Annotated in this window: 44 protein-coding genes, 2 tRNA genes and 4 pseudogenes; 21 read left to right on the plus strand and 29 right to left on the minus strand. The window is 70.0% G+C overall.

The genetic code is table 11. The annotated features are described in order from the left end of the window. Positions 1 to 97: 97 nt before the first annotated feature. A pseudogene (locus ACZ4IF_RS18890) lies at positions 98 to 302 on the minus strand (RNA polymerase subunit sigma-24); the annotation flags it as partial. Positions 303 to 493: 191 nt separating this feature from the next. On the opposite strand from ACZ4IF_RS18890, the gene ACZ4IF_RS18895 reads away from it, so the two are divergent. Next, positions 494 to 1,297, plus strand: coding sequence for a hypothetical protein (locus ACZ4IF_RS18895; protein ID WP_467564205.1), 804 nt, complete (start codon positions 494 to 496; stop codon positions 1,295 to 1,297). A 400-nt stretch (positions 1,298 to 1,697) separates the two neighbouring features. Here ACZ4IF_RS18895 and ACZ4IF_RS18900 read toward each other — a convergent pair whose 3' ends face one another. From ACZ4IF_RS18900 to ACZ4IF_RS18910, 3 genes are all read right to left on the minus strand, one after another. Beyond that, entirely contained in the window at positions 1,698 to 2,048 is a 351-nt protein-coding gene (locus ACZ4IF_RS18900) for a hypothetical protein (protein ID WP_467564207.1), read from the minus strand. A gap of 65 nt (positions 2,049 to 2,113) precedes the next feature. Further along, entirely contained in the window at positions 2,114 to 2,515 is a 402-nt protein-coding gene (locus ACZ4IF_RS18905; RefSeq protein ID WP_467564209.1) for a hypothetical protein, read from the minus strand. A gap of 307 nt (positions 2,516 to 2,822) precedes the next feature. Next, a complete protein-coding gene (locus tag ACZ4IF_RS18910) occupies positions 2,823 to 2,972 on the minus strand; it encodes a hypothetical protein (protein ID WP_467564211.1) in 150 nt (49 codons plus the stop codon). Positions 2,973 to 3,141: 169 nt separating this feature from the next. On the opposite strand from ACZ4IF_RS18910, the gene ACZ4IF_RS18915 reads away from it, so the two are divergent. Next, positions 3,142 to 3,236, plus strand: a tRNA-OTHER gene (locus ACZ4IF_RS18915). A gap of 115 nt (positions 3,237 to 3,351) precedes the next feature. Here the strand turns inward: ACZ4IF_RS18915 and ACZ4IF_RS18920 are convergent. Then, positions 3,352 to 3,624, minus strand: coding sequence for a hypothetical protein (locus tag ACZ4IF_RS18920; protein WP_467564213.1), 273 nt, complete (start codon positions 3,622 to 3,624; stop codon positions 3,352 to 3,354). A gap of 390 nt (positions 3,625 to 4,014) precedes the next feature. Between ACZ4IF_RS18920 and ACZ4IF_RS18925 the strand changes: the two are divergent. Both ACZ4IF_RS18925 and ACZ4IF_RS18930 read left to right on the plus strand, forming a co-directional pair. Further along, positions 4,015 to 4,631, plus strand: a pseudogene (locus ACZ4IF_RS18925) (tyrosine-type recombinase/integrase); the annotation flags it as partial. Between the two features lie 359 nt (positions 4,632 to 4,990). Then, positions 4,991 to 5,473, plus strand: a complete 483-nt coding sequence (locus ACZ4IF_RS18930) for a DUF5994 family protein (protein WP_397658919.1) — start codon at positions 4,991 to 4,993, stop codon at positions 5,471 to 5,473. 148 nt (positions 5,474 to 5,621) lie between these two features. On the opposite strand, the gene ACZ4IF_RS18935 is transcribed toward ACZ4IF_RS18930, so the two are convergent. The 7 genes from ACZ4IF_RS18935 to ACZ4IF_RS18965 all read right to left on the minus strand — a co-directional run bounded on the left by ACZ4IF_RS18935 (position 5,622) and on the right by ACZ4IF_RS18965 (position 10,845). Further along, complete coding sequence (locus ACZ4IF_RS18935) at positions 5,622 to 6,668, minus strand: fatty acid desaturase family protein (RefSeq protein ID WP_467564215.1); 1,047 nt, start codon at positions 6,666 to 6,668, stop codon at positions 5,622 to 5,624. Between the two features lie 551 nt (positions 6,669 to 7,219). Next, positions 7,220 to 7,576: an STAS domain-containing protein gene (locus ACZ4IF_RS18940; protein ID WP_467564217.1), complete on the minus strand. Its 357-nt coding sequence runs from the start codon at positions 7,574 to 7,576 to the stop codon at positions 7,220 to 7,222. Between the two features lie 28 nt (positions 7,577 to 7,604). After that, the gene (locus ACZ4IF_RS18945) at positions 7,605 to 7,850 is read right to left on the minus strand and encodes a hypothetical protein (RefSeq protein WP_467564219.1); all 246 of its coding nucleotides are present in this window, start codon (positions 7,848 to 7,850) and stop codon (positions 7,605 to 7,607) included. 10 nt (positions 7,851 to 7,860) lie between these two features. Then, positions 7,861 to 8,565, minus strand: coding sequence for a DUF5994 family protein (locus tag ACZ4IF_RS18950; protein ID WP_467564221.1), 705 nt, complete (start codon positions 8,563 to 8,565; stop codon positions 7,861 to 7,863). Between the two features lie 80 nt (positions 8,566 to 8,645). Further along, a complete protein-coding gene (locus ACZ4IF_RS18955; RefSeq protein ID WP_467564223.1) occupies positions 8,646 to 9,839 on the minus strand; it encodes a PP2C family protein-serine/threonine phosphatase in 1,194 nt (397 codons plus the stop codon). Between the two features lie 143 nt (positions 9,840 to 9,982). Next, positions 9,983 to 10,492, minus strand: a complete 510-nt coding sequence (locus tag ACZ4IF_RS18960; RefSeq protein ID WP_467564225.1) for a DUF5994 family protein — start codon at positions 10,490 to 10,492, stop codon at positions 9,983 to 9,985. 203 nt (positions 10,493 to 10,695) lie between these two features. Next, positions 10,696 to 10,845, minus strand: coding sequence for a hypothetical protein (locus ACZ4IF_RS18965; RefSeq protein WP_467564227.1), 150 nt, complete (start codon positions 10,843 to 10,845; stop codon positions 10,696 to 10,698). 151 nt (positions 10,846 to 10,996) lie between these two features. Here ACZ4IF_RS18965 and ACZ4IF_RS18970 point away from each other — a divergent pair, with 151 nt between their 5' ends. Beyond that, positions 10,997 to 12,787, plus strand: a complete 1,791-nt coding sequence (locus ACZ4IF_RS18970; RefSeq protein ID WP_467564229.1) for a sensor histidine kinase — start codon at positions 10,997 to 10,999, stop codon at positions 12,785 to 12,787. Positions 12,788 to 13,051: 264 nt separating this feature from the next. After that, positions 13,052 to 13,924, plus strand: a complete 873-nt coding sequence (locus tag ACZ4IF_RS18975) for a slipin family protein (protein WP_397658929.1) — start codon at positions 13,052 to 13,054, stop codon at positions 13,922 to 13,924. A 115-nt stretch (positions 13,925 to 14,039) separates the two neighbouring features. Here ACZ4IF_RS18975 and mgtA read toward each other — a convergent pair whose 3' ends face one another. Beyond that, a complete protein-coding gene (gene mgtA / locus ACZ4IF_RS18980) occupies positions 14,040 to 16,700 on the minus strand; it encodes a magnesium-translocating P-type ATPase (RefSeq protein WP_467564231.1) in 2,661 nt (886 codons plus the stop codon). A gap of 812 nt (positions 16,701 to 17,512) precedes the next feature. On the opposite strand from mgtA, the pseudogene ACZ4IF_RS18985 reads away from it, so the two are divergent. Continuing rightward, positions 17,513 to 17,590, plus strand: a pseudogene (locus ACZ4IF_RS18985) (VapC toxin family PIN domain ribonuclease); the annotation flags it as partial. A gap of 13 nt (positions 17,591 to 17,603) precedes the next feature. After that, positions 17,604 to 17,889 (plus strand): annotated as a pseudogene (locus tag ACZ4IF_RS18990) (IS481 family transposase); the annotation flags it as partial. 191 nt (positions 17,890 to 18,080) lie between these two features. Here the strand turns inward: ACZ4IF_RS18990 and ACZ4IF_RS18995 are convergent. Together ACZ4IF_RS18995 and ACZ4IF_RS19000 are read right to left on the minus strand one after the other, a co-directional pair. Continuing rightward, on the minus strand, positions 18,081 to 18,662 hold the full coding sequence (locus ACZ4IF_RS18995; protein WP_397658931.1) for an HD family hydrolase: 582 nt from the start codon (positions 18,660 to 18,662) through the stop codon (positions 18,081 to 18,083). A 13-nt stretch (positions 18,663 to 18,675) separates the two neighbouring features. Next, entirely contained in the window at positions 18,676 to 19,803 is a 1,128-nt protein-coding gene (locus ACZ4IF_RS19000) for a helix-turn-helix domain-containing protein (RefSeq protein WP_467564233.1), read from the minus strand. Between the two features lie 217 nt (positions 19,804 to 20,020). Between ACZ4IF_RS19000 and ACZ4IF_RS19005 the strand changes: the two genes are divergently transcribed. The 6 genes from ACZ4IF_RS19005 to ACZ4IF_RS19030 all read left to right on the plus strand — a co-directional run bounded on the left by ACZ4IF_RS19005 (position 20,021) and on the right by ACZ4IF_RS19030 (position 23,723). Next, the gene (locus ACZ4IF_RS19005) at positions 20,021 to 20,434 is read left to right on the plus strand and encodes an ATP-binding protein (protein ID WP_467564235.1); all 414 of its coding nucleotides are present in this window, start codon (positions 20,021 to 20,023) and stop codon (positions 20,432 to 20,434) included. Continuing rightward, positions 20,428 to 20,784 carry a hypothetical protein gene (locus tag ACZ4IF_RS19010; protein ID WP_467564237.1) on the plus strand — a complete coding sequence of 119 codons (357 nt, stop codon included), beginning with the start codon at positions 20,428 to 20,430 and terminating at the stop codon, positions 20,782 to 20,784. Before ACZ4IF_RS19005 ends, ACZ4IF_RS19010 begins: the two co-directional genes overlap by 7 nt. 127 nt (positions 20,785 to 20,911) lie before the next feature. Continuing rightward, positions 20,912 to 21,214 (plus strand): putative ATP-grasp-modified RiPP, encoded by a 303-nt coding sequence (gene tgmA, locus ACZ4IF_RS19015; protein ID WP_467564239.1) that lies wholly within the window; start codon positions 20,912 to 20,914, stop codon positions 21,212 to 21,214. Next, positions 21,211 to 22,185: an ATP-grasp ribosomal peptide maturase gene (gene tgmB / locus ACZ4IF_RS19020; protein ID WP_467564241.1), complete on the plus strand. Its 975-nt coding sequence runs from the start codon at positions 21,211 to 21,213 to the stop codon at positions 22,183 to 22,185. Before tgmA ends, tgmB begins: the two co-directional genes overlap by 4 nt. Beyond that, positions 22,175 to 23,365: an ATP-grasp peptide maturase system methyltransferase gene (gene tgmC, locus ACZ4IF_RS19025; protein ID WP_397658937.1), complete on the plus strand. Its 1,191-nt coding sequence runs from the start codon at positions 22,175 to 22,177 to the stop codon at positions 23,363 to 23,365. The genes tgmB and tgmC overlap by 11 nt, the downstream gene beginning before the upstream one ends. 31 nt (positions 23,366 to 23,396) lie before the next feature. Then, complete coding sequence (locus ACZ4IF_RS19030; protein WP_467564243.1) at positions 23,397 to 23,723, plus strand: DUF6087 family protein; 327 nt, start codon at positions 23,397 to 23,399, stop codon at positions 23,721 to 23,723. Here the strand turns inward: ACZ4IF_RS19030 and ACZ4IF_RS19035 are convergent, their stop codons facing one another. The 5 genes from ACZ4IF_RS19035 to ACZ4IF_RS19055 all read right to left on the minus strand — a co-directional run bounded on the left by ACZ4IF_RS19035 (position 23,724) and on the right by ACZ4IF_RS19055 (position 28,860). Then, entirely contained in the window at positions 23,724 to 25,397 is a 1,674-nt protein-coding gene (locus ACZ4IF_RS19035) for a relaxase/mobilization nuclease domain-containing protein (RefSeq protein ID WP_467564245.1), read from the minus strand. Further along, the gene (locus ACZ4IF_RS19040; protein ID WP_397658940.1) at positions 25,394 to 26,041 is read right to left on the minus strand and encodes a MobC family plasmid mobilization relaxosome protein; all 648 of its coding nucleotides are present in this window, start codon (positions 26,039 to 26,041) and stop codon (positions 25,394 to 25,396) included. Before ACZ4IF_RS19040 ends, ACZ4IF_RS19035 begins: the two co-directional genes overlap by 4 nt. Before the next feature lie 123 nt (positions 26,042 to 26,164). Further along, positions 26,165 to 27,019 carry a DUF2637 domain-containing protein gene (locus tag ACZ4IF_RS19045; protein ID WP_397658941.1) on the minus strand — a complete coding sequence of 285 codons (855 nt, stop codon included), beginning with the start codon at positions 27,017 to 27,019 and terminating at the stop codon, positions 26,165 to 26,167. Between the two features lie 220 nt (positions 27,020 to 27,239). Beyond that, positions 27,240 to 28,487: a DUF3631 domain-containing protein gene (locus ACZ4IF_RS19050; RefSeq protein ID WP_467564247.1), complete on the minus strand. Its 1,248-nt coding sequence runs from the start codon at positions 28,485 to 28,487 to the stop codon at positions 27,240 to 27,242. Positions 28,488 to 28,620: 133 nt separating this feature from the next. Then, on the minus strand, positions 28,621 to 28,860 hold the full coding sequence (locus ACZ4IF_RS19055; RefSeq protein WP_320585495.1) for a helix-turn-helix transcriptional regulator: 240 nt from the start codon (positions 28,858 to 28,860) through the stop codon (positions 28,621 to 28,623). Positions 28,861 to 29,326: 466 nt separating this feature from the next. On the opposite strand from ACZ4IF_RS19055, the gene ACZ4IF_RS19060 reads away from it, so the two are divergent. Both ACZ4IF_RS19060 and ACZ4IF_RS19065 read left to right on the plus strand, forming a co-directional pair. Then, positions 29,327 to 29,608, plus strand: a complete 282-nt coding sequence (locus ACZ4IF_RS19060) for a helix-turn-helix domain-containing protein (protein ID WP_397658944.1) — start codon at positions 29,327 to 29,329, stop codon at positions 29,606 to 29,608. Then, positions 29,609 to 30,847 (plus strand): tyrosine-type recombinase/integrase, encoded by a 1,239-nt coding sequence (locus tag ACZ4IF_RS19065; RefSeq protein ID WP_467564250.1) that lies wholly within the window; start codon positions 29,609 to 29,611, stop codon positions 30,845 to 30,847. An 88-nt stretch (positions 30,848 to 30,935) separates the two neighbouring features. Here ACZ4IF_RS19065 and ACZ4IF_RS19070 read toward each other — a convergent pair whose 3' ends face one another. From ACZ4IF_RS19070 to ACZ4IF_RS19095, 6 genes are all read right to left on the minus strand, one after another. Continuing rightward, complete coding sequence (locus ACZ4IF_RS19070; RefSeq protein ID WP_467564252.1) at positions 30,936 to 31,283, minus strand: hypothetical protein; 348 nt, start codon at positions 31,281 to 31,283, stop codon at positions 30,936 to 30,938. A 113-nt stretch (positions 31,284 to 31,396) separates the two neighbouring features. After that, a tRNA-Arg gene (locus ACZ4IF_RS19075) sits at positions 31,397 to 31,469 on the minus strand. A gap of 281 nt (positions 31,470 to 31,750) precedes the next feature. Further along, positions 31,751 to 32,368 (minus strand): ScbR family autoregulator-binding transcription factor, encoded by a 618-nt coding sequence (locus ACZ4IF_RS19080; RefSeq protein WP_467564254.1) that lies wholly within the window; start codon positions 32,366 to 32,368, stop codon positions 31,751 to 31,753. Positions 32,369 to 32,757: 389 nt separating this feature from the next. Beyond that, positions 32,758 to 33,429, minus strand: a complete 672-nt coding sequence (locus ACZ4IF_RS19085) for a ScbR family autoregulator-binding transcription factor (RefSeq protein WP_467564256.1) — start codon at positions 33,427 to 33,429, stop codon at positions 32,758 to 32,760. 133 nt (positions 33,430 to 33,562) lie between these two features. Continuing rightward, complete coding sequence (locus ACZ4IF_RS19090) at positions 33,563 to 35,323, minus strand: IclR family transcriptional regulator domain-containing protein (RefSeq protein WP_467564258.1); 1,761 nt, start codon at positions 35,321 to 35,323, stop codon at positions 33,563 to 33,565. Between the two features lie 85 nt (positions 35,324 to 35,408). Continuing rightward, complete coding sequence (locus ACZ4IF_RS19095; RefSeq protein ID WP_467564260.1) at positions 35,409 to 36,686, minus strand: M6 family metalloprotease domain-containing protein; 1,278 nt, start codon at positions 36,684 to 36,686, stop codon at positions 35,409 to 35,411. Positions 36,687 to 37,143: 457 nt separating this feature from the next. Between ACZ4IF_RS19095 and ACZ4IF_RS19100 the strand changes: the two genes are divergently transcribed. Together ACZ4IF_RS19100 and ACZ4IF_RS19105 are read left to right on the plus strand one after the other, a co-directional pair. Continuing rightward, entirely contained in the window at positions 37,144 to 37,788 is a 645-nt protein-coding gene (locus tag ACZ4IF_RS19100) for a TetR/AcrR family transcriptional regulator (RefSeq protein WP_467564262.1), read from the plus strand. A gap of 221 nt (positions 37,789 to 38,009) precedes the next feature. Then, entirely contained in the window at positions 38,010 to 39,542 is a 1,533-nt protein-coding gene (locus ACZ4IF_RS19105) for an MFS transporter (protein ID WP_467564264.1), read from the plus strand. Between the two features lie 174 nt (positions 39,543 to 39,716). Here the strand turns inward: ACZ4IF_RS19105 and ACZ4IF_RS19110 are convergent, their stop codons facing one another. Beyond that, complete coding sequence (locus ACZ4IF_RS19110; protein WP_345646123.1) at positions 39,717 to 40,220, minus strand: MarR family winged helix-turn-helix transcriptional regulator; 504 nt, start codon at positions 40,218 to 40,220, stop codon at positions 39,717 to 39,719. A 120-nt stretch (positions 40,221 to 40,340) separates the two neighbouring features. On the opposite strand from ACZ4IF_RS19110, the gene ACZ4IF_RS19115 reads away from it, so the two are divergent. Further along, the gene (locus tag ACZ4IF_RS19115; protein WP_467564266.1) at positions 40,341 to 41,159 is read left to right on the plus strand and encodes a dioxygenase family protein; all 819 of its coding nucleotides are present in this window, start codon (positions 40,341 to 40,343) and stop codon (positions 41,157 to 41,159) included. A gap of 5 nt (positions 41,160 to 41,164) precedes the next feature. Here the strand turns inward: ACZ4IF_RS19115 and ACZ4IF_RS19120 are convergent, their stop codons facing one another. Then, entirely contained in the window at positions 41,165 to 41,689 is a 525-nt protein-coding gene (locus ACZ4IF_RS19120) for a GNAT family N-acetyltransferase (protein WP_467564268.1), read from the minus strand. Between the two features lie 170 nt (positions 41,690 to 41,859). Here ACZ4IF_RS19120 and ACZ4IF_RS19125 point away from each other — a divergent pair, with 170 nt between their 5' ends. Continuing rightward, the gene (locus tag ACZ4IF_RS19125) at positions 41,860 to 42,858 is read left to right on the plus strand and encodes a sigma-70 family RNA polymerase sigma factor (protein ID WP_359504675.1); all 999 of its coding nucleotides are present in this window, start codon (positions 41,860 to 41,862) and stop codon (positions 42,856 to 42,858) included. A 463-nt stretch (positions 42,859 to 43,321) separates the two neighbouring features. On the opposite strand, the gene ACZ4IF_RS19130 is transcribed toward ACZ4IF_RS19125, so the two are convergent. Next, positions 43,322 to 44,323, minus strand: coding sequence for a helix-turn-helix transcriptional regulator (locus tag ACZ4IF_RS19130; RefSeq protein ID WP_467564271.1), 1,002 nt, complete (start codon positions 44,321 to 44,323; stop codon positions 43,322 to 43,324). A gap of 62 nt (positions 44,324 to 44,385) precedes the next feature. Here ACZ4IF_RS19130 and ACZ4IF_RS19135 point away from each other — a divergent pair, with 62 nt between their 5' ends. Continuing rightward, a complete protein-coding gene (locus ACZ4IF_RS19135) occupies positions 44,386 to 45,936 on the plus strand; it encodes an MFS transporter (protein ID WP_467564273.1) in 1,551 nt (516 codons plus the stop codon). The last annotated feature ends 586 nt before the right edge of the window (positions 45,937 to 46,522 follow it).

The raw sequence follows: 46,522 nt of genomic DNA on the forward strand, positions 1-46,522 counted from the left end.
GAACACAGGCCCCGCACAGGGGCTGAGCAACTGTAGATCCCACCGAGACGCATGGGAACAGAGTTTCGGGGGAAGGAGATTGCGTTTCGCAGGGGGCCGCGCGGCCCAGCAGCAACTGCCGCTTCCGCTCGTTGCGCGCGAGGCCCGCGGCCCGGACGAACTCCTCGCGCGCCTCCGCCGTACGCCCGAGCCGGGCGAGCAGGTCGCCGCGGACGTCGGGCAGCGGGTGGCAGCCGGCGAGGGAGGGCTCGGCGGCGCGCGTCGATGATCGCGAGCCCCCGCCGCGGCCCCTCGGCCATCGACGTCGGCCCACCTTTCACGGCCCAGAGACGGCCGGGCAGCCCATGCCCGGCTTTCAGGCGCGGGCAGTCGGCCTGACCTTGCGGATCTCGACCTCGCCCGCGTCGGGAAACGGGTACCCGCCGGGCGGGAACCGGTGTAATGTCACGCTCTTCGCCCGGCCCACGGTGCGGAGTCCCGGTGGGTAGCCGTCATGCTCGATCAGTCTGTCCCCGACCCGTACACGATGTGGCGGCTCGCCCTCGCCGAGGTGGACCGGATCTTCGCCTCCCCTCCGGAGCTCGACCGGCCGGTGGAGGGGTGCACTCGTTGCTTCACGGAAGCGGAACTGCGCATCCTCGGCGGTGATCCACGGGATGTGCCGGATGACCTCCTCGCAGGCTTCATGGGCAAGGTCGTCGATCACTGGGACGCGGACCAGTACGCGGTCCTGTGGCGCCGCCTCATACCGCGTGCCGTGCGTCACTGGGGTCCGGAAGGCCCTGGCACCGACCCGTCCCGTGAGCTGCGCGGTCTCGGCCGGTACGGGGCCGAACTGGTCGGCTGGCCGGTCGCCGAGCGCACCGCGGTCGAGCAGGCGTTCCGGGCACTGCTCACCCTCGCCCTCACCGGCGGCCGGTCCCCGAAGGACATCCGCGACCTCCTGGAAGGCATCGCCCACGCCACGGGCGGCCTGGAGCCATGGCTGGACCACATCGCCGGCCTCTCCGGCCCCGCCGCGGATGCCGGCCTCGTCCGACTGGCAGTCGGCTGGGGGACGGATTTCCTGTGGGAGGAGTTCAAGTTCTGGTGGTGGTACGACGGCGACCCGCAGACCGTCGCCGACTGGCTGCTCACGCAACGACCCCGCATCGCGTCCTTCACGGCACGCCACCCACACTGCAAGAACGCCGCCGACGCCCTCATCGCGATCTCCCACCTCCAAGAAGGTGACTGGAGCCCGTGGCTCTACCCCTACGACCAGCGCTCCCTCCTCCACCTGACCACCAGGAGGTGAAGTCGGCTCGCCTCGCTGCCGTGTTCCGGGCGTGAGCTTCACGTCGTAGCCGCCGTTCGTGGTCAGCGATCTGACGGGCCGCAGGGACGTCGGTGCGACGTCTGATCAACCGCTCGTTTTCACGATCCACCAGGAAAGGACCGTTACTCTCAGCCGAGGGCGCGGTTCGCTCTGACCGTCCCAGACACCCCCCAGTAGAGGATCCACCCGAACGGCAGGGCCCCCGACCAGTCGTCACGGTTCTGCCTGCGAGCCGCCACTGCTACCCGCGGCTGGGGACGTTCTGCCTGGGGATCGCGTCCGAACGGCTCCTGGTGACGGCGTCATCAGCTTGGGAAGCTGCGCTCATTTGGGACGGGGTTGGGTGCTGACCTGGACGAACGGCTGGATGATGGCGTCTTCAGACCGAGTCGTTGTCACCGTGGCTCCCCGCCGTTCCCCGCTCTGTCTGGTGCGCTTGTGGTGCGATAGCACCATCCCCGCTCAGCGCCGCTGACTCGTCGGCTTCGCCGTACAGGGCGGCGCGGAGGCGTTGCTTGGCCGCTTCGAGGCGCGGACCGTAGTCAGGCATGAAGATCTCGCCGAGCGTCGTGTCCAGCGTTCCCGAAATGGTGTAGATCGGGGACCAGACGGCTCGGTCGCGCACGATCTCCTGAAGGTCGTCGGACTGGAACATGACTTGGTAGAGCCAGTCCGACAGCACGAATGCCTGATCGCGCGTGAGCCTGATGGTGATCGCTTCTTCGTCCACGACCTCAACCTAGCCCCCTCGACTGTTGGTGTCGCGGGCCCTGACCTGCTACGACGTCGGCTTGCTCACCAATCCCGCCACTGGTCCGTGAGCTCATGCCGCCCGAGTCCGCGCCTGGCGGTCAGGGCCGCGACGTCGACCCCTTGCTCGGTGAGGGCCTCGTCTATGTAGGTGCACAGTTGCTCGCGCTCATCGGTCTCGAACGCGCACTGGTCGTGAGCTTCGTTCACCGCGTTCAGGGCCAGGACCACGCGCTGCGCCACGGCGAAGACGCGTTCGTCGTCTCCTCCGGCGAGTGTGGGCAACTCGGCCTCAAAGGTGTCCAGGACGGCATCAGTTGCCGACAGAAGCTCGTCGGGGAATAGGTCGACCATGCACGCGCAGTCGGGATCCAGAGTGCCGGCGGCAAGCTCCGCGGCTTCCTGGGCTATGCCCCTGCGCCAATTCGTCGTCGGTCTCTCGGCCATGAGGCCGGACCGTACAGTGCGGCTCTGACAACGAGTTCCGCTCTTCACGGCTCGCCAAGCAGCTCATGAGGGGCATGAGCTTGGGAAGCTGAACTGATCTACGGGGTGGTTGATCGGCTGACCTGGGCCGGGCGCGCACGGCGCATCATTGTCGACGGCACGGCCTATCGCCGGCGGCTGCGACACCGGCCGACCTACTTCCAGGGCCTGGCCCGGTCGCCGTGCACGTTCGCGGTCGAGCATGCGGAGCCCCGGGGGACAACGCTTGTGGTCGCATCGTCATTTCTTGGTCGGCGAGGGTATGCGGTCAGGGGCCGAAGCCAAAGAACAGCATCCAGATGGTCCCCATGAAGAGGACAGTCGGCACGACGATGATCAACAGCATCACTCCGGCGATGCGGACAAGGCTTGCAGCGGCCTCGAAGAGTGCGTCCTGCACGGGCTCTTGATCGGTCATGTCCCCTCCTCGCGCGCAGAGTACAGCTCGGCCGACGGGGCGACCCTTTCGGGTCAGCGCTCTTCTGGGGGGCATCGGCACCCCGGGGTCGCCACCCACCGGGAATTTGGAAGGACCTCCATTGCACTGCCCGTCGACGTCGGCATCTTCGTGAGTGGCCGGTTTCACGGCGTGGGGGCTGCGTCGGCAACCTGTGTCCTGCACACGGTCTGGAAAACCGTCGTGGCGCGAGTCACCGTGGGTTCAAATCCCACACCCACCGCAGGTGAAAGGTCCCTGACCAGCAAGATCGGCCGGGAGCCTTCGCCATGCCCAATGCCCGCTCCGCACCGCTGTTGCCCGTGGTTCCCCGTCCGATCGGGCACGCGAGGGACACGACCTACTTCAGGGGCGACAACTCGTGCGGCAGATCGCAGGCGTCCCGCTCCAGGTGCAGGCGACGGAGCTCTCGTAGCTCGGCGACGGGAAAGGGATGCTGCATCCACTTCTTCAGGTACCCGTCCTCGCCGTGCAGCCGAAGGACGTCTTGCGCGGCTTCCATGACCACGTGACCGATAGTGCTGCGCGACTGGACCGAGCTCCACAAGAGCTCGCCTTCGGCGTCCGGCAGATTGAAGCTCTTGAACATGTCAGGGAACAGGTAGATACCCATCTCGACGGCTGTCCCGCGGCTGTTGAGGACCCACCTCACTTCTGGGGGCTCCAAGTCGAACGAGAACCGCCGAGCAGCGTCAGGTCCGTACAGCCCTGCAACGCCGACGAGTAGATCAGCAAGAGCATTCGTGCAGTAGCTCGGACTGCACTTCTGCTCCGACTCACCATCCGAGATTCGATACGTTGCCCAACCGGATCCGTTCAGACTCCAACTGAACTGGAGATCACTCGACACTTGATCCCTCCCCTGTGATCGTCTGCGGAGACGGTACATACCTCCCTGACCCACCACTCACCGCAGCTCCTATCCCGTCCGCCGTCGACCCATACACCGTGGAGCGGGCGTGGTTCAGGGCGTCGAGGTGGAGCCGCATCCGGCACGTTCACTTGGACGCTCGACGAGACCTCGACTTCCTCGCCGCCTCCCGTCGAGATCCGCTCTTGGCGGCCTTTGTGCTCGCCGTCGACATGGGGCTCCGGCGGGGCTAGACCAGCGGGCTTCGGTGGTCGGATCTCGACCTGGACAACCGGGTCCTCCACGTCCGCCGGCAGACTCAGCGCCGCCGTGGTGTCCTCTACGACGACGACCCCGAGGGCCGCCGTCGTCGTGTCGTCCCTCTGCCCGCGCTGTGCATCGCCCCGCTGCGCCGGCACCGGATGCGGCAGTCGACAGGACGCGCCAAGGCGGGGGAGCGGTGGCAGGAGTCGGGGTACGTCTTCACGACCCGCACCGGGCGCCGGGTCGAGCCGCGGAACGTCTACCGCTCCTTCACCCGCGTCGCCGCGTCGGCCGGCCTCCGAGTGATCCGGCTGCATGACGCTCGGCACGGCACTGCCACCCTCCTCACGGCGGCCGGGGTCGCGCCCCGCGTCGTGATGGAGATCCTCGGGCATTCGCAGATCAGCATCACCATGGACGTGTACACGCACGTCGCGCAGGACACCCAGCGCGAGGCCATGAGCCACATGGACCGGCTGCTCAGGAAGCGCCCCGGTCGTCAGTGACCAGCGCCGTTGATGCCAAAGATGGATGTCAAAGGCCCCGGACCATGATCGGTCCGGGGCCTTTGCGCTGGTGCCCCCGGCAGGATTCGAACCTGCGACACCCGCTTTAGGAGTTTTCCCCGAATGGGCCTGCGACCTGGTGAAATGCTCGCTGCAGGTCGCCTGGCCTGGGCAAACACTCCTCCGTAGTTCTCGTTTGTTCACGGGGTTTCCCGGCCTCATGTGTGCTGGATCCGTTCCGGATGGGGCCGGTCGATAGAGGGCGATTTCGGAGACGCCGGCTCGCGTGGCACCTGGAGTAGCGTGGCAGGTGCGAGGCGGTCCCGTTGTCGCACCTGCCCTACAGACGGGTGGTCCTCATGACCAGCTCGGATACATCTCCTGTTCCCCGGCGTCTGCCCAGCGGTGTCCACGAGGCTGTGCGGCCGGGTTGCGCGCTTCTCCGGCTGGAGACGATCCCATCACGTGAAGGTGTCCTCGATGGTGCGTGGTGGCCGCGCTCGCGGGACATGGGTGCCGAGCTGCCCGCGCTGCTGAGTGCCCTCGTCGCCCACCTCGGCCCCGTGACCCGCGTGGGGCTGGACACCGCAGCTTGGGAAGATCTCCCGACGCGCATCGTCGTGGACGACCGCGTGGTGCACATCGATTCCTTCCCGGTCGGTGACGACACGGTACTGATCACCCGGGGCGACCGGGACATCTTCTCGCTGCTGGTGGTCCCGCCCGACGCGGCACCGGACGCCGCCCGCGCCGCGATGGCCCAGGCGGTCCGGGCGGACAACATCAGCCAGGCGGAACAGATCCTCATCGACACCGGGAGCGGGCGCGGAACGTCGGGCTGACGGGGCGGCGCGGGGCGCGACCGGCGCACGACGCGACCGGCGCACCGGCTCGACGGTCTCGGACGGCGGGGGCGAGGGCGGCCCGCCACTCGGGGGCGTGCCGGTGGTGACCGCAGCACGGTCTCCGACGATGGCTCCGGCAGGTGTCTCAGGTGGGCACGCGGGCCTGCCGCAGTGGTGCTCCGGCCCGGTGGAGACTGGCGAGGGCCAGCCGGTAGGAGGCGATCAACCCGGTCTCCACGTAATCCAGACCCAGTTCCTGGCAGTGGCGCAGCACGATGGTCCGGGCCCTGCGCAGGTTGGGACTGGGCATGCTGGGGAACAGGTGGTGCTCGATCTGGTGGTTCAGTCCGCCCAGTGCGATGTCGGTGAACCAGCCGCCGCGCACGTTGCGTGAGGTGAGCACCTGGCGACGGAGGAAGTCCGGGCGGTCCGTGCCCTTCAGGAGGATGGGCATGCCCTTGTGGTTGGGCGCGAAGACGGAACCGAGGTAGACGCCGAACAGGCACTGGTGGACGGCGAGGAAGGCGATCGCCATGCCGGGCGGCAGCAGCCAGAGCAGTACGGTCAGGTAGAGCACGAAGTGCGCGAAGAGCAGGACGCCGTCCAGCGCGCGGTGCTTGAGCGAGCGGTTGGCCAATGCCTTCACGCTCGACACGTGCAGGTTGAAGCCCTCCAGGGTGAGGAGCGGGAAGAACAGGAACGCCTGCCGGCGGCCGATCAGCCGGGGGAGCCCCTTGGCGGCCCGCGCCTGGTCCTGGGACCAGACCAGCAGGTCGGGGTCGAGGTCGGGGTCGAGTTCCTCGTGGTTGGGGTTGGCGTGGTGGCGGGTGTGCTTGTCCTGCCACCAGCCGTATCCCATCCCGATACCGGCACCGGCGATCCGTCCGGACACCTCGCTGGCCCGACGCCGACGGAACACCTGGCGGTGCGCCGCGTCATGGGCGAGCAGGGCGACCTGGCCGAAGACGACGGCGAGGAAGGCTGCGACCGCCAGAGTCCACCAGCTGTCGCCCAGGACCACGAGGGCTGCCCACCCACCGACGTAGAGCCCGGCCACCACCGTGCTCCGCAGCGCGTAGTAGCCGGGACGGCGCCTCATCAGCCCGGCAGCGGCGATCTTTCTGGACAGACGGGCGAAGTCACTTCCGGACGCCTCCGGGGGCGGGGGGCGGACCGCGGTGTTTCTGCTCATGACGGTGGAACTCTCCGGACAAGGCCGATCGGCTCTGCCCCGCTGGGACCGGGCCGCTGGAAGGGCTTTACGACGTCCCTGGTGCGGACGCATCACGCGATTCTGGAGTCGGGGAGTCGATGGTGTCGGGAGGCCGTCTGCTTCGTCGGTCAGCGGCTGCGCAGGCCCTCCTGTCTCCGTGCGGGTACCCCACCGGGGGTGCCTCACGCCCTGACGGACGGGCCTTGGGAGCGGTCCGGCTGAACACTGACGAGTGCTCGACCCCAGGCCGGTCAAGCCGCGTACCGCTCCGGTGGCGCGAGTACGGCTGCTGCTGGAGCCTTACGCCGCTCCGGCGCGGACCCCGGAGCGACTGACGCGGGAGACGCTCGCGCACGCACGCGACTCGGCCGGTCTGGAACAGCCTCTCCGCGAGTCAAGCTCAACGGAGTCCGCCACCGGGCACGACGCGCCGATTGAGACCCACGGGGCCGGACTCCCGGACTCCCTCAACGGCCAGGGTGACCAGTGCCCGCCTGTGCTGCCCGGCGACCCGCTGGCTGGGGACGCTCCTATGGGCGCCACTCCCGATGACGCCGGGCCCCTCCCGGCCTCATCGCATAGAGCAGACGATTGTAGCCCGTGTCCGTGAGCAGTCGTTCGGTCTGCGGGGAGGGGTGGTGCAGCAGCAGGAACGCGTGATTCTCGGCGGCGTGCCGTGACACGTCGAGGAAGACGCTCAGGCCGCTGTCGTCACAGCGGTCGACGGTGGTCAGATCGACGTCGATGAGGGTGATGCCGTCCCGCAGGCACCGCTCCAGGGCGGCGCGCACGTGGGGCGCGGTGGCGGAATCGATGACACCGGCCAGGGTGACCAGGGCCCGCGTGCCCCGGTCGTGCCGGTAGAGGCTCAGCCGCGGAAGAGTCATGACGCCTCGGTTCAGGTGCTCAAGGTCCTCAGATGCCTCGGTCCACGGGCCCCGGCCGCTCCTCGCGTGGTCCGGGGCCCGCGTGTACGCCCCGGGCACGCGTCGCCGCGGACCGAGCCGACGGTGGCGCGGCCCGGCCGCGGCGGCCGGGCCGGGGGGTGCTGTACCGGTACGCGGCGATCCTGTCGGCGTGCTGGAGCCCGAGCCGGTGGATCACGTACGCCGCCACTGCGACGAGGACCAGGAAGGCGGTGGCCGTCAGGAAGGCGCTCATGGTGGCCACCTCACATACCGATGATCAGCCGGCTGGCCCGGCCGGGCGGACCGGTCTGTTGGGGAACGGCAGCGGACACCGCGGAGGCGCCGCCCTCATACTCCCAAGCCTCGTCCGGGTCCAGTGGCTGGTCGCCCGCCAGGACGCCGTGCCGGGCCTCCTCCGCGGCGATCAGCGCGCTCGCGGTCAGTGGCGGGCCGTCGTGGTCGGACGCGGCAGCCATCAGCCGGGCCGCCGGCTCCGCCCCGGTCCCGGGCGGGATGACCAGCAGATCCCAGCGGCCGGTGCCGTAGGAGAGGAGCAGCAGCTTGTGCGGATCGATCTCCGGAGTGAACCAGCCGACCTTGACGATGTGCCCGCTCACGGGAACCTTGCGGGGGATGACCGGCCAGTGCTCCGGGTTGACGGCGATACGGGTGATGCGGCCCCACAGGGGGTCCAACACGTCCGTGAGCGCTGGCAGTTCGCTCAGCAGGTCCCGGGAGCGAGGCCACCAGGCTCCGTCCAGGAGTCCGCGGGAAGTGCCGTCGGTTTTCAACGCGAGACGTGCGGCCGGGGCTGCGCCGGGCTCGGGGTGCGGCAGCGTGGGGTACAAGGTCGCCGACATGATGCGGACCCGTCTCCGGGCCACCTCTGCGGCGGCCCGGGTTTCATGCTTCGCCGGGAACGACCCGGCGTGGAAGCCGGTGTGCGAGATGCCCTCGGTACTGTCCACACTACTCCGCGTTTCCCGGCGGCGGGTTTTCCCGGCGGCGAGGAGCAGTGACCGCACTGTCGGACGGCGGGGGCGAGAGGTCACCCGCGCCACTCCACCATGAGCAGGGTCGCGTCATCGCTGGTCCGTCCGCCCCGCGCACGCTTGAGCGTGTGGGACAGGGACCGCGTCACCGCCCGGATACCGCGCCCGGTCCTCTCCAGATGGTTCACGCAGTCGATCAGCTGGTCCTCCCCGAACTCCTCCCCACCGCTTCTGTGTTCCTCGACCACTCCGTCGGTGAAGCAGAGGACTCGGTCCCCGGGCACCAGCCCCAGTTCGCTGATCCGGGGCACCGAACCACCCAGGCCGACGGGAAGCGTGGTCGGGCTGGCCAGACGCTGTGCGACGCGGTGGTCGCGGACGAGGACCGGCGGCGGGTGCCCGGCGTTGACCCACTGCACCCGTCCCGTCGTCGTGTCCAGCTGCATCATCTGCGCGGTGACGAAGTGCTCGGGACCGAACTGCTCGGCCACGGCGCGGTCCATGAACGCGTAGATCTCCGACAGTCCGATGCCGGCGCGGCGGGCGTGGCGGTAGGCGCCGATGGCCACGGTGGCCATCGTGGCCGCGTCCAGTCCGTGCCCCATCGCGTCGATCATCGCCACGTGGAGGACGTCGCCGTTCAGCGCGTAGTCGAAGCTGTCGCCGGCCACGTCGTAGGCGGGTTCCAGGATCCCGGCGACGGCGACCCGGGGCATGATCATGGCCAGCGGTGGCAGCAGGGACCACTGGATCTCCGCGGCGACGCTCATCGCCTCACCCCGTCGGACACCGAAGAACAGGTCGGAGTAGCCGTGCTTGGTCACCAGAAGGTCGGCCACCAGGCCGGAGATCCTGTGCAGCAGGCGGCGGTCGTGGTCGTCGGCTCTGTCCAGCGTCACCGCCATGACCCCCACCTGGTCTCCCCCGTCCAGCAGCGGCAGATGGAGCCGTACGCCGTCGGCCTCGGCCAGTTCGACGGGCTGGGCGTCGAGAAAGCAGCGGCCCGCCTCGGAGTCGTCGATCACGTGCGGTTCCCCGCCCGTGAGGCCCTCACCGGGCAGCGGTACGAGCAGCAGCTGGCCGTAGTCCTGCAACAGCACCTGCGGTCGGCGGCCACCGAGCCGCTCCACCACGTCGGCGACCAGGGGCCCGATGAGATGGGGCGGGAGTTCGTGCGCGCTGTCGAGGATCTTTCCGAGGAGAGCTTCCCCGAAGCTCTCGGAGCGGTCCGCGCGCCGTCCTGCCGTCATCCCCTCACCCGCCGTGGTCCGCTTTGCGCGGGGGGCGGGCCGGGATGGCAAAGGATCTGTCGGTGCCATGGCTCCATCACGGGGTTGTGGACGCCCGATCCGCCGGTCAGGCGGAGCCGGCCGGGTCGGGCTGCTTACCTAGGTCAGGCTCCGGCTCCTCCTTCTGACACCCATGTGTCCTGCCCGTCGAGGCCGTCCTCGGCGAGTGCCAGCAGGCGCGGAGCCGACAGTGGGTTCGCGGGGTCGGAGGCGGCGGTCAGCAGCCGGGCCGCCGTGTCGGCCGGTTCGTCCGGTGGGACCACCAGGAGCTCCCAGCGCCCCACGGTGCCGCAGTCCACGGTGATGGCGTGCATCTCGGCGTCGTCGTCGCTCAGGGCCACCTCGATCACATGGCCGGGCGCCATCACCTCCTGTGGGGCATCGGGCCACGCGGCGGTCCCCACGGTCACGCGGGTGACGGTGCCGATGCTCGGATCCAAGGAGCCGACCAGCGCGGGCAGCTCCAGTTCCAGGGCGTCGCAGCGCGGCCACCATGCGCCGTCCAGCGGGCCATGGCTGACGTCCGGCGTGAGGCGCAACCGGGACAAGGGCGTCCGGTAGGAGTGTCCGTCACCTGGCGCCGCACCTTCTGCGGGCTGTGTGATGGCGTTCATCGTGCGATCCGTTCCGGGCGGTTTTCCGGCTGCCCGTGTCTGTCACTCGCAGGGAACGGCGCCGCCATGGTCGTCGTGCGCCCGAAAGTTCTCGGTAGCTGTCAGGCTACTCCCGGCCGTGGCGGGCGGCGCATCTGCTGCTTTCCTTGGAGAGGAACGGGCTATTACCCAGGCCGTAGCCCGGTTCGTGCAGCAAGCATGCGTCACCTCCGCGAGCGCCACTCCCTGCCGGAGCCGGAGCCGGAGCCGGAGCCGGAGCCGGAGCCGGAGCCGGAGCCGGAGCCGGAGCCGGAGCCGGAGCCGGAGCCGGAGCCGGAGCCGGAGAGCGCCCTGATGACCTGCCCTCCGCGCATCGCCTGTCCTCGCCGCAGAAGGCGCACACGTTCGGTCACAGGAAGGCCCGCGGCTCGCTGTCGCGGCCGGCCGTGGGGCGTCGGCCGCGTCGGTTGTCGGCTACCTGCTCGATTCGAACGTTCAAGCGTCGTGCTCCTCCATGGCGGGTCGATGGAGGCTTCTCGGGTGCATGCTGGAGGGATCGGGGGCCTCCCGAGGGGAGTCGGCGTGGACGAGGACACGGGCGCTACGCGGCGTACCGGAGATCGGGTGGCGCCCCGCATCCGGTTGGACGAGCAACTGGAGGAGGTACAGGCCCAGATCACGCGAGTGCGTTCCGCCCGGGAGCGGGTGGTCGGACTGCTGGAGGCGGTTCTGGCTGTCGGGACCGAGCTGGACCTGGGTGCGGTGCTGCGCCAGATCGTGCGGTCCGCGGTCACCCTGGTCGACGCCGAGTACGGGGCGCTGGGCGTACTGGGCGAGGAAGGCGGTCTCAAAGAGTTCATCACGTACGGGATGGACGAGGAGACCCTCGCCGCGATCGGGCACCCTCCGGAGGGCCGGGGAATCCTCGGGCTGTTGATCCGCGAGCCGCACTCGCTGCGGTTGGCCGATCTCAACGAGCACCCGGACGCCGCTGGTTTCCCGGCCGGGCATCCGCCGATGCGAACCTTCCTCGGCGTTCCCGTCCGGGTGCGTGAGGCGGTGTTCGGCAATCTGTACCTGACTGACAAACGCGGTGGCGCCGAGTTCGGCACCGATGACGAGGCGGTGCTGGCGACGCTGGCCGCGGCGGCCGGCGTGGCGGTCGACAACGCCCGGCTGTACGAGGCGGTACAGCGCCGCGAACGCTGGCTGACGGCCAGCAGCGAACTGACCCGCAGCCTGCTGTCCGGCACCGCCCCGGCCGAGGTCCTGGACACGTTCACCGCCACCATCCGCGAGATGGCCGACGCCCATCTGGTCGCCCTCGCCGTGCCCATCCCCGGCACCGGCGACCTGGTCGTCGAAGCCACCTCCGGCCAGAACGCCGACCGCGTACGCGGGCTGGTTCTGCCGGCCACCACGCTGGCCGCGAAGGTCTATACCTCCGGCGAGACGATCACGACCGACGACTGGAGGTCCGACCCTCGAACCGAACACGACACCGTCCCCATGCTCCTGGGGCCGGTCTTCCTCGTCCCGCTCGGCACCCCCGAACACGTGCGGGGCGTCCTGCAGGTCGCCGGTCTTCCGGGCCGTTCCGCCTTCACCGACGCGACCGTCGCCATGATCGCCGGATTCGCCAACCACGCCGCACTCGCCCTGGAGATCGCCGAGCACCGCCGCGCCGCCGAACAACTCCTGCTCCTCGGCGACCGTGACCGCATCGCCCGCGACCTGCACGACTTGGCCATCCAGCGCCTGTTCGCCGGAGGAATGACCCTGCAATCGGTCCTCTCGCAGGTCTCCGACCACCCGCAGGCCGTGGAGCGCATCCAACAAGTCGTGGACGACCTCGACGACACCATTAAGATCATCCGATCGACGATCTACGCTCTGGGACAGGGTGACAGCACCGGGCGCACGCGCCTGAGGTCGCGCCTGGTCGCCGAGACGGGCGGCGCCGCCGCGACCCTGGGTTTCACTCCCGCCCTGCGCATGACCGGCCTGCTGGACACTCGCGTAGCCGACGACATCGCCGACCAGTTGCTCGCCGTGCTCCGCGAAGCCCTCGCCAACGCCGCCCGGCACGCCCACGCCACCGCCGTGGACGTCACGGTCGAGGCCACCGCCACGCATCTGATGCTGCGGGTCTCCGACAACGGCCGCGGCATCGACCCGGCTCGCACGCGTCGCAGCGGACTGGCCAACCTCCGCACCCGTGCCACGGAACTCGGCGGAACCCTCACCATCGCCCCGCACCGGCCCACCGGCACCACCCTTGACTGGGCCGCCCCCCTCCCCACGGACCAGGGCTGACCCCTGCGCCCGTACGGGGGCCGTCACGGTGGGGGACCGTTCGGCCCATGCGGTGTGGTCCCCGACGAACGATGCTGGACATACGGCCGGTCCTCAGGTTCTCGGATTCTCACGGCCTCAGGTGCCGGTCCCGGTGAATCGCGCCCCTCGCGACGGGCCACGAGCACATCACGGTGTGCTCGCCCCCCTTGGTGTCACGTGCTCCGCCGACCCATTCCCAGGACCTCGCGCGAACGCCCTGGTCCTCGTCCCGAGGAGCCCAGCATGCAACTCCTGATCGTTCTCATCGTCGTGGTCGGCCTCGTGGCCCTCTTGGTGCTCGCCATGGCCGTGAAGGTCGTCAAGCAGTACGAGAACGGCGTGCTGTTCCGCTTCGGCCGACTCGTCGGAACACGCTCCCCCGGGCTGCGGTTCATCATCCCGTTCGTCGACGCCCTGCACCGGGTGTCACTGCGGGTCGTCACCATGCCGATCCAGTCCCAGGGCATCATCACCAAGGACAACGTCAGCGTCGACGTCTCCGCCGTGGCCTACTTCCGCGTGGTCGACGCGGTCAAGTCGGTCATCGCGATCGAGAACGTGAACTCCGCGATCGACCAGATCGCCCAGACCACCCTGCGCAAGGTCGTCGGTCAGCACACCCTGGACGAGACCCTGTCCGAGACCGACCGCATCAACCTGGACATCCGTCAGATCCTCGACATCACCACCGCCGAATGGGGCGTGGAGGTCACCCTGGTCGAGCTCAAGGACATCCAGCTGCCCGAGTCCATGAAGCGCGCGATGGCCAGGCAGGCCGAGGCCGAGCGGGAGAAGAGGTCCAAGATCATCAACGCCGAGGGTGAGTCCCTGGCCGCTGCCGCTCTGGGCGACGCTTCCGACACGATGATGGCCCATCCGCTCGCCCTGCAACTGCGCAACCTGCAGAGTCTGGTCGAGATCGGTGTGGACAAGAACACCACCGTCGTCTTCCCGGCACCGCTGATGAGCACCATCGGCGAACTCGGCTCCTTCATCGCCCGCGAAGCGAACGCGGCCGGCGCAACGGCGCCGCCGTCCCCCTCGCTCGTACCGCCCCTCGACCTGGCCAGTTCTGCTCGCGTGCCGGCACCGAACGGAGGGACCGAAACCACGTGAGCGCTCCTGTAGGTGGCGAGCCCGCGGTGGACCGGCAGGCGCACGTGCGCCTGCCGGCCCACCGCGGGGTGATCCGGCGTCCCTGTGCGCCGCTCGCCGCACGGCACGGTCCGCATCACGGCGGGCCGTCGACCGGCGGGGGGTGGGGCGCGGCAGTGCTGAAGCGGCCGGCACGGCGCCGCAGGTGACGGCGTCCGGCGTAGTGCCGGGGAACCGCAGGAGCCGCGACCGCAGCTCCGTAGAAGAGCCGTTTGCCTATTTCGACGAGGGCCAGGTAGGCGAGGATCATGCCGACCAGCGTGGCGAAGAACCCTCCCGGAAGCGGTTGGAAGCCCAGGGTGTGGGCAAGTGGGGTGGCCGGCAGCACCGCGCCGATGATGACGACGCCGAGCGCGGCGAGGGTCAGCGGCAGGCTGGGGTGGCTGCGGAAGAACGGGATGCGCCGGGTGCGGATGGCGAAGATCACCAGAGTCTGGGTGGCCAGCGACTCGACGAACCAGCCGGAACGGAACTGGGCCGGCCCGGAGTGGAAGACCCAGAGCATGACGCCGAAGGTGACGAAGTCGAACACCGAGCTGAGCGGCCCGAAAGAGATCATGAAGCGGCGGATGAAGGCGATGTCCCAGTGCGAGGGCTTGCGCAGCTGGTCCTCGTCCACGTTGTCGGTCGGGATGGCTAGCTGACTGCTGTCGTAGAGAAGGTTGTTCAGCAGGATCTGTGAGGGGAGCATCGGCAGGAAGGACAGGAACAGCGAGGCGCCCGCGGCGGAGGCCATGTTGCCGAAGTTGCTCGAGGTGCCCATCAGCACGTACTTGATGGTGTTGGCGAAGATCCTGCGGCCTTCGACCACACCGTCCGCGAGGACGTCGAGATCCTTCTCCAGCAGGATGACGTCGGCCGCGTCCTTGGCGACGTCGGTGGCCGAGTCGACGGAGATTCCCACGTCGGCCGCGTGCAGGGCCAGTGCGTCGTTGACTCCGTCGCCCAGGAACGCCACGCCGCCGCGGCTGCGCCGTTGCGCGTGCACGATACGGGCCTTGGCCTCGGGACTCACTCGTGCGAAGACGGTGGTCCCGGTGATCGCTTCGGCCAGCTGTGCGTCGTCAAGGGCGTCGACCTCGCTGCCGGTCATCGCCCCCGCGTCGGTGAGGCCGAGGTCATGGCAGACCTTGGCGGCGACCGCGGCGTTGTCGCCGGTGACGACCTTCACCGCGATGCCCAGGTCAGCGAGTCTGCGCAGTGCTGTGGCGGCGCCCGGTTTTGGCGGGTCGAGGAACACCAGCAGCCCGATCAGGCTCAGCTCCCTCTCGTCTCCGGGCCGGACGGCCCGCGCTCCGGAGGCGACGGGCCGGGTGGCGACGGCGATCACGCGGTTTCCCGCCGCGAACTCGGCCGCCAGCGCGTCGCGGGCTCCGGGCGGGACGTCGACGCAGCGGTCCAGGACAGTTTCCGGAGCGCCTTTGGTGACCAGGCTCGAACGGCCGTCCCTGTCCCGCACGAGGACCGAGATCATGCGCCGTTCGTGATCGAAGGGCAGCACCGCGACCTGGGTGTACACGTCCAGCGCGGCCCGCTCGCCCGCGGCGGCCGGAGACCGCCACAGGGCCTGGTCCAACGGGTTCCCGCCGACGTCCCGCGCATCCCGCGCCGCGTTCTCGGTACTGAGCAGTCCCCACTTCACCACCGCCTCGGAATCGTGGCCACCGGCGGGAACGGCGCGCATGTACTCGATACGGCCCAGGGTGAGCGTGCCCGTCTTGTCGGTGAACAGGACATCGACATCGCCCAGGTCCTCGATGCAGACCAGCCGCTTGACCAGCACCTTGCGTCGGCTCATCCGGCGCGACCCGGCGGCCAGGCTGGTCGAGACGACGGCAGGCAGCAGTTGCGGGGTGATACCGACCGCGATGGCCAGCGAGAACAGCAAGGCGTCGATGATCGGCTTGTGAAGCACTACGTTGATCACGAAGATCGAGCTGGTCAACGCGCCCGCCACGTAGACCAGCAGCAGGGAGAAGCGCCGCAGGCCGACCTGGAACTCGGTGTCGAGAGGGTGGGTGTCGAGCCCGGCGGCGATCTTGCCGAACTCGGTGTGTGCTCCGATGGCCACCACCACGCCGCGGGCAGCGCCTGTCCGAACGACCGTGCCCATGAGAGCGCACCCGGACAATTCGGCCAGCGGGGTCCCGGCCGGGACCGCGGCAGTGGTCTTGTCCACCGGGAGCGACTCGCCGGTCAGGACCGACTCGTCGCACTCCAGGCCGGTGACCTCCAGCAGCCGCAGGTCCGCCGGGACGATGTCACCCAGACGCAGTTCCACCAGGTCACCGGGGACCAGCGCCGTGACATCCACCAGGGCCGCCCGGCCGTCGCGCAGCACCACGGTCTGATGGTGGATCTGGGAGTGCAGTGCCTCGGCGGCTTTCTCGGCGCGATACTCGTTGACGAAGCCCAGTCCCACGGACGCGCTCACGATCAGCCCGATGATCACCGCATCGCCTCGCTCGCCCACCAGGAAGGACGCCACAGCGGCCGCCACCAGCAGCCCGAGCAAGGGCGAACGGAGCTGATGCCACAGCACGGGGAGTACCCGGGCACGGTGCGTGGCGACCGCATTGGGGCCGAACTGCGCATGCCGTCGCGCGGCCTCCTCGCTACCGAGGCCCTCCCCCCTGACGACACCGAGCGCACGAAGGACTTCGTCCCCCGAGACGACCGCCGCCGACACCACCCCGGCCGCGAGCACGGACGGCTGCGCCGGAGCGGAGACGCTCACCCTGCCCAGCCTTTGGAGGCGGGTGGCCCGTTCCTCGGTGCGGGGTGCCGGCTGGTCTCACGATCCCGGCACTGCTGCTTGGTCATGCGCATCGCCGTCCTGGGGCTGTCATGCCATCCCGGCCGGTGAGAACGCGGGGTCCACAGACCCGGCGGGCTCCAGGGTTCCAGCATCGCACGCTCATCGCGCTTCGACGCCCGCCACATGGTGCACCCGCCGAGTGTCACCGAGGAACTCGGCGGCGGTACCGGCACACCGCACAGTGGTGGCAACGGGAGGCGTATGCGAATTGCCTGCTCGTGGATCGCATAGCGCCTTCCGGTGCGAGATCACTCGCACGCCCAGGCCCGGCCGGTCTGCCGGTATTCCTCCACCGGGACGTGTTCGACCCCGGTTCGCATCCGGGCGGTGCAGAGCAGGCCGTCGAGGTGGGCGAGGACGGGGCGGACGAGGCGGACGAGGCCGCGTTCATAGACGGTGGTTGTGGATTCGCCGGTCAGGGGGTTGCCCCACCGTGATCTTCGGCGGGCGGGGCACGAGGCCGCGGACGTCGAAGAAGCGACGGCGCTTGGATGGCGACACGGCTTCTGACCTGCTGGTATGCCACCCGGGGTGCAGTTTCGAGGGCTGGTTTCGCACCGCTGTTTACCGTGGTTGTCCGGTCTTATGGGCACGCTATGGGCACGCCTCCGCGTGGGGACGCCAGGCGGGGGCGGGACTGCTCCAATACGGTTCTGCACCTGTGGATGCGGGATGTGCCCGGCACATCGGCTTGCAGAAGCACACCCCTCCACGGGCACCTGACGGCCGGTGACCGACGAGACTTCCGGGCAGTACGCCCACTCGGCCGCCACAAGGCGTTCCGGGTACTCCCCGGTGACCTCCCGCTCCGACGCAGGCCCCCCGGCGGACAAGTGCCCGCGCCCGCAAGGGCCTTGTGTCCTGCCCGCGACGAAGCATGTGCAGGACGGGTGTCTGCCGTCGCCCAGCGCCGGTGGCTTCGTGATCGCCGGACAGCGCGTCCAGCTCGGCCGCGGTCATGCCCGCCAGGTCGTCACCGCCCACCCGGACGAGACCAGCATCCATGTCTTCCAGGGCACCGAACTGATCACCACCGTCCCCCGCATCACCAGGAAGGAGGGTGGTCGTGCGCAACTCCGGCGAACACAACCGCCGGAAGATCGTCTAGGGCAGACGTCAAGCATCGCTGACGCCCTCGTCCAGCAGACCTTGATGCGGCCGCCGTCGTACGTCATGGTCTCCCCCTTCGCCGGGGGCACGGTCAGCGTAGTGACGTTCGGGTTGCGGTTCGGGTAGCGACGTCGCTCGGGCGACCCGGCCGGGGCACCGAGGGCTGAGTGCCGGTTCCGTCGGACGAGGTCAGCTCTGCGTCTCCCCAAGGGCTGCGCGCAGCCAATCCAGAGACTTGGTCGCAAGCACCGCGTCGGCGAGCTCATTGGCGGACTTCGTGGTGAGTCGTCGGCGGCTGTTGTCGATCCAGCGCTGCGCGTTCTCGTAGCCCTGGGCCTTGTACTCGATGCCCTGGATCATGCATTCCAGCTTGTCGGCGTCCCGGGCGCAGAGGGCCTCTGGGGACTCTTTCGCCTCGTATTCCGCGACCAGCTCGCGTACCGCGGTGGCGAGGATCTCGGGCATGCCCGCGACCTGGTCCTCGGTGACCGCTCGCGGGTCTGCCTGTGGGGCGTACTTCCTGCCCAGGTAGTTCACGTCCCCGGTACGGGTTTCCTGCGAGTCGTGCCATACCGCGAGGAACGCGGCTTGTGCGGGGTCGGCGCCTTCCAGTTTCGCGATGATCGTCGCGAGGAGAGCGGTGCGCCATGAGTGCTCCGCCACCGACTCGGGGTCGCGTACTCCGGCCATCCACCAGCCTGTGCGCTTGGTCTGCTTCAGCGTGCCCGCCTCGTACAGGAAGCGCGCCACCGCGGACAGGTCTTCAGCCACCGTCGGACTCCTCTCACGCCTCGGCGAGGCGGATCGCGTACCGGATGCTCTCCAGCTCCCGGCGCCCGCGCGCCGACAGCTCCCGGCTATCCAACATCACGGGCAGCCTGTCGCGCAGGGCGCGTCCTGCTGCTCCGGATCGCAGCAGGTTGGGCCGTACCTGGAGCAGAGACCAGACGGAGTGGATATTGAGGTCGACGTAGCCGTGATGCGGTGCGAGGCCGTGCGAGAGATGGGCGAGCAGTTTGTCGCCTGGCCACGGTCCAGGGGTGCGGGCGGCGATGAAGTCGTCGCTCAGCTCCAGGTGGGCCGTCTCGCCGATCCAGTAGGCCCAGTAGTTCAGGTTCGCGGCCTCGCCGGCGTCGTCGTCGATGAGGGCGGCGTCGATGAAATGACTCATGCGGTCCCGGTCCCCTTGCCGGGCCGAGACCGCGGCAACAGACCGGGAGTTGAGCCAGCCCGTAAGCCAGCCGCCAGGGCGTTCTGTCGCCTGCTGGTGAGCGAGCCATGCGGGGGCGTCGTCCTGGTCGTCGTACCCGGAGAGGTAGAGGGCCTGGCGGCGGAGCAGGAACTGGTCTTCGCCTCGGGCCTGCTCCGCGGTGCGCCGCATCTGTGTGAAGAACCGCGCGCGGTCTGCGACCGACAGCTCCGGCCCGGCCGGCGCGGGGCCTCTGCGCTTGCGTGGCGAGGCGGGCAGGTCGCGGACGGGCTGGGGCGGCACGTGGTTGAGGGGCCATGCGAGGACCTCGACGAGGTCACGCTGCATCACCCAGGCCCCGAGCGGGCTTGCCGCGACGTCGGCCTGGTCGTCGAGGGCGCTCGCGAGGAGGACGTCCGCCTCCAGGGCACGATCGAGGGCTTGCAGGAGCGCCGGGGCGGTGCCCATGTGCATCAGCCGATGACGGTGTACGAGCATCTGCCCAACCGGTACAGCGGTCAGCGGGCGGCGGCCCGATTCCCAGCCCGCGATCGTGTCTGCAGACACGCGCAGCTGCTCGGCTGTGTCCTCCTGGGTACGTCCCTGCTGCTCTCGGATGACCCGGAAGACATAGCCGGAGATGACGCCCGTGCGCGGGCGCCCGCCTGATCCCTGACTGCCGGTCAGGGTTTGTCGCGAAGTCGACTGCATGAACAGCCCCATTCCCGTGTGTCCGCAGCAAACCACCCGTACTTGCGGTCACTTCTAGCTGTGATCACGGCTCTCTACCGTCGTATGCACCACCGAACGAGCCTAGTAGGGAGGCTGTCACTGTGGGTTTCGTTGCGGATGTCCCCGAGCCGATCCTCCTCAGGCGACAACGCCCCGACGGCCGGTGGTTGGGCTACCCCGAACGCGAGCACCTCCAAGGGACGCGACGATGACCATGACGGCTGCAACGGTGGGACCACAGCGCTACCAGGAGCGGTATGCGGCGAGGCTGGAGTCCGTCACTCAGGCGCGTCGGGACATAGTGCTGGTGCTTCAGACCTGGGGCCTGCCTCAGCTGGTGGACGTCGCCGCGCAGGTCGTCACCGAGTTGGTGGCCAACGCGGTGGAGCACACTGACGCCGCCACGATCGGCGCCTCGATCACCCGGGTGGGCAAGGAGTCCGCCCGGATCGTCGTGACGGACACGTCCCGCACCAGACCCACCCCGGGCACGCCGTCACCGAACGACGAGCACGGCCGCGGTTTGCTCCTTGTCGAAGCTCTTGCCCACGCCTGGGGCAGTGAGCTGGTACGCGGCGGGAAACGCATCTGGGCAGAGCTGCGGGTGCCGGCCGCATGCTGATCGCGCCTGTCTCCTTACGGCTCCTGCCCGCAGAGGGGTTGGCCGGCGACCCGCGCCCAGACGCGTGCGTGGAGCTGGCCTTCAACCCCACCTGCATGTCTGACGAGGCCGACGCGATGGTTGTCCCGGAGCCGGTCCGGATCACTCCAGCTGACCTTGTACGACTGCGCGTCGAGTCGGGCTTGGTCCTCGAGGAGATCCGCTTCGAGGTGCAGCGCGCCGAGAGCGCGTGGCGGCAGCACCTCAGCCGCTGGTACCGCGACGGTCGGCTGGCGGCCGAGGCCCGCGCCCCGGACATCAGCCTTCTTCAGCGAGTCCTGGACGGACTGCGGAATCCCGTCTGGCTTTGAGTCAGACCCGGCGCCTCTTCTTCCCGGCGCCCATGAGACCCCCGCACCAGCAGGACCGCCTTCCGCGATGCCGTGCGGGTGAGTAAGGCACACGAAGGACAGGAACTCCCGACCAGAGAGGAAGACCGTGTTCAACCACATGGACCGATTCCCCACCGGCAGCCCCCTGCCGCAGGGGCACCTGACCGCAGCCCCGTGGGGCCTGCGCCGCATCGCCCCGTACCCGCTCGTCGAGGGCCCCGCCTACGCGTCGGCGATGCTGGACGCGGAGACGCAGACCGCCCGGTACTTCGACACGTCCGGGGTCCCCACCATGTCCCCGGGCCACGGCACGTCCTCCGGCACGAATCCCGCGACCGGCACCACGGGCCAGGGCGACCGCAACAGCGACTCCCCGGACAGCGACACGGGCAACGACACCGACCAGTGACTCCGCTGACGAACGACGATCGTCCGGTCCTGGTCGTCACCAACCTCGACGACCCGACCGCGGACTTTGTGATCGCCGAGCTGCACGACCGGGGTGTCCCGGTCGTGCGGTTCGACTCCGGTGACTTCCCTGCCACTCTGTCGTGCTCGGCCACCGTCGGCGGCGACAGTGACAGCTGGCGGGGAAGCGTGCAGACACCGAGCCGACGTGCCGACCTGGGCGCGGTGCGTTCCATGTACTACCGGCGCCCCTCCGGGTTCGCCTTCCCCCACCTCGACAAGCAGGACGAACGGTTCGCTGCGGCCCAGGCCCGCTACGGGCTCGGCGGCATCCTGACCTCTCTGCCTGGCTGCCTCTACGTCAACCATCCGAACCGCATCGGCGACGCCGAGTACAAGCCGGCCGGGCTCGCGGCAGCGGCGGCGGCCGGCTTCATGGTGCCGCCCACGCTCGTCACCAACGTTCCCGACGACGCACGGGCCTTCATCAAGGAGCACGGCCCGGCGATCTTCAAGCCGATCTCGGTCCCGCTCTACCTGGTCGACGGCAAGGCCCAGACCGTCCCCGTCACCGAGGTGGCCGCCGACGAGATCGACGACTCCGTGACCGGCACCATGCACCTCTTCCAGAAGCGCGTGGACAAGGTCGCCGACATCCGGGTCACGGTGATCGGCGAGCAGATCTTTGCCGTGCGGATCGACTCCGGTCTCCTCGACTGGCGCACGGACTACGGCACGCACACCTACACGCCGCTTGCCGCGCCGCCCGCTGTGGAGCGGTCGATGCACGCCTATCTGAAGCACTTCGGGCTCGTCTTCGGGGCGTTCGACTTCGCTCTCACCGACTCCGGCGAGTGGATCTTCATCGAGTGCAATCCTTCCGGGCAGTGGGCATGGATGGAGCCGCCGACCGGTCTGCCGATGACTGCCGCACTCGCCGATCTCCTGGAAGGAGGCATCCGTGGCCTGTGAGCGCGATATCGAGACGGCCGCCGTCGATCTACGACGCCGGCTCGCCCGGCAATTGGAGAAGGAGGGCCGGCTGTGCACGCCGCAGTGGAGGGATGCCGTGGAAGCCGTGCCCCGCCACAAGTTCATCCCGCGCTTCTACCGGGAGAGCGACGCTGTCGGCGTCACCACCTGGGAACCGGTCACAAAGGAAACGGTCGGCAAGGAGGAGTGGCTCCGGCTCGTCTACACCGACGAGACATGGATGACCCAGTTCGACGGCCACGACATCGACTGGGCCGACCCGAAACCGATCAGCAACGCGGCCCCCACCTCGTCGTCGACATTGCCGAGCCTCGTGGTCCGGATGCTCGAAGACCTCGACGTGCAGGACGGTATGAACGTGCTGGAGATCGGCACCGGAACCGGCTACTCGACCGCCCTGATGTGCCACCGGCTCGGCAGCGAGAGCGTGACTTCGATCGAAACGGACGAGGGCGTGGCCCGCCGCGCCCGCGAAGCTCTCACCGGATCCGGTCACACCCCTCACCTGGTGGTGGGGGACGGCCGCGCCGGCCACGGCGCCGGAGCCCCGTACGACCGGCTGATCGCCACATGCGGCTTCCGCAGCATCCCGCCCGCCTGGCTGGAACAGGTCCGGCCGGGCGGCATCATCCTCACCACCCTGCGCGGCTGGATGCGCTCCCTCGGCCTGGTCAAGCTCATTGTCACCGGGGATAGCGCGAGCGGCTGGTTCAGCGAGGACGACCCGAGCTTCATGATCGCCCGCCAGCAGGACGCGCCGGAGAGCCTCGGCAGGGTGCCGGGCCCCGACGACGGAACAGTACGGAGAGCCACGTACGGGCCAGAGGCCCTCACCAGCTCCGGGCCGGCCTTCATGGCACAGCTCGCGGCGCCGGACGCCCGTTTCTTCTCCATGGCTCTTGAAGGCGGCCCGGTCAGCACGTTCCTGCTGGACAGCGTCACCGATTCCTTCGCCGTCCTCTCTCTTACGGACGACGGCGGCTGGCAGGTCCGCCAGGGCGGCCCCCGCCGCCTGTGGGATGCGGTCGAGTCGGCGGTGGGCACCTGGGAGGAGTACGGCGCACCGAACACCGCCGCGTTCGGCGTGACCGTCTCCCACGACCAGCAGGTCGTCTGGCTCGGGAACCCTAACGGCCCGCAATGGCCGCTACCCTCCTGAGGCAGCCACCACCGACGCGAGGAACGCCAGGATGGACGACGAGCCGCTGAAGAACCGGGCGGAACGCCGTGACGCCAGGATCGGCCGACTTCGCGCCGTGCTCGTCGTGTCCGGCGACGGGCCCCGGGCATCGCATCTGAATCCGGATGCGCCCCGCGCCATCGAGCGGTGGAACGGGCACACATGGGAGCCGCACGGATTCGCCGCCAACCTGGCCGAGGCCAAAGCCATCCTGTACCCGGAGACCGACGAGCCATCGCCCCCAGGGCCGGTGCCGAAGCCGCTCGGTTCCGGCACCGGCAAGCACCGCAAACCCCAGGCACCCAGGCCGGATGGTGGCGGTCGGGCGCAAGGGTGATCAGCGTCGCCGCGCCTGCGGCTGCTGTGGAATGGCGGGGTCAATCACGGCGTGATGCGCATTGGGTGCCTGGGCTCGTGGGCCGGGTGCGTGGCGTTCACCGAGGCGTTGGATGCGCCAGGTGAGGGTACGGGCGGTGGAGCGGGCGTCGTCCAGTGCACGCTGGTCGGCGGCGTGTTGGAGGAGTTGTCGGGGGTCGTGGCCGGCGGTCTCGGCTTGGGCGAGTGCGGCGGCCAGTGCCGGCCAGGCGGGGTCGTCGAGGACCTGATCGGCATGGTCGGGCAGGACGGCTCGTATCTCCTGTGCGTGGTGTTCCATGGTGCAGGCTGGTGGTTTGCGCTGGGCCAGGGCGGGCAGTGGCTGGGCCGCAGCGTGCTCGTAGGCCGCCTGGAGGTGGATCAGGGCCTGGTGGGCGGCTGCGACCTGTTGGTCGTGTCGGCGGGCCTGGTGCCAGCGGGCGGCGGCGATGACGACCAGGACGGCGATGTCGAGGAACATGGCCAGCCCGCTCCCGTCACCGGTGACCGGTGTCGTGCGCAGTGCGCGTACGGCGCCGCGCAGGGCGCGGGCCTGGTCCTGCTGGGCGCGGATGCGGGAGCGGGAGGCGCGTTCGAACGCGAGGGCAGCCTGCTGGAGCTGCCGGAACAGGTGGTCGGGGGCGAGCAGCGGCAGGATGTCGAGGGCCTCGGCGAACGCCGCGATGTGTGCCTGGGCGACGGTGTCGTCGCTCTGGTCGAGGTGGTGTGGGATGCGTTCGGCTGCGGCGGTGGCCTGGTGCCAGGGGTTCGGCTTGCGTCGGCTGCTCGGCTCGGTTGCGGGTGGGGTGTCGATGCCGGTGAGGCGCTCGCGGATTTTGGGGAAGGACAGGTCGGGGGCGAGATGGGAGCCGGAGAACCAGACCGGCTCGCCGGCGGCGTTGGTGTCGCCTTCGACGGCGACCTTGTAGCCGCGTATGTCCCCGGAGGGGAAGTGCTGGACGTCGACGCGGACGCCGTCGATGCCGTCGAGGAAGTGGAGGAACTCTTCCGGGCTGGCGGCGATGGACACCAGCTGGCGGACGGTGGTGCGCAGCTGTTCGCGGGAGGTTGTCTTGCGTCCTTGGCGGCGGGCCTTCTCCTGCTCGGCGCGGGTGGGCCGTTTGGCGGCGGTGCGGTCCCCGCGGACGACCTGCTGGAGGCCGTATTCCTTCTCGATGGCGGCGAGTTCGCGGTCGGCGGTGAGGTAGTCGTTCCAATGGCGTGCGGTGCGCAGGTCCGCCCGGACCTTGGTGGCGGCGATGTGGATGTGGTCGGGTGCGTGGCGTACGGCGACCCAGCGGCAGCCGTCCGGATCGCCGTCGGGTCCAATGCCGGTGGCGGCCACGACGCGGCGGGCGATGTCGGCCCACTCCTCGTCGCTCAGGTGGCGGTCGCTCTCGGCGGCCCGGATCGAGCAGTGCCACGTGTGCTTCTCGGGGGCGCGGCCGTGGCGGCGGGCCTGCTTGACGTGCAGGTCGAGGTCGGCCACCAGGAGCCTCTTCGTTGCGTCGAAGTCGTCGGCGCGGCCGGGGTCGGGGGCGAAGCCGTCCCAGGAGGCCACCAGATGCGGGTCTGTGTGGTCCTTGGCCTTCTTCGTGTCGAAGAGGTAGCGGATCAGGCCGGCGGTGTCCTTGCCGCCGCTAATCTTCGCGATCATCGGGCCGCCTTCTTTGAGACGGCCTGGTTCGCGGCTGCCGCCACCTCGCGGACTGTGGCGCCGACGGCGGTCAGGGTGCGTTCGGCCTGAGCCAAGAGCGCGGTGTCCCCAGGGTGTGGATGGCCGCCGGAGTTGAGCTTCTTGGCGATCTGGTTGATGTTGTGGCCGATGGCGGCGACCTGCTTGCGCAGGGCGGTCAGCTCGTCGATGTAGTCGTCGAGTGCGGTGCGCTGGCCGGGCAGGGCGAGGTCGCCGTGGACGTGGGCCATGACGACGGTGCCGACGTAGTGCGCGCCGGAGACGTTCAGCGACCGGGCCATGGCGAGGATCTCGGACTTCTCGGCGATGCTGTAGCGGGCGTCGACACGTTCCTTGCGCTGGCCGTTCGGGTCGGGCTTACGGCGTCGGGCGACACGGTGCAGCGCGGCGGCTTCGGCAGCACGCGGCAGCGGGTCTGCGGCGATGTCAGCGGGCTGTTCCAGGTCGGGCGCCCCCTGGTGCCCGAGTGCCTCCGCCACCCCCGGGGCGGAGGCATCGCCGCTGGGGCCGTCCTTGGACGGTCCAGCGGCATACCTTGCTGCGCTGGTGGCGGTAGTGGTCATCTGCTGCGGCAGTCTTGGCACTTCGTGGTGAGGGTCGTGCATCGGGCGGTTCTCCGTGCGTGGTGGGGAAAGAGGTCATGGCTCCAAGACCGCTCGTCCCGCGGCGGGCTGTGCGGGGACGAGCGGGAGGAGTCGAGCGTGAGGGTGACAGACGTGCCTGCGGACTCAGTGGGCGCCGACGGGTTCCTTGCCGGGCTCGGGCTGCCGCCGACGGGCGGCCTGGTCGAGTTCGGCCTGCACGTGGTCCTTGATCTGGGTCAGGCGGTCCTTGCCGATGCGGTACCCAGCGGCGCGGATGGCCGCCTCGATGTTGCGGCGTGAGGCGCGGTCCCCGCGTCCCAGTGGTGCGGTGCGGGCGATAGCGAGCAGCTCGTCGAAGGTGGCGTCGTGTTCGTGGCCGCCTTCTTTGGTGAGCGGCTTCGGGGCCTGCGGCACCTTGACTGCTGCCTCCGCTACGTCCGCGCGCTCGGCCACATCGGGCGAGCACCGCACCTTCTTCGGCAGGGAGGTCTCATCGGCCGAACCGGCAGGCGGCTCGGCACTGTGTCTGCCGTTGTGGCTGTGGCCGACCGTTTGGCTCGTTGTGGCAGCAGCCTCATGGGCGCGGGGTGTGGGGTGGCGTCTGATGACGAGGTCGAGGTGGACCGCGCCAGCGAGCGCGAGAGGGGCGATGGCGGACAGGGCGCCGACGGTGATGTCGTCCAGGTGCAGTCCGGCGGTGCGTGCCTGCTGGTTGAGGCGGATTGCGTGCAGGGCGTTGGCCCAGATGCTCGTGACCGTGGCGAGCCCGACGAGTGCCCAGACGTACAGGCGTGAGCGCCAGGGTGCGGTGCGCAGGATGAGCAGGGCTGCGACACCGATGGCGATGAACCCGTCGATCACCAGCGGGAAGGCGTATGTGAGGACTCCGCGGACGTGGATGGCGACGGCCATCTGCCGCAGGGCGTCATAGGACAGGGCGAAGCCGATCGCGCCGACCAGGGCGACCCCGAGGCGGATCGCGGCAGTCAGCGCCGACACGGGAGTTTGGGTGGTGCGTGAAGGCAAGCGTGGTACTCCAGGGAGAGACGGCTGCCATAGCCACAGGGCAGGGCTGCCGGTGGGGAGGGGGCGGACTCGTCACACCCGTCGCATGCCTGGTCAGGGCAGGTACGGGAGCCTGGCGTGATACGGGAGGACCCGTCACAGGCACCGGACCCGTCACGGGGCTGACCTGCGATGCGACGTGTGCGACGGGTGTCTACGGGAGTACAGCCGACTCGTGACGGGTGGTCTCACCGCTGCCGTCGGGAGGCTGCTCCTCAGGGCAGTAACGGGCCCAGGCGTCGGTGAACTGCGTGCGGGTGAATCCCCGGGCCTGCCGTCCGCCCTCGAAGCGGAGGACGGCCGCCTGGATGCCGAAGTCCTTCAGAAGGATCCCCAGGTAGCGCGGGGTCAGGCCGGTGTTGCGGTACTCCGCCCACGGAGCCTCCTGGTCCTTGAGCAGTTCCTCCAGCAGGTCCCGCGTGCGCACGGTGTCGGGATCGCCGTAGCACGCGAAGACGCGGCGGATGTCCTTCAGCAGGCGCGTCTTCACGTTGGACTCGTCGTCCTGGCCGACCTCGGCCGCGCACATCGCTGCGCACGCTGCCCGTGCTCTCTCCGGCCAGGTGCCGCCTGCCAGTTCAGCGACGACCACCAGCGGCTCCCAGGTGTCCGCAGCCCGGTCCTGCACCGGCATCGGCGGCACCAGGTCGGCTGCAGTGTCCATCAGGGGGCGCAGCCAGGCGGTCAGTCGGTCACGCAGGGCGTGCAGGGCGGGGATGTCGCGGCGGGAGCGGAACTGCTCCACTCGCTCACCCGGCTTGCGCCGCTGCATGCGGACTACCACGGCCCGGTCCATGACCGTGTCCGGCAGGTCCCCGATGCCGGCGAGCGCGGCCATGGCGAAGGTGGGGAACGCCTGCGGCTTGTGCTCGGGGCCGGAGATGCGCAGGGCGGGCCGGTTGCGCTGGTGGCCGGCGTTGAGCAGGCCGCGCAGCTCCTCGTTCCTCTCGGCGGCCTTGATGCTGCCGAAGATGGTGTCGGCCTCGTCCACGAGAAGGGTGGGCGGGTCGCCACCGATGGCGCGGAAGACGACCGCCGGGCTCGTGTTCACGGTGATCAGCGGCTCGCGCACGGTTTCCGTGATCACATCCAGCAGGCGTGACTTGCCGCACCGCTTCGCCGGGCCGACGACCGCCAGACGAGGCGCATGCTGCAGGGCGGGCTGGATGTGTGTGGCCGCCACCCACAGTGTGACGGCAGTCAGCGCCTCACTGCTGGGCAGGACCACGTACCGCGCGATGGCTTCCCGCAGCTCGTCCAGCAGTTGCGCGCCTTCGCGGACCTGCTTGGGCTCGTCGTCCTCGGCGGCGGAGGCACCCAAGGCGGGGTCCTGGCCGGGGACGGCGACGGGCGGCCAGGTGGGTATCGAGGATGCGGTGGCGGGGGACGTAGATTCGTCCACAGGCGTTCCTTCCCGGTGGGCCGGACGGGGCAAGGCCCGGCCCACCGATTCGATCGTTCAAGGGCGATGGAGGCAGGGACTCTGCGGCTCTCGGCGGTGGCTCGCCGAGAGCCGTTTCGCTGCCCCGGTGGCTTCAGGCCGTGAGGTCGTACGCGGACTGGGCGTTCACCCAGGCGTCCACCTCGGGCCAGCGGTAGCGCAGGTGGCGACCGACCTTGTGCACGTTGGGGCCGATGCCCCGGTACTTCCACTGGTAGAGGGTCTTCACCGGCACCCCGAGAAAGGCGGCGACCTCCGCAGGGGTGGCAAGCGGGCCACGGGCAGCCGCAGCGGTTGCAGGGGCATTGGTGCTACGGGGAGAAGAGGTCGGCACGAGGCTCCTTTTCGGTCTTGGACAACGGCCTGGACAACACAGCCACACCTCACGGAGAGAAGTCCAGAGTTGGTTCTGAAACTCTGTACTACTTCTCTCAGCGTGGCTGGGGAGGCGAAAACAGTAAGGGTGGATGAGCGGTTGCAAAAATCGCTTCCACGGAACCCGAAATTTTTTACGGCGAAGTTATCGGTAGAGGTGTCGGAATCCGATACCTCCGCAGGTCGGTGTTGTTGCGGAGTGCGCGGGTGTCATCCGATGAACCCGGTGCACTGTTCGGCTGATACCTGCTCGAATCGCCCATACTCAGAGCGCGATGGGAAGGTAGCACGGCATTCCCGAAGGGACGGCTCGTGATGTGCCGGAATTCGATGAGAGGAACGCCACTCAGTCCTGGGGTGACTTCTGTAGAGTTTAAGAACCAACTCTTGCCATAGCGGCCGGCCGCAAGTTACAGCTAACTGTTATGGCAACCCGACCTGTCGAAATAGGCCCCGCCGGCCTCCATACCGCCCGCACCATCGAGCACCTACGCCTCGTGCGCGGCCTGACCCAGCAGCAGCTTGCCGCTCGCTGCACCGCACTGGGCCGCCCGATGACCAACACCGCTCTCAGCCGAACCGAACGCGCCCGCCGTCGCTGCGACATCGACGACCTCGTCGTGATCGCCACTGCGCTGGGCATCCCCGCCGCGACGCTACTCCTGCCGCTCCCGTCGGTGCCCAGCGGTGACTGGGAGGGGTGCTAGTTGGCGCGGGTCTGGATCGAGGACCGCATAGGGCACGCGGCGTACGCGCGTGCCGCAGCTGATGCCAAGCGGGCGGGCCGTACGCCACCCGGGCGCTATCGAGTCCGCTGGTACGACCCTGACGGGAAGCCGAAGATGAAGACCTTCGCGCGCAAGGTCGACGCCGAGGCGGAGCGGACGAGGATGGAGTCGCGCCTCAATGAGGGCTCCTACCGTGATCCCGCAGCCGCGCGCGTGAAGTTCGCAGAGGTGGCGGAGTCCTGGCTGGCCGCGCAGATCCATCTCAAGCGTTCGACCCGGGGCCGCTATCGCGGCGTTCTCGACGTTCACGTGATCCCCCGGTGGGGCACCACACCGCTGGACCGCATCAACTTCGAGGACATCGCCGAGTGGCTCGCGGACCTGCTGTCCGGTGAGGTGACCGGCGGGAGGAAGCTCAGCCCCAGGTCGGTCCGCAAGGCGTACGTCGTCCTCAGCCGCGTTCTCGGCTACGCGGTGAAGGCCCGTCGTCTTGCGGTCAACCCGGCTGTCGGCGTGCCTCTGCCGAAGGCGGCGCCAGCCGATCACGTGTACCTCGACGACATGCAGGTCGACGCACTGGCCAACGCGTCGGGTGCCTACCGGGTGTTCATCCTGCTGCTGGCCTATACCGGTCTGCGCTGGGGTGAGGCGTCTGCGTTGAAGGTGGGTCGCGTGGACCTGGCCTCCTGCCGGGCCCACATCGTCGAGGCGTATGCCGAGGACAACGGCAAGCTCTACCTCGACACCCCCAAGAACCATGAGCGCAGGTCAGTACCGATCCCGCGGTTCCTGGCAGCGGAGTTGAAGCCGCACGTTCAGGGGCGCGGAGATGAGGAGTTGCTCTTCACTGCACCGCAGGGCGGACCGCTGAGGGCGCGGAACTTCCGTCAGCGGTTCTTCGCACCGGCGGTTGTGAAGGCCGACCTGGGCCACCTCAAGGTCACCCCGCACAAGCTGCGGCACACGGCGGCCTCGCTCGCCATCGCCAGCGGCGCGGACGTCAACGTTGTGCAGACGATGCTCGGCCACAAGTCCGCGACCCTGACGCTCGACACGTACGGGCACCTCTTTCCTGACCGTCTCGACGAGGTGTCGAAGAAGATGCACAAGCGCCGCGCCAAGCAACTGGCCAAAGCGAAGGCCAAGCTGGAGAAGGCTGAGCGGAAGGCCCGCAAAGCCGCCGAGACCGTGGCCGTCCTGGAGGTCGATGCCGCGTGATGTGTGCCTAACCTGTGCCGGAGCGCCGTAAGCGAAGGGGCACCCAGCCGTGCTGATGCGGTGGGGTGCCCCTTGCGTCTTTCTCGGATCAGGTCAGTCGCGGCCAGCGGCCTTCCTCCCAGGCTCGGTCAATCGCAGCAGCGGCCGCACTCCCAGCCAGCCGCTCGATCTCCTCGGGCACCTCGCGCTCGTCGAGGACGAAGAGCCTTCCGCCGACGAGGTGAGTGGTCGCCTTCCAGCCGAGACGTCGTCCCGCCTCCCTGGCAGCACGTCGGACGTCTTTGAGCTCGCCCATCTCCGCAAGATCGTCCGTGCCGAGGACCAGCTGCCCGTAGTAGCCCTGGTACTCCGGCTTCAAAGCGCCCTGCATCAGCGACTCAAGCCGCTCCACCAGCTTCTCGTACCGGCGCCGGGCCAGCTCGTCCTTCGCGGGCATCTCGCACAGCTCCCCACCTCTGCCCGCAGCCGCATGTGTGCCATATGTGTGCTGCGAGGAAGAAGGCCCTCCCGTCCGTCGGACGGAAGGGCCTCTGACCAGGTGTTTCTCTGTGCCCCCGGCAGGATTCGAACCTGCGACACCCGCTTTAGGAGAGCGGTGCTCTATCCCCTGAGCTACGAAGGCGGGGTTCTGGCGGATCATGGTCCGGGCGTCCGGGCCTGATGCCGACAGAGCTTTCGGTGGCGCGGCCGGGGTACGGCTGTGCCACCGCACACAGTGTAGCGGTTGGTGATCCGACGGCCGGGGGGACTTTCGTGGGAGAGGGGTCGGTCCGCTCGTAGAGGGGTGATGACCTGCGGGAAGGCCCGCTCCGCGGGTGCGGGGCCGTGGGTGGGGCGGCACGGTGTTCCGGTGGCGCCCACGGCTCGTCCCGGTGGCGCCCACGGCTCGTCCCGGAGGGGCGCTCAAGGGCCCGACAGCGCCGGGCGGACCAGTTGGATCATGCGGGTCAGGCGCTGTTCGGCCGACTCTCGGGAGCTGAACGGGCTGTTGCCGAAGGCGAGTTCGGCGTGGGTCCGGGTCAGGGACGAGGTGCCGGTGATCAGGGACATCATGAGGGTGGCGGCCGGGCGGACGTCCACGCCGGGCAGCAGGGAGCCGTCGGTCCTGGCACGACGCAGGGTCCGGTAGAGGCTGCCGAGCCAGTTGAGGTGACAGTGCACCGCCGGGTCGTCCGGTGTGTCGATCTCCTGGGTGAGCCGGGTGCCGGCGCGCACGACGGCGTCGGTCTCCAGGAGGCGTACGAGCGTGTGGGCCATGTCGACGGCGATGTCGAAGCCGGGTCCCCGCCGCTCCGCATGCTGGGCGAGGAGGGTGCCCGACGCGGTGCAGGCCTCGGCCTGGACGGCGCGTGCGAGGTCGGACTTGGCCGCGAAGTGGAAGGACAGCGCGCCCTTGGTGACCTGGGCGAGTTCGCTGATCACCAGCAGCGTGGCGCGCTCGTAGCCGACCTGGTCGAAGACCGTGGAGGCCGCTCGGATCAGGTTGCCTCTGGTTCGCCCGGACCTCTCCTGCTTCACCACGACGCAACCACCCGGACGCTCCTTGTCACTTGGCAGCCTCTTGTCCTTCGCAGGCGACGCTAGAAACCAACTCTCCGGTTTGTCAACGGGGCCGGGGCGTGGAGATCGTCTTCACGACATGGCGCCAACCTGCGGGTTTCGCAGATGAGTTGAGTGGGCCGCGTTTGGTCGATGTCGGCCGTGAGGTGCCGGGAAGTGACGGAAAAAACCGCGCGGCCGGTTTTCGAAGGCGGGTACCGCGAGGGGATCCTCCACCGAGCGGCGTCCGCCATCCAGGGGCGTCGGTCCACCCGGTGGGCGTCGAGGGGACGGCAGGCGCCGAGGGGACGAGGAGGCCGGGGGCCAAGAGGCTGTCGTACGCCGCGAGGGTGCCCGGCGCCGAGCCGAAGTCAGGGGCCGAGCGGGCCGGACGCGCCGGCCCGCAGCGGCCGGTGCGGGCCGCCGAGCACCGTCGTCGCGGGATCGGTGACCCCCTCCGGACGGACTCGCGCCAGCGCGCCCGGGTGTGCGACGGACGGCAGCAGATGCCGCCAGAGCACGGCGACACGGTCCCGCAGGTCGGCCCGCCCGGTGAGCGCCTGGGACACCAGCTGCACGCCGGTGAAGGACGCCACGACGAACTCGGCGGTCTCGACCGGGTCGACCTGCGGCAGGACCTCGCCCGCCGCCTTGCCCTCGGCCAGCAGCCGGGCGGTGAGCTCGAACCAGCCGCCCCACGGATGGCTCCCGTCGACGAGGACTCCCTCGATGGACAGCCGGCTGCCGGCCCGGGCCAGCGGGTCGTGGCGCAGCGCGTACGCGAACTGGTGGGTGATGTCGACGACCGACTGGAGGGGCGAGCCGTGCTCCGGCACGGTCACCAGCGCGGTCTGCTCGTCGATGACCGCCCGCGCGAGGTCGGACTTGGCCGCGAAGTGGAAGTACAGGGCACCCTTGGTGACGTTCGCCCTGTGCAGGATCTCCGAGATCGCCGCGCGCTCGTAGCCGCGGTCGGCGAACACGCACGCGGCGGCTTCCACTATCGAGCGCCGGGTCTGCATCGCGCGAGCTTGTCTGGCCATCTCTCCCCTTCCGGGAGGTGCGTGCGTGCCCGGCGGGCGCCACGCAGGACCGCCGTGCAGCAGAAGGGGGCTCACCCTACCGGCCGGTCTGTTTCTGCGGCACGGAGCCGACCGCCACGGGTCGCGCCCGGACTCAGCTGAGCGGTACCCGCCGGAAGCGGCCCGCGACGCGCAGTTCCGCCTCGATGAGGCCCGCCGTCGCGTGCAGCTCGGGCAGCACGTCGCGGACGCAGGCCTCGGTGCTGCGGCGGCTGCTGTGCATGGCGACGTTCACCGCGGCCACGACCCGCCCGTCGCGTCCGCGCACGGGTACGGCGATGGACCGCAGGCCCTCCTCCAGCTCCTCGTCGACCAGGGCGTATCCGGTGTCCCGTACGCGCGCCAGCTCGGTCTCGAAGCGTTCGGGGTCCGTGAGGGTGCGCGGGGTCAGCGGACGCAGTTCGGGCCGGGGGGCCCGGGGCCGGTCGGCCAGCATCACGCGGCCCAGCGAGGTCGGGTACGCGGGCAGCCGGGTTCCGACGGTGATGTTGACGCTCATGATGCGGCTGGTGGCGACGCGGGCGACGTACTGGATCTCGTCGCCGGTCAGGATCGCCAGTGACACGGAGTCGTGCAGCTGCTGGGAGAGTTCGGTCAGGTGCGGGGCCGCGATGTCGGGCAGCGAGGTCCGTGACAGCGGCGGGAAACCCAGGCCCAGGACACGCGGGGTGAGCCGGAAGACCCGGCCGTGGGCCGTGACGTGGCCGAGGTGTTCCAGGGTGATCAGGGCGCGGCGGGCGGTCGCGCGGGCGAGGCCGGTGGCCTGGGCGACCTCCGTGAGCGTCAGCTCGGCGCGGCCCTCGCCGAAGGCGGTGATCACGGTCAGGCCGCGGGCCAGCGACTCGACGAACTCCCGCCCCAGCTCCTGCTTGGAGGCGCCGGTCCAGGAGGCGAGCCCCGCGGGGGAGGCCGGCGCGTTCCGGTCGGCGGGCGGCGCCTTCCGCAGCTCCTGCTCCATCGCGGTCACCGCGGCACGCAGCCGCGGCAGCAGTGTGTCCCGCAGCCCGTCCACGGTGTGCCGGCTGGTGTGGCTGACCACACTCACCACGCACGCGATCCGTCCCGACTCCCGCACGGGCATGGCGAGGGCGACGAGTCCGGGCTCGATGAGCTGGTCGTCCAGTGCCCACCCGTCCTCCCGGGCGCGGAGGGTGCGGACTTCGAAGTCGTCGCCGACGGCGGCGGGCCGCGTGGTCGGGGGCGTGGTGTCCGGTTCCCGGCCGGTGTCCTCGATGGGCCGGCTCCGGGCCGGTACGGCGGGGAATCCGCGGTCCTCCGGGTCGGTGGTGCGGCGTTCGCGCCAGCGCGCCCAGTCCTCCTCGTCCCACTCGGTGGCGAACAGCGGTCCGGGCGCGGTGCGTTCGGCGGGCAGCAGGTCGCCGATGCGGAAGCTCAGGGACATGGCGCGGCGCCGGGTCGCCTGGTGGATGAAGCGGATGCCGTCTCGGTCGCCGACGGCGAGGGAGACCGACTCGTCGAGTTCGTCGGCGAGCGCGTCGGCGTGCGCGTCCAGGAGGCGGGGGATCCGCAGGGCGGCGAGGTAGGCGTTGCCGAGTTCCATCAGGCGGGGGGCGAGCACGGCGTCCCGGCCGTCGAGGCGTACGTATCCCATGCGGGCGAGGGTCGCGGTGATCCGGTCGACGGTGGAGCGGGCCAGTCCGGTGGCCCGTTCCAGTCCGCTCAGGCTGGACGTCCCGTCGGCCTCGGTCAGCCTCCGCAGGACGGCGATGCCCCGGATGAGGGGGGTGACGGCCTCGGCGGGCACGGCCGCAGCCGCAGCGCCGGCCACGGCGGCCGACGTCCGGGACCCGGTTGCGTTCCCGGCCCCGGGGGCCGGTGCGACGTTCGATGGCATGGGCTCTCCGTTGCGGATCTCAGAAGAGACACCGTAGTGCTTGCCGGGGCGTATCAGCAGGTCGGCGACGGGCGCCGCCCGCGGCTCAGCGCCGGGTGACGGCGATGTGGTACTCGCCGGTAAGGTCGGCGGAGGCGACCCGGACCGTGACCCCCGTCTTGGGGTCCTTGAAGGTCTCGCCGGGGGCGAAAGGTGCGTCGGAGAGTTCCGCGTGCACGTTGGGGGAGCGGGTGCAGCCGCCGCTGTCGCGCTGGGAGTCGTACACCGTGACGGGGCCGCCCCCGGTGTCGACGCTCGCGTCGACCTTGTAGATGAGGATGCCGGGGCGGCAGACCTCGGAGTCGTTGCCGCCCCGGGTGCGCAGTTCGAGGGCGTAACCGGTCTTGGGGCTGATGGGGACGAAGACGAGCTTGTTGCCGCCGGGCCGGGCCAGCGGGGTGAGCGTGTACTCCGTGGTGCCGGGTATCGCCGCGCAGCTGACCTGCGAGTCGTCGAGCCAGCCGAGCTTCCACTTGTGCCAGCCGAGCAGGTCGTTGTCGGCGCCCCAGTCCTCGCTCATGATGTCCCAGTGCCCGACCGCGCCCCCGCCGTCCTGGGTGTAGAGGTCGGGGAGGCCGAAGGTGTGGCCGTTCTCGTGGGGGAGCACCCGGTAGCCGGTGTCGGCGTAGGAGCCGGAGCCGTCGTCCTGGCGGCTGTAGACGAAGGACGCGTTGGAGACGGGGACGCCGTCGGCGACCGGCGCGTCGCCGTTGCCGGCGAAGGTCACGGACAGGACGGTGTCCAGGGCGGAGGGCCCGGCGTTCGGGGTGACCAGGACGTTCAGGATGTCGTAGTCGTGGAAGTCGACGGCGGGGTCGGCGGCGGCGACGATGTCCTGCACCAGCTCCCGGTACCCGGGGTCGAAGGGCGCGCCGCGTTCTATGCCGTAGTCCTTGAAGGTCCTGGGCATCCGCAGCCAGTGCGTGATCGGGGTCTCGGGGCGGTAGTCGAGACGGCCGTACGAACCGGTGCGGAACCAGTCCCGCGTCTTGGGGAAGAACTCGCCGTAGCGGTCCATCGCGCTGCCCTTGCCGGGCGCGTCGGAGAAGTCGATCATCAGGGTGAGGGCCCGTACGGTGCCGGTGGAGCGGGCGTAGCCGGTCGCGGTGGCCATGCCTTCCCCCATCTGCACGCTCACCGCTCCGTTGATCATGCAGGGGCCGAGCGCCGAGGAGCGCGCCAGCGCGATGGATCCCGCCGCCGTGGATCCCGCTGTGAGGTGCCCGGTGCCGGCGGAGGTGCTCACCGCCAGCGTGAGGACGGTCACCGAGGCGAGTGCGGCCACGCGGCGCGGGCGTATCCGGCGGCGGCTGGTCGGCTGCATGCATGGGCCTCTCGCTCCACGGCAGCCGCCGGTTTCTGGCTGCACCCTTGCGATCACCCTGTGCCGACCACCGGGCGGGCGCGCGCTGGATGAGCCCGATCGGGTCGCCGGCCCGAGATGCCGGGGGGTGTCCGCCGATCCTCGGAACGTCCCTCTTCAGAGGCGGTGCGGCGCCCGCGGCGTCGGGCCCGCGCGAGACGCACGCCGGCAGCGGCCGGAGGGCCGGCGCGCCTCGCGGCAGAGGTCGTACGGAGGGCTCGCACCCGGCGTCCGGCGGCAGCGGGCGGCGGGCCCGTGCGAGGCGCCGGGCGACGGCCCCGCAGAGGTGTGGCGCAGGTCACATCGGGACCGGGAAATAACCGGGGATCGTTTCCCCGTTTAGCCCTGTGTCCGAGCGAAACGGGGAACGAATCCCCGGATCGCGATCCGAACTTCCAGCGACTTCGAGGAGCACACCGTGGACACCGCCCCCCCCGTGCAGCGCCGAGTGGCCCGGCCGCGCGCCGACGCCCTGCGCAACCGGGAGCGGATCGTCGCAGCCGCCCGCGAGATGTTCGTCGAGTTCGGCCCCGAGGTGCCGTTCGACGAGATCGCGCGCCGGGCCGGCGTCGGCAACGCCACGGTGTACCGCAACTTCCCCGACCGCGACGCCCTCGCCCGCGAGGTCGTCTGCGCGGTGATGGACCGCACCTCGGAGTGGGTCGAGCGGGCACTCGCCGAGGGCGGCGACGCCTTCGAGGCGCTCAGCGGCTTCGTGCACTTCGCCGCCGACGAGCGGATCGGCGCACTGTGCCCGATGCTCTCCGAGAGCTTCGACCAGCATCACCCCGACCTGATCGCCGCGCGCGATCGGGTCACCGAACTCATCACGGAGCTGATGTCGCGCGCCCGCGAGGCCGGACAACTGCGCCCCGACGTCGAGTTCGGCGACCTGATGATCGCGCTCAGCCAGCTCACCCGGCCGCTGCCCGGCACCGCCTGCCAGGGCATCGACCGTTTCGTACACCGCCATCTACAGCTGTTCCTGGACGGCATGCGGGCCCCGGCCCGCTCCGTACTGCCCGGAGTGGCCGCCACAGTGGAGGACATGCGCCGAGCGTGACCGACGAATCCACCCTCGCATCGACGAGTTGACCATCGCATCGATGAGTTCGGCGCACCGCGCCGGTCAGTACTGACAGCCGGTAGTTCCCTCCGGAACTTCCTGTAGTTCCTCCCGGAACGTCCCGTCAGTCCCCCGCAAGCTTCCCGGCCGTCAACGATGACGAGCCGTCCCTTTCTCTCGACCCTTTTTCGACACGAAGTCCCGGAGTGGGTATCCCCATGTCAGAAACAGGAAAGCCGGCGCTCGCCGCCGACGCCAATTCCAACCGCTGGAAGGCGCTCGCGTTCATCGCGCTCGCCCAGCTGATGGTCGTCCTCGACGCGACCATCGTGAACATCGCCCTGCCCTCCGCCCAGCAGGACCTGGGGATATCGGACGGCAACCGTCAGTGGGTCATCACCGCCTACGCCCTCGCCTTCGGCGGTCTGCTGCTCTTCGGCGGCCGCATCGCCGACCTGTGGGGCCGCAAGCGCACCTTCGTCACCGGCCTGATCGGCTTCGCCGGCGCCTCCGCCCTGGGCGGCGCCGCCCAGGGCGAGGCCCTGCTGCTCGGCGCCCGCGCCCTCCAGGGCGCGTTCGGCGCGCTGCTCGCGCCCGCCGCGCTCTCGCTGCTCGCCGTGATGTTCACCGACGCCAAGGAGCGCGCCAAGGCGTTCGGCATCTACGGCGCGATCGCCGGTGGCGGCGGCGCCGTCGGCCTCATCCTCGGCGGCTTCCTCACCGAGTACCTGAACTGGCGCTGGACCTTCTACGTGAACATCCCGTTCGCGATCATCGCCGCCGCCGGTGCGTACTTCGTCATCCGTGAGCCGGCCGGCGGCCGCAACCGCTCGCCGCTCGACATCCCCGGTGTCGTCCTGTCCACCCTGGGTCTGGTCTCCCTCGTCTACGGCTTCACCCGCGCCGAGTCCGACGGCTGGAGCGACTCGGTGACCATCGGCCTGTTCGTCGCCTCGGCGGTGCTGCTCGCGGCCTTCGTGCTCGTCGAGTCCAAGGTCAAGGCCCCGCTGCTGCCGCTGCGCGTGGTCACCGAACGCAACCGTGGTGGTGTCTACCTCTCCCTCGGCCTCGCGATCATCGCGATGTTCGGCCTGTTCCTCTTCCTGACGTACTACCTCCAGATCGTGAAGGGCTACTCGCCGGTCAAGACCGGCTTCGCCTTCCTGCCGATGATCGCGGGCATGATCACGGGCTCCACCCAGATCGGCGCCCGGCTGATGACCCGCGTCCCGGCGCGGCTGCTGATGGGCCCCGGCTTCCTGACCGCCGCGGTCGGCATGCTGCTGCTGACGCAGCTGGAGATCGGTTCCTCGTACGCGGGGCTGCTGCTCCCGGCGCAGCTGCTGCTCGGCCTCGGCATGGGTACCGCCTTCATGCCGGCCATGTCCCTGGCCACGACGGGCGTCGAGCCCCGTGACGCCGGTGTCGCCTCCGCGATGGTCAACACCTCGCAGCAGGTGGGCGGCGCCATCGGTACGGCCCTGCTGAACACGATCGCCGCCTCGGCGACCACCTCGTACGTCGCGGACCACATCGCCGGTGCCACCTCCAAGCCGCAGCAGCAGCTCGTCCACCTGCAGGGTCTGGTGAACGGCTACACCAACGCGATCTGGTTCGCCGTCGGCATCCTCGTGGCCGCCGCGGCGATCGCCCTCACCTTCGTCAACGCCGGCCGCCCGGACCTCTCCTCCGCCGCCGGTCAGGGCGAGGGCGTCGAGGACGAGGTGAAGATCCCGGTCGTCGCCCACTGACGGCCGCGCACTCCGGCTGCTTCGCGTACGCACGAGGGGTGGGGACGCCTCGTCCGTACGAACCCCAGGGTCTGCCCCGGCTCCCGAGCACGACGGAGCCGGGGCAGACCCCTGTCCGGCGAGGGCGTCGGGCGCGGAGAGGGCGTCGGGCGCGGCGAGGGCCGCTCCCGGCGGTCAGCGCAGCCAGGGCAGGTCCGCGCCCGCTTCCTTCGGCTGGAGCCCCTCGGCGATGATGAGCATGGCGTCGCCGAGGGCCTTCTGCTGTTCGGGGGTGAGCCGGTCGAACATGGCCTGGCGCACGGCGGCCACATGGCCCGGCGCGGCCTTGCTCAGCGTCTCCTGCCCCGCATCGGTGAGGACCGCGAACTGTCCCCGCTTGTCGGAGGGGCAGTCCTCGCGGCGCACCCAGCCGTTCTTCTCCAGGCGGGCGATCGCGTGCGACAGGCGGGAGCGGGTGATCTTCGCGTTCATGGCCAGCTCGGTCATCCGCAGCCGCCTGCGCGGAGCCTCGGCCAGCTGCACGAGCAGCCCGTAGTAGACGTGCGGCATCCCCGCGTCGCGCTGCAGCTGCCGGTCGAGATGGTCCTCGAGGAGAGTGGCGGCGTGCATGTACGCGCGCCAGGTGCGCTGTTCCTCGTCGGTGAGCCAGCGCGGCTCTTCAGCGGGTGCCGTGTTCATGTACTCCACTGTACGAGCCCCTTCTTGAATATTAAACAAACCAGGAGTATCGTCCGTCATAGAGATTGAGAGTTCAAGTATCCAGTCCTGTGCCCAAAGCCTCCGGAGGGAGCCGCAGTCATGTCTGCCGCCACGTCTTTCGCAGCCGGGGAGCGTGCCCCGCAGCAGCGCATGCCCGCCCTCTACCTGAGCCACGGCGCACCGCCCCTCGCCGACGACCCCGTCTGGCCCGGCCAGCTCGCGGCCTGGTCCGCCACTCTCCCCCGCCCGACGGCGATCCTGATGGTCTCCGCCCACTGGGAGGAGGCCCCGCTCGCCCTCGGCGCCGTCGAGACCGTGCCCCTCGTCTACGACTTCTGGGGCTTCCCCGAGCACTACTACCGGGTCGAGTACGCGGCCCCCGGCGCCCCCGCGCTCGCCGAGTCGGTACGGAAGCTGCTGCGCGCCCCCGGCACCCCGGTCCAGGACATCCCGGACCGCGGGCTGGACCACGGCGCCTACGTGCCGCTGGTGGAGATGTACCCCGAGGCCGACATCCCGGTCCTCCAGGTCTCGCTGCCGACCCTCGACCCGGTCCGCCTGTTCGAGATCGGCCGCAAGCTGGCGCCGCTGCGCGACGAGGGCGTGCTGATCGTCGGGTCCGGCTTCTTCACCCACAACCTGGCGGCGCTCCGGCACACCGGCGGGGGAGTGCCGTCCTGGTCCAGCGAGTTCGACGACTGGGGCCACCGGGCTCTCGACGCCGGTGACGTGGACGCGCTGCTCGACTTCGAGCGCAAGTCCCCGGCGGGCCGCCTCGCCCACCCGCGCACCGAGCACTTCGCCCCCCTGTTCGTGACCATGGGCGCGGCCGACGCGTCCGGAGAGCTGGACGGGCAGAAGTCCGTCATCGACGGGTTCTGGATGGGGATGGCGAAGCGGTCGGTGCAGTTCGGCTGACCCCTCTAGCCGTCCAGTCCCTTCTCGTACCAGGCCACGTCCCAGTACCGGCCGAACTTGCGGCCGACCTCCTGGTAGGTGCCCACGTGCTGGAACCCGAAGCGTTCGTGCAGCCGCACGGACGCTTCGTTGGGCAGCGCGATGCCCGCGTACGCCCGGTGCAGGTCCTCGCCCGCCAGCGCGTCGAAGAGGCTCTCGTACAGCAGGGTGCCGATGCCGCGCCCGCCGGCGTCCGGGGCGACGTACACGGTGACCTCGACCGAGGTCGCGTAGGCGGGCTTCGGCCGGAACGCGCTGGACGTCGCGTACCCCAGAAGCCGCTGTGAGTCCACGTCCGTGGCAACCATCAGGCGGTGCGGTCCGTCTTCAGGGTGGGAGAGCAGCCACGAGCGACGCGCTTCCGGCGTGAACACGGCGGTGTCGAATGTGATGGACGTCTCACGCACGTAGTGGTTGTAGAGGTCCGTCAGTGCACCGAGATCGGCCTCGACTCCGGGCCTGACCTGCGCCTCTGTACGTTCGACAGGCATCTGTCCTCCCTGGGTGGCCGGACAGGGTACTGCATGATCAGAAAAATCGAGGGGCGGGTTGGGAATTCTGTCCTGATTCCAGTCGTTGTTTCCATCGGATGCCGGGCACCCGGGAGGGTGAACCCGAAGTCCAGGACCACCCGCAAGCCCACCATCGCAAGGGAGCACGCATGGCAACCCGTGCCGTCGCCCGTCGTCAGTCCGCCACCGGCGAGACCGCCGACGCGGCACGCAGTGTTCGCGCCGTAGGCGGCGAAATCGCCGACCGCGACCTGGTCGGCATGTACCTCGACGAGATCGCGCGTACGCCCCTGCTCGACGCCGCCAAGGAGGTCGAGCTGTCCCAGATCATCGAGGCGGGTGTGTTCGCGCGGCAGATCCTCGACGGGGAGGAGGCGGCCCAGGCGGACGCCACCCGTGAGGAGCTCGAGGCGCTCGTCGCGGACGCGGAGCGCGCGAAGGACGTATTCATCCGCTCCAACCTCCGCCTGGTCGTGGCCGTGGCCCGACGCTATCCGCGCAGCGGCCTGCCCCTGCTCGACCTGATCCAGGAGGGCAACGCGGGCCTGGTCCGCGCCGTCGAGAAGTTCGACTACCGCAAGGGCTTCAAGTTCTCGACGTACGCCACGTGGTGGATCCGCCAGGCCATCACCCGCTCGATCGCCGACCAGTCGCGCACGATCCGCCTCCCCGTGCACCTGGTCGAGGAGTTGGGCCGCATCCGCCGCGTACAGCGCGAGTTCAACCGCGAGCACGGGCGGGAGCCGGAGCACGCGGAGATCGCCGCCGAACTCGGTTCGACCCCGGAGCGCGTGGGCGACGTCCTGGACTGGGCCCGTGACCCGGTCTCGCTGAACATGTCGGTGGACGACGAGGGCGAGACCCAGTTCGGCGACCTGCTGGAGGACACCTCGGCCGTGTCGCCCGAGCAGTCGGTGCTGACACTGCTGCGCAGCGAGGGGCTGGACGATCTGATCGGCCGCCTCGACCAGCGCACGGCCTCCATCATCAAGATGCGGTACGGCATCGAGGACGGCCGGGAGCGCACGCTCACCGAGGTCGGCAAGGAGCACGGGCTGACGCGCGAGCGCATCCGTCAGATCGAGAAGCACGCCCTTCTCGAACTGAAGAAGCTGGCCCGCGACACCGGGTTCGACGCGGCGGCGTAAGCACCGAAGTCGAAGAGTGCGCCTGTATCGCGCCCGAGCGCGCGCAACGTTGGCCACAAGTCGCCCAGACATGGCCATGTAAGGCCGCTTCAACCTGCTGGGCTCTGGGAACAAGACTTCAGAGCCCAGGGTTGAAGGGCTCAGTCCAGGGCAGACGCACCATCGACCCCCAAGAGCCGAGTCCCGACGCACCCCCCCTCGCGACGGGACTCTTCCGAGCCGAGCCTCGGCGCCTCACCCCCCCCTGGCGCCGAGGCTCGGCTCCGTTCTGCGAGGGTTGTGCGTGCGGGCTTCGGGGCAGCACGCTGACGGGCCACCCCGGACCTGAACCCCGGGGTGACCCGAACGGCAGATTCTGCCACAGCGACACAACGGCAACTCGGCCCCGACCAGGCCGAGACCGCGGCGCCGGTGAGCGGACCGGCCGCGCGGCCGCGCGGCGGGCCCGCCTGGAGGCCGAGGCTCATCCGCGGGGCGCGGCGAGCGTTCCGCCGTCCGCCGGGTCGCCGCCCGCCCGGGTCAGGCGAGCGCCCAAGTCCCGCACGCAGCCCACCAGTTCCGGCGGCTCGTGCACCACGAACTCGCAGTCGACCATCGCCAGCCGCACCGCCAGCCACTCCACGGAGTCGCCGGCCGAGGCCCGCAGCCGGCACCTGTGGTCGTCGACCGGTTCGGGCGCACCGAGCCAGGCGGGCAGCCGCGCCGCGACGAACTCGGCGGGGGCGGCGAAGGTGACCTCGAAGGTGTACGTCTCCTGGCGCCGGTACATGGACTGCCGCAGATAGTCGGCGGCGTTCCCGGCGGGCAGCTCGCGCGCGGCGAACCGGGCCCCCGTGGCGAACGGCTCGGAGACCCGGTCGACGCGGAACGTACGCCAGTCCTCGCGGTCGAGGTCGTAGGCGACGAGGTACCAGCGGCGGCCGGTGGAGACGAGCCGGTACGGCTCCGTCAGCCGCTGTGACGGCGTCCCGTCCCCCGAGCGGTACGCGAACCGCAGCCGCTCCCGGCCCGCGACGCACGACGCCATCACGGTCAGCGTCTCGGGCGCGATGCTGGCGCCGTCCCCACTGGTCAGCGGAGTGGTGGCGGCCTGCAGTGTCGACACGCGGTGGCGCAGCCGGGACGGCAGCACCTGCTCCAGCTTCGCCAGGGCCCGCACCGAGGCCTCGTCCACGCCCTCGACGGCGTGCCCGGCGCCGGCCCGCAGCCCCACCGCGATCGCGACGGCCTCCTCGTCGTCGAGCACGAGCGGAGGCATCGCCTTGCCCGCGACCAGCCGGTACCCGCCGTCGGCCCCCTTGGTCGCCTGCACGGGATAGCCGAGCTCCCGCAGGCGGTCGATGTCCCGCCGCACGGTACGGCGGGACACCCCGAGCCGCTCGGAAAGCTCGCCGCCGGGCCATTCGCGGGGCGTCTGGAGGAGGGAGAGGAGCTGGAGGAGACGTGCCGGAGTGTCCGTGGTCATGTTTTCCAGAGTGCCGCACATCTAGGACACGATCTGACCTATTGGGGGCCTACCTTCTTTCCATGACCTCCACCGAGACCACTCTCAGCAGCACCGCCGAGCCGGTCGACGCGCCGGCCGGCGCGGGCGACCGGCGGCGCTGGTTCGCCCTCGCCATCGTGATGACCGCGGCCTTCATGGACCTGGTCGACGTCACGATCGTCAACATCGCGATCCCGTCGATCCAGCAGGACGCCGGCGCCTCGTTCAGCCAGATCCAGTGGATCACCGCCGGCTACGCGCTGGCCTTCGCCGCCGGACTGATCACGGGTGGACGGCTCGGCGACATCCACGGACGCAAGCGGCTCTTCCTCATCGGCATAGCCGGATTCACCGTGGCCTCGGCCCTGTGCGGCTTCGCCGCCAACCCGGAGATGCTCGTCGCCTCGCGCATCCTGCAGGGCGCCATGGCCGCGATGATGGTGCCGCAGGTGCTGTCGATCGTGCACGCCACCTTCCCGGCGCACGAGCGGGGCAAGGTCTTCGGTCTCTTCGGAGCGATCGTCGGTCTCGGCGCCGTGTCCGGCCCGCTGCTCGGAGCCCTGCTGACCGAGTGGAACCTGTTCGGCCTGGAGTGGCGGCCGATCTTCCTGATCAACCTGCCGGTGGGTGTGGTCGCGCTGTTCCTCGGCCGCCGTTTCATCAGCGAGTCCAAGGCCCCGCGGGCCCTCAAGCTCGACCTCGTCGGCGTCGCCCTCGTCACGCTCGGCCTGCTGATGCTGCTCTACCCGCTGACCCGTGGCCGCGAGCTGGGCTGGCCGGTGTGGGGATACGTGTCGATGGCCGGCGCCCTGGTCGTCTTCGCGGTGCTGGTGGCGTACGAGAAGCGGAAGGCCGCGCGGGACGGTTCGCCGCTGGTGGAGCTGTCGCTGTTCAAGGTGAAGAGCTTCGCGGCGGGCATCGCCGTCCAGACGGTCTTCGGTGTCGGCCTGGGCGTCTTCTTCCTGGTCTGGACCCTGTACATGCAGGTCGGTCTCGGCTGGAGCCCGCTGCGGGCCGGTCTGACCGGGGTTCCGTTCTCCATCGCCGTGTCGGCGGCGGCGGGCATGTCGGTGCAGCTGCTGGTCCCCCGGTTCGGCCGCAAGGTCCTCCAGGCGGGCGCCCTGACCATGGCGCTCGGTGTGCTCCTCTACATCTGGGAGTCCGACCGGTACGGCATGTCCATCGCCTCCTGGCAGATGGCCCTCCCGCTGGTGGTCATGGGTGCGGGCATGGGCTTCATCGTGGCCCCGCTGACGGACGCGGTGCTCTCGGAGGTCCCGCGCGAGCACTCCGGCTCGGCCTCCGGACTCATCAACACCGTGCAGCAGATGGGCAACGCCCTCGGACTCGGGCTGGTGTCCGTCCTCTTCTTCGGCGAGATCGGCGACCGGCTCACCCCGGCCCAGGTGGGCCCCGCCTTCGTGAACGCCTTCCAGCACGCGCTGGGCTGGGTCGCGGCGGTGATGGCGGTCATCTTCCTGCTGATGTTCGCCCTGCCGAAGCGGCCGGCCCAGCACGTCGAGGGCGCGGACGCCGAGGACGCGGGCGTCGGTACGGCCGCAGGGGAGCGGGAGCCGGAGCTCGTCGGCTGAGACCCGGTGGAGGGGAGCGGGCCCGGCACCTCAGGTGCCGGGCCCGTCCTCATGCCCCGACCCCACCGCGCCCAGGCCCCGGTACGCTCCTCGGCCCCACACCCGGCGCGGCCCGTCGACAGCCGTCCCTCGCCCCCTCCGCCCCTACCCGACCCGAGCCCCCGGGGGCTCCGCCCCCGGACCCCCGTTCGGCCTGGACGGCCTCGTCCTCAAACGCCGGACGGGCTGGGAGGTCCGCCCTCCGCTCCCAGGCGGGACGGGTGGGGTGGGGCCCACCGGCGCTCGTAAGCCACCCGGCACCGGGCCAGATCGGCCTGGACGGCCTCGTCCTCAAACGCCGGACGGGCTGAAGGGTGCCCCCGGCTCCAGAGGCGGGCGGGAACCCGCGATGGACGCACCCTGCGATGGACGCACCCCGAGATGGACGCACCCGCAGTCGCCCACTCACCGAAGGGGCCGTGCCGGTGCATCACATGCCCGTTGCGGACGACGCCACGACCCCACCGCACTGACACACCGGACCAGACAAGGGCTGCAACGGGCGGATCACCGGCACGGCCCCGACCCACCCACCGCACAGACGGCG

The organism is Streptomyces sp. NPDC025784 (genome assembly GCF_055558435.1).

What these genes read in the sequence shown, in the direction of transcription:
- ACZ4IF_RS18895 (WP_467564205.1), top strand. Translation starts at nt 494, where the DNA reads ATGCTCGATCAGTCTGTCCCCGACCCGTACACGATGTGGCGGCTCGCC.
- ACZ4IF_RS18905 (WP_467564209.1), bottom strand. Translation starts at nt 2,515, where the DNA reads ATGGCCGAGAGACCGACGACGAATTGGCGCAGGGGCATAGCCCAGGAA.
- ACZ4IF_RS18910 (WP_467564211.1), bottom strand. Translation starts at nt 2,972, where the DNA reads ATGACCGATCAAGAGCCCGTGCAGGACGCACTCTTCGAGGCCGCTGCA.
- ACZ4IF_RS18920 (WP_467564213.1), bottom strand. Translation starts at nt 3,624, where the DNA reads ATGGGTATCTACCTGTTCCCTGACATGTTCAAGAGCTTCAATCTGCCG.
- ACZ4IF_RS18930 (WP_397658919.1), top strand. Translation starts at nt 4,991, where the DNA reads ATGACCAGCTCGGATACATCTCCTGTTCCCCGGCGTCTGCCCAGCGGT.
- ACZ4IF_RS18935 (WP_467564215.1), bottom strand. Translation starts at nt 6,668, where the DNA reads ATGAGCAGAAACACCGCGGTCCGCCCCCCGCCCCCGGAGGCGTCCGGA.
- ACZ4IF_RS18940 (WP_467564217.1), bottom strand. Translation starts at nt 7,576, where the DNA reads ATGACTCTTCCGCGGCTGAGCCTCTACCGGCACGACCGGGGCACGCGG.
- ACZ4IF_RS18945 (WP_467564219.1), bottom strand. Translation starts at nt 7,850, where the DNA reads ATGAGCGCCTTCCTGACGGCCACCGCCTTCCTGGTCCTCGTCGCAGTG.
- ACZ4IF_RS18955 (WP_467564223.1), bottom strand. Translation starts at nt 9,839, where the DNA reads ATGACGGCAGGACGGCGCGCGGACCGCTCCGAGAGCTTCGGGGAAGCT.
- ACZ4IF_RS18960 (WP_467564225.1), bottom strand. Translation starts at nt 10,492, where the DNA reads ATGAACGCCATCACACAGCCCGCAGAAGGTGCGGCGCCAGGTGACGGA.
- ACZ4IF_RS18965 (WP_467564227.1), bottom strand. Translation starts at nt 10,845, where the DNA reads ATGCGCGGAGGGCAGGTCATCAGGGCGCTCTCCGGCTCCGGCTCCGGC.
- ACZ4IF_RS18970 (WP_467564229.1), top strand. Translation starts at nt 10,997, where the DNA reads ATGGAGGCTTCTCGGGTGCATGCTGGAGGGATCGGGGGCCTCCCGAGG.
- ACZ4IF_RS18975 (WP_397658929.1), top strand. Translation starts at nt 13,052, where the DNA reads ATGCAACTCCTGATCGTTCTCATCGTCGTGGTCGGCCTCGTGGCCCTC.
- ACZ4IF_RS19000 (WP_467564233.1), bottom strand. Translation starts at nt 19,803, where the DNA reads ATGGGGCTGTTCATGCAGTCGACTTCGCGACAAACCCTGACCGGCAGT.
- ACZ4IF_RS19005 (WP_467564235.1), top strand. Translation starts at nt 20,021, where the DNA reads ATGACCATGACGGCTGCAACGGTGGGACCACAGCGCTACCAGGAGCGG.
- ACZ4IF_RS19010 (WP_467564237.1), top strand. Translation starts at nt 20,428, where the DNA reads ATGCTGATCGCGCCTGTCTCCTTACGGCTCCTGCCCGCAGAGGGGTTG.
- ACZ4IF_RS19030 (WP_467564243.1), top strand. Translation starts at nt 23,397, where the DNA reads ATGGACGACGAGCCGCTGAAGAACCGGGCGGAACGCCGTGACGCCAGG.
- ACZ4IF_RS19035 (WP_467564245.1), bottom strand. Translation starts at nt 25,397, where the DNA reads ATGATCGCGAAGATTAGCGGCGGCAAGGACACCGCCGGCCTGATCCGC.
- ACZ4IF_RS19040 (WP_397658940.1), bottom strand. Translation starts at nt 26,041, where the DNA reads ATGCACGACCCTCACCACGAAGTGCCAAGACTGCCGCAGCAGATGACC.
- ACZ4IF_RS19060 (WP_397658944.1), top strand. Translation starts at nt 29,327, where the DNA reads ATGGCAACCCGACCTGTCGAAATAGGCCCCGCCGGCCTCCATACCGCC.
- ACZ4IF_RS19070 (WP_467564252.1), bottom strand. Translation starts at nt 31,283, where the DNA reads ATGCCCGCGAAGGACGAGCTGGCCCGGCGCCGGTACGAGAAGCTGGTG.
- ACZ4IF_RS19085 (WP_467564256.1), bottom strand. Translation starts at nt 33,429, where the DNA reads ATGGCCAGACAAGCTCGCGCGATGCAGACCCGGCGCTCGATAGTGGAA.
- ACZ4IF_RS19090 (WP_467564258.1), bottom strand. Translation starts at nt 35,323, where the DNA reads ATGCCATCGAACGTCGCACCGGCCCCCGGGGCCGGGAACGCAACCGGG.
- ACZ4IF_RS19095 (WP_467564260.1), bottom strand. Translation starts at nt 36,686, where the DNA reads ATGCAGCCGACCAGCCGCCGCCGGATACGCCCGCGCCGCGTGGCCGCA.
- ACZ4IF_RS19105 (WP_467564264.1), top strand. Translation starts at nt 38,010, where the DNA reads ATGTCAGAAACAGGAAAGCCGGCGCTCGCCGCCGACGCCAATTCCAAC.
- ACZ4IF_RS19110 (WP_345646123.1), bottom strand. Translation starts at nt 40,220, where the DNA reads ATGAACACGGCACCCGCTGAAGAGCCGCGCTGGCTCACCGACGAGGAA.
- ACZ4IF_RS19115 (WP_467564266.1), top strand. Translation starts at nt 40,341, where the DNA reads ATGTCTGCCGCCACGTCTTTCGCAGCCGGGGAGCGTGCCCCGCAGCAG.
- ACZ4IF_RS19120 (WP_467564268.1), bottom strand. Translation starts at nt 41,689, where the DNA reads ATGCCTGTCGAACGTACAGAGGCGCAGGTCAGGCCCGGAGTCGAGGCC.
- ACZ4IF_RS19125 (WP_359504675.1), top strand. Translation starts at nt 41,860, where the DNA reads ATGGCAACCCGTGCCGTCGCCCGTCGTCAGTCCGCCACCGGCGAGACC.
- ACZ4IF_RS19130 (WP_467564271.1), bottom strand. Translation starts at nt 44,323, where the DNA reads ATGACCACGGACACTCCGGCACGTCTCCTCCAGCTCCTCTCCCTCCTC.
- ACZ4IF_RS19135 (WP_467564273.1), top strand. Translation starts at nt 44,386, where the DNA reads ATGACCTCCACCGAGACCACTCTCAGCAGCACCGCCGAGCCGGTCGAC.